Source organism: Pseudonocardia sp. NPDC049635, assembly GCF_040659795.1.
GTDB lineage: Bacteria > Actinomycetota > Actinomycetes > Mycobacteriales > Pseudonocardiaceae > Pseudonocardia.
Genome location: NZ_JBFAON010000004.1, coordinates 201916 through 259212 on the forward strand (window position 1 = coordinate 201916; position 57297 = coordinate 259212).

Below are 57297 nucleotides of genomic sequence, written 5' to 3' on the forward strand. Positions count from 1 at the left end.
GTCTGGGTCTACGGCGATCCGCGCATCGCCGACCCGGTCGAGGACCTGGCGCTGCCACCGTCGGTGCGTCGCATGGTCCGGCATGCCGGATACCTCGCGGCACCACGGGAAGCGGGTGCGGTGGCGCCACCGGTGCCCGGACCACACGTGCTGTGCCTGCTCGGTGGGGGGCAGGACGGCGCGGAGCTCGCGACCACGTTCGCGGCGGCACCGCGACCCGCCGGGACGGCGGGCGTCGTCGTCGCCGGGCCGTACCTGCCCGCCCCGGCCCGTGCCGCCCTGCACGCGACGCCCGGGCTGCATGTCGTCGACTTCTGCCCGGACCCGGCCGCCTGGCTCCCGGGGGCATGTGCGGTCGTCGGGATGGGTGGCTACAACACCGTCGTCGAGATCCTCGCCACCGACACCCCGGCGCTGGTCGTCCCGCGCACGGCACCCCGGTCCGAACAGCGGATGCGGGCGCGCCGCCTCTCCGAACACGGTGCCGTCGACGACGTCCACCCCGACGATCTCACCCCCGGGCTCCTCGGCGACTGGCTGGACCGGGCGAGCACCCTCCGTACCCCACGCACCGATATCGATCTCGGTGGCTCGGCCCGCGTCCCGGCCTGGGCGCACCGGCTCGTCCGGGAGCAGCGCCGTGCGGCCTGACCGGGCCGGGCATCGGATCGGGTACGTCGTGAAACGGTACCCCCGGCTGTCGGAGACCTTCGTCGTGCAGGAGATCCTGGCCCGTGAGGCGGCCGGGGAGTCGGTCGCGATCGCCGCCCTGCACCCGGCCGGTGACCCCTGTTTCCACGCCAGCGTCGCCGCCGTCCGGGCACCGGTGTCCTGGATACCGCGGCCGTCGGGCCGGGAGGCCCACTGGGAGGTGCTGCGCGGCGCCGTCGCCGACCTGCCCGCGCTGCCGGCGGTACTGGCCGATCTCGTCGCGCTGCCCGCCGACCACGCGGCGCAGGTCCTCGGTGTCGCCCGCTGGGTCCGCGAGACGGGCATCACCCACCTGCACGCGCACTTCGCCACCTCGGCGGCGGTGACCGCCCGGCTCGCGAGCCGGCTGACCGGGGTCCCGTACTCGTTCACCGCGCACGCGAAGGACATCTTCCACGACGACGTCGACCGCGAGGTGCTCCGCCGGTTGCTCGCCGACGCTCATCACGTGGTCACGGTCAGCGACTTCAACGCCCGCTGGCTGCGGCGCACCTTCGGCGCCGCTGCCGCCCGCGTGCACCGGGTCCACAACGGCATCGACCCGGCGGCCGTCCGGTTCAGCGAGCCGCGGGCACGCAACGGGCGGATCGCCTTCGTCGGCAGGCTGGTGGAGAAGAAGGGGTTGCCCGACCTGGTCGACGCGGTCGCCCTGCTGCGGGAGCGCGGCCGTCCGGCGCCGCTGGACGTCGTGGGCGCCGGGCCGCTGGAGGACGCCGTCCGCAGACAGGTCGCCCAGCTCGGCCTCGACGATCTCGTCACCTTCCACGGTCCGTGCCCGGCCGAGATCGTCGCCGCGACGGTCGCGGCGGCGAGCGTGTTCGCCGCGCCCTGCGTGCACGCCGCGGACGGTGACCGGGACGGCCTGCCCACCGTGCTGGTGGAGGCGATGGCACTCGGCACACCGTGCGTGTCGACTCCGGTCACCGGGATCCCGGAGGCCGTCGAGCACGACCGGACCGGGTTGCTGGTCGCCGAACGCGACCCGGTGGCACTGGCCGACGCGCTGGGCTCGCTGCTCGACGACCCGCAGCGGCGGGTGCGGCTCGCCCGGGCCGCGCGCCGTCGGGTCGAGCAGCGGTTCGACCGTCGGGACCAGGCCGCGGCGCTGGCCCGGCTGGTCGGCACCCGGGCCCCGGCGACCCGGCCGCACCCGGTCGGCGTGACCGGTGCGATAAACGAGGTGCCGGCGTGACCGGTGACGCCGTGTACGTCGTGACCGACCCCGGGGTGCCCGCGTTCGGCTCCAAGGGCTGCTCGGTGCACGTCCAGGAGGTGCTGCGCGAGCTCGCCGGACGCTACCGGACCGTGCACCTGGTGACCGGCAGGCCGGGTGGCCCCGCCCCGGCCGGTCTCGGACGCGTCGTCGTGCACCCGCTGTCGTGCCCCACTGGTGATGATCTCGCCGCGCGGGAGGCCGCGCAGCGTGCGACCGACTGCGTCGCTGCGCACCGCGTCGCCGCGCTGTGCGCCACCGGGGACGTCGAGCTCGTCTACCAGCGCTATGCGCTGTGGAGCGCCGCCCCGATGGAGGCCGCCACCGCCGCCGGGGCCCGCACCGTCCTGGAGATCAACGCGCCGCTGGTGGAGGAACAGGCCCGGCATCGCGGGTTGACCGCCCCGCAGGACGCGCTGGCCCACACCCGGCGGGCCCTCGCGGCCGCCGAGGCACCGTTCGGTGTCACCGGGCCGGTCGCGCGCTGGGCCGCCGCCCTCGACCCGCACGGCAGGGACGTCCCGGTGATACCCAACGGCGTCGACGTCGAGCGGTTCCGGCCGCCCGGGCGCACCCGCCCGGACGACACCGGCACCGACCGGGTGGCCGAACCCGCCGACTGCACCGTCGCGTTCGCCGGCACGTTCCGGCCGTGGCACGGCACCGGCCTGCTGGTCGACGCGCTCGCCCTCGCCCGTGCGCTCGGTGCACCGTTGCGGCTGCTGCTGATCGGTGACGGCCCCGAGCTGGCCGCGACCCTCGACCGGGCGCGGGCCGCAGGGGTGCCGGTGCGGGCGACCGGCCGGGTCCGGCCGGACGAGGTCCCGGCGCTGCTGCACCGCGCCGACGCCGCGGCCGCGCCCTACCCGGCCGGTGAGCACTACTTCTCCCCGTTGAAGGTGGCCGAGTACCTGGCGGCGGGACTGCCGACCGTCGCGAGCGCGATCGCCGACCTGCCCACCCTGGTCCGCGACGGCGAGGAGGCGCTGCTGGTCGAGCCCGGCGATCTGATCGGTACCGCCACCGCACTGCACCGGCTCGGCACCGATCCCGCGCTGCGTGCCCGGCTCGCCGCCGCCGGTCTGCGGGCCGCCCGGGACCGCATGTCGTGGCGGGCCACCGTCGACGCGACGCTCGCCCTGCTGCCCGGCGGACGTGCCGCGTGAGCCCGCTGCGACGCACCCTGCGTCACCTGCTGCCGCTGCTGCGCAACCACACCGTTCTGGTCGCGCTGGGCATGCTCGCGGTCCTCGTCGAGGTCCTCGCCACCCTCGCCGAACCGTGGCCGCTGAAGATCGTGATCGACGACGTGCTGCCCACGGCGCTGGACGGACGGCCGCTGGAGCGGACGTTCGGCATCCCCACGCTGGCGCTGATCGCCGCCGCCGGGGTGCTGGCCGCGTCGGCGCTGCGGGCGTGCGCCTCGTACGCGGCGACGCTCTGCTTCGCGACCGTCGGCTCCCGGGTCACCGTGGCCCTGCGGTCGGCCGCCTACCGGCACGTGCTCGCCCAGTCGCTGCGCTACCACCAGACGATCCCCACCGGGGACCTGCTGTCCCGGCTCACCGCCGACGTGACCAGGCTGCAGGAGGTCGCGGTCACCGCGGGCCTGCCGCTGCTGGCCAGCGTCGTCACCTTCGTCGGCATGACCGTGGTGATGCTCGTGCTCGATCCGCTGCTCGCACTCGTCGTCCTCGTCGTGGTCCCGCTGTTCCTGCTCGCCGCGCGCCGCTCGGGCAGCGCGGTAACGGCGGCGGCACGGTCCTCGCGCCGGGCGGAGGGTCACGTCGCCGGGCTGGTGGGGGAGTCGCTCGGCGCGGTCCGTGTCGTGCAGGCCTACCGGATGGAGGAGCCGCTGTGGCGGCGGTTCGCGGCCAGCAGCAGCGCCAGCCTCACGACGGGGGTGCGGGCGCAGCGGCTCGCCGCGGGCCTGGAACGACGCACCGACCTGCTGATCGGCGCCGCGACCGCGGTGGTGCTGCTCGTCGGGACCGTCCGGGTCAGCGGCGGCGCCCTCTCCCTCGGCGAACTCGTGGTGTTCGTCAGCTACCTCAAGAGCGTCTTCAAACCGATGCGCAACCTCGCCAAGTACACCGGGCGGATCAGCCGGGCCGCGGCCTCCGGCGAACGGATCGCCGAGTTGCTCGAGGCCGAGCCCGACGTGCGGGACCGCTCGTGGACGCGCCCGCTGCGCCGGCCGGTCGGCGACCTGCGGCTCGACGAGGTCACCGCCGGGTACGGCGACGGGCCCCCGGTGCTGCGCGGAGCGTCGCTGCACGTCCGGCCGGGGGAGCGGGTGGCGGTGACCGGCCCGAGCGGGTCCGGGAAGTCGACGCTGGTCGCCCTGCTGTTGCGGCTGCTCGATCCACAGTCGGGCACCGTCCGGCTCGACGGCCACGATCTCACCGACCTGACGGTGGCGTCGGTGCGTTCGGCGTTCGCGGTCGTCCTGCAGGAGTCGGTGCTGTTCGGCGGGACCGTGCTGGAGAACATCCGGATGGCGCGGCCCGGTGCGAGCGACGCCCAGGTGGTGGCAGCCGCCGTCGCAGCCGACGCCGACGACTTCGTCCGCGCGCTGCCACTGGGCTATCACACGGTTCTGGCCGAGCGCGGCGACTCGCTCTCGGGCGGGCAGCGACAGCGGATCGCGATCGCCCGCGCGATCCTGCGGGACGCACCCGTCGTGCTGCTCGACGAACCCACCTCCGGTCTCGACGCCGCGTCCCGGCGGGCCGTGCTCACCGCGCTGGACCGTCTGACGGCCGGCCGGACCGTGCTCGTCATCGCCCACCACGAGGAGCTGATCGCCGGATGTGACCGGGTGGTCCGGATCGTCGACGGCCGGATCGAGGAGCTGGTGCGACGGTGACGACGCCGCTCCCCGACGATGCCGGGCTCCCCGGGTTCGCCGAGCTGCTCGGCCCGCTCGCGGCCCGCCACCTCGAGGGGCCGGTCCAGGCGCGGCTGCGCTGGAAACCGGGGGTCAACGCCCGGTTGGGGCTGGTCGCCGGTGGGCGCGGGCTGCTCGCCGCGACCTTCGCCGACCCGGCCGACACCGAACGGCTCGCCACCCGTCCCGGCGCCGTGCTCGACCCGGCCGGGCCGGTGGTGCTGCCCGCGTCGTCGGACCCGCGGTTGCGTCGGGTACCGGCGGGCGACGTGCTGGCCTACAACCCGGCCCGCCGGATCGTCGTCCGGACCGCGGAGGGAGTCGTGAGCAAGCGCTATGCCGTCGCACCGGCCGAGGGGGTCCGCGGTCTGCTCACCGACCCACCACCCGGCCTGCGCGCACATCTGCCACCCGCACGGGTCCGCGGACGCGAGGTCCGCACTGCATGGGTCGACGGCCGCACCCCGGGGCCCGGCGACGCCGCGGCCGTGCTCGCCGCCGTCGCCGCGCTGCACGACACCTCGCCTCCGGCCGGGCTCCCCGCCCTCGACGCCGGGTCGGTGCGGCGGGCGGCCCGGGCAGCGGTGACGTCGGTGCTGCGGGTGCTCCCGGCGGAGCGGGCCCGGTGCGCACGGCTGCTCGGACTGCTGCACGGCGCCCCCTGGCCCACCGGGACCGCCCTGCTGCACGGTGATCTCTCGGCCGACCAGACCGTCGTCACCACCGAGGGGGTGATGCTGCTCGACCTCGACCGGGCGGCTGTCGGTCCCGTGGGCTGGGACGCGGCCCAGTGGAGCGCAGCGGCGCTGGCCTGCGGCGGCGGGCTCGACTGGCCCGGGCGGAGGCCCGAACCGGTGCTGTCGCTCGCGGCGCTGCTGTTGCGACTGCCCGAGCCGTTCCGGCGCCTGCGCCCAGACTGGGCCGAGCGCACCCGGACGTTGCTCCGCGCCGCGGACGAGGTGGGTGCCCGGCCGGCTCCTGCATCCGCCGGCCGGGCACGGTCGGCCCCCCGGGCGGGGGTCGGGCGCGGCGGTCCGGCCGGGGAACCCGCCGTGCCCGCGTTCGTGCAGCTCCCCGGGGGTGCGCGTCCGGTCAGAGGGTGGCCGCACCGGGACCCGGACGACGGTGGACCGGCCGTGGCGGTCGAGGCGCTCGGAGTCGACGGTCGGCTGCTCGCCGCGATCGTGCCGTGGGGGGACGGCGCCGGCCCGCGACCGGACGGCGTCCGCATCCTCGACGGCGCCGATCCTCGGCTGCCGACGCTGGCCGGGGCCCTGGCCGCGCCCGGCACGACCCTGGTGGGGCACCGGCCCGGCCGCCGGGCGGTGCTGCGCACCGCCGACGGGCACTACCTGAAGATCGTCCGGCCGGGACGGGCCCACCGGGTCCGGGACGGCCTGGCCACCGCAGCCCGCCTCCTCGCGGGCCGCCCCGGCGCGCCGGTGCTGCCCCGGATCTGCGGGACGGCCGATGCCGACGTCGTCCGGCTCCACCCGCTGCCCGGGCCCACCCTGCACGAGCTGCTGGCCCGGGACCGGGAGGGTGCCGTCACCGCCTGCGAGGCTCTCGCCGGGGCGTGCTCGGCGCTGCACGGCGCGGACCCGGCGGGCCTGCCCGTGCACGGCGCCGACGACGAGGCCGCCGTGCTGCTCCGCTGGTGCGCCGACGCGGACCGGTTCACCGGGAGCGACCTGACCGCCCCGGCGCGGAGGGTGGCGGCGGCGCTGGTCTCCCTCGGCCCGCGTCCGCGGGTGCCGACCCACCGGGACCTGCACGACAAGCAGGTGATCTCGCTCGGCGACGGGCGCGTCGGGCTGCTCGATCTGGACACGCTGTGCGCCGCGGACCCGGCGCTCGACGACGCGAACCTGCTCGCGCACCTGCGCCTGCGCGTGGAGCAGGGACACACCGACACGACCACCGCGCGACGGTGTGCCGCGGCGCTGGGGTTCCCGGACCCGTTCCGGCCGGTGCCGGTGGACCGCCCGGACGGACGCGCGCTCGCGGTCCATCTGGCGGCGTCGCTGCTCCGGGTGGCGGCGGTGCACCGCTTCCGGCCCGAGCCACCCCGGCTGACCGGTCGCCTGGTCGCGGCCGTCTCGACGGTGCTGCCCGCAGCCGTGTCGACGGTGCTGCCCGCAGCTGTGTCGACGGTGCTGCCCGCGGTTGCCCGCCCCCGGGGTGGCCCGGGCCCGTCCCCGGACGCCTCCGGGCCGGTGACGGCCGCGACCGCCGGCCCGCCCGGTCACCGTGTCGATCGCGCCGCCCCGGTGCTCCTAGACTCCCCGCCATGGCGCGTGTGAAGGCCGGAGCAGCGGCGAACCCGGCACCTCCGACGGTGCAGCGGGTCCGCCTTCGCTTCGCCAAGCGGGGCCGGTTGCGCTTCCTGTCGCACCGCGACATCGCCCGCAGCTTCGAGCGGGCGGTGCGGCGTGCCGGTGTCCCGGTGTCGCACTCGCACGGGTTCAGCCCGCACCCGCGACTGTCCTGGGTCGGCGCCGCACCGACCGGTGCGGCCAGCGAGGCCGAGTACGTCGAGATGGGCCTGACCCGCGAGGTCGATCCGGAGCTGCTGCGCGAAGCGCTGGACCGGGCGCTTCCCGAGGGACTGGACGTGCTGGCGGCTGCGGTCGCGGAGCCGCCGGCCCTCGCCGACCGGATCGACGCGGCCCGGTGGCGGCTCGAGGTGCGCGGCGTGTCGCACGCCGAGGTCGTCCGCGCGGTGACGGCGTTCCTGGAGCAGGACTCGGTGATCGTGACCCGGGTCACTCCGTCCGGACGTAAGGAGGTCGACGTACGGGCGGCGCTCGTGTCGCTGGCCGTCGAACCGCAGGTGAGCGGTGACGTGGCGGATCATGCTCCGGCCGATCCGGCGGCTTCCCCGGATCCGACGGCCGGCTGTGCGATACTGACGGCGGTCGTACGGCAGACGACACCGACCGTTCGACCCGATGACGTGCTGGGTGCGCTCAACGTTGTCGCAGATCTGACACCTCCGGTTCCGGTGACGGCCACCCGGATGGCGCAGGGCCTGCTCGACGACGGGGGTGACCTGGTGGATCCGCTCGGATCGGCACCGGTGACCCGGGGTCGGCCCGGAACGTCCTGACACGGGCGGCGAGGACCTGCCGGCACGTCGTCGAGCAACGACCCCGGAGACCCGGGGCAGCGACACCAGATGTGCCGCACCGCGCACCCGCGCGAGCTGCGGAACGAGTACGCGCAAGGTCCCTGCGCGGCCGCCTCCGACGTGAGGCGCCCGGGGGCGAAGGAGCTGAATGTCCGTGAACGACGCGCCCGCCGGTGGCACCGGCGGGCCCTCCGGTGTGTCGGAGCCCAACCCCGTCCAGGACCTGCCGGACAAGATGCGGGTTCATGCACTGGCCAAGCTGCTCGGCAGGGCCAGCCGGGACGTGGTGGCCGTCCTGACCGGGCTGGGCCACGAGATCCGCAGCGCCCAGTCCAGCATCACCCGTGCGACGGCCGAGCAGGTCCTCGCCGCACTGGCCCCCGCACCGGCTGGGATCACGGGTGCCCCGGGGACCACCGGCGCCACCGAGGCACCGGCGGACGCCGCGACGTCCGAGGCGGAGCCGGAGACCGCGGCCGAGCCGGGTCCGACGGTCCCCGACATCCCCACGGATCACGCGGACCCCGCGGATCCCGATGCCCCCGGCACCTCCGAGCTGTCGGAGGGGGCAGCGGCCGCCGGGCGGCTCGGCGAGCGCACCGATCGGCCCGCGGCCCCGCTCGCACCGGTGTTCGCGATGCCGATGTTCCAGGCCCCCACCACGCCGGCCCCGGCCCCCGCCGCTCCCGCCGAGCCGGAATCCGGCTCGGGTCCCGACGAGGCCGGCGGCAGGAAGCGCCGGGGCCGCAAGGCCAGGCGCGAGGACGAGCGCGCCCCCGACGAGCAGGAGTCCCCGGCGGCCGGTGACGCGGCCGGCGAGCCCGACCCCGGGTCCGAGCCGGGCGCCGACGACGACGATGACGACGAGGGCGCCCGCCGCAGGCGCCGCCGCGGCCGCCGTGGCCGTGGCCGCGGCAGGGGCGGCGACGACCTGGGCGAGAACGACACCGACGGCGAGTCCGACGACGACGGGGCCGGTGACACCGACGCCGCCGCCATCGACGCCACCGCCACCGACGACACCGACGACGCCGGGCAGTCCAGCGACGGCCCCGACGGAGGGGACGCGGGCGACGACCAGCCGTCGGGCTCCCGGCGTCGGCGCAGGCGCCGCCGCCGTGGCGGATCGGACGTCGTCGAGGACCGGTCCGAGGACGACCCGCCCAACACCGTGACGAAGGTCCGTGAGGCCCGGCCGGAGCAGTCCGGTGGATCGTCGGCCGCCGACGACGGCGTGCAGAGCGTCCGCGGTTCCACCCGCCTCGAGGCCAAGCGCCAGCGCCGCCGGGACGGTCGTGACGCCGGGCGTCGCCGCCCGCCGATCCTGTCCGAGGCCGAGTTCCTGGCCCGCCGCGAGTCGGTCGACCGGCAGATGGTCATCCGGCAGCTCGGGGACCGGACCGAGATCGGGGTGCTGGAGGACGGCGTCCTCGTCGAGCACTTCATCGCCGGTGGCGGTTCGACCGGCGCCGGAATGGTCGGCAACATCTACCTCGGCCGCGTGCAGAACGTGTTGCCCTCGATGGAGGCCGCGTTCGTCGACATCGGTCGTGGCCGCAACGCGGTGCTCTACGCCGGCGAGGTCAACTGGGACGCAGCGGGCCTCAACGGCAAGGCCCGCAAGATCGAGCAGGCACTGTCCTCCGGTGACCAGGTGCTCGTCCAGGTGACGAAGGACCCGGTCGGCCACAAGGGCGCCCGGTTGACCACACAGATCTCGCTGGCCGGTCGCTTCCTGGTCTACGTGCCCGCCGGCGGTGCCGCCGGGATCTCCCGCAAGCTCCCCGACACCGAGCGCAAGCGGCTCAAGGACATGCTGAAGGAGATCGTTCCCGCCGAGGCCGGCGTGATCATCCGGACGGCGTCGGAGGGTGTGTCGCACGAGGCGCTCGAGCGCGACGTGCGCAGGCTGCAGGCGCAGTGGGAGGTCGTCAAGGAGAAGTCCGAGCGGACCGGCAAGGGCGCACCCAAGGCGCCCACGCTCCTCTACGAGGAGCCGGACATGCTGGTCAAGGTCGTCCGCGACCAGTTCAACGAGGACTTCTCGAAGCTGATCATCTCCGGCGACGACGCCTGGGAGACCGTGTCCGGGTACGTCCGGCACGTCGCGCCCGAGCTGGCGGAACGCATGCACCGGCACACCGGCCCGACCGACGTGTTCACCGAGCACCGGATCGACGAGCAGCTGCTCAAGGCCCTGGACCGCAAGGTCTGGCTGCCCTCCGGCGGCACGCTGGTGATCGACCGGACCGAGGCGATGACCGTCATCGACGTCAACACCGGCAAGTTCACCGGTTCCGGGGGCAACCTCGAGGAGACCGTCACCCGGAACAACCTGGAGGCGGCCGAGGAGATCGTCCGTCAGCTCCGGCTCCGCGACATCGGCGGGATCATCGTCGTCGACTTCATCGACATGGTGCTCGAGGCCAACCGGGACCTGGTCCTGCGCCGGCTGACCGAGTGCCTGGCCCGCGACCGCACCCGCCACCAGGTGGCGGAGGTGACCTCGCTCGGGCTCGTCCAGATGACCCGCAAGCGGGTCGGCGGTGGGTTGCTCGAGCACTTCTCCACCCCGTGTGAGCACTGCCGTGGCCGGGGCGTGATCGTGTCGACCGACCTGGTCGAGCACCAGCACGGCAACGGCCGCGGGCCCGGCGGCAACGGCTCGCACGGCAGCAACGGTTCGCACGCCCCGCACGCGGGTGGTGAGGACGGCGGCGGGCGCCGTCGCCGCCGCCGGGGCGGCAACGGTGAGCCCGGGCAGGCGGACGAGACTCAGGAGGCCGCAGCCGGTCGCACCGGGTCCGAGCGGAACGGCTCGGACCAGCACGACAACGGTGACCGCGCCGTCGACACCGGCTCCGCGGCCGCGGGGGTGGCGGCGGTCGCCGCCGGACTCGTCGCGCGCAGCGACGAGAACCCCGACGACACCGCTGCCCGGAGGCCGGCCGGCGCCGCGACAGAGACCGATCCGGCGCCCGTGGTGGTGACCGACCCGAAGCCTGCGGCGGAGGTGCCGGACTCGGCGCCTGCGGTGGTGTCGGATTCACCGTCCGCGGCTGGGTCGGATTCGCCGCCTGCGGCGGTGTCGGATTCGTCGCCTGCGGCTGCGTGGGATTCGCCGCCTGCGGTGGTGTCGGATTCGTCGCCTGCGGCTGGGTCGGATTCGCCGCCCGCGGCGGTGTCGGATTCGCCGCCCGCGGCGGTGACCGACCCGGCGCCCGCGCCTGCGCCGTCGTCGGACCCGGACGACGCGGCCGTCGCCGCACCGGTCGACGAGCTGACCGGCACGGCGCCGAGGTCCGGTCGGACCCCCTCCGGGCGGCGCCGCGCCGCGACCCGCTCGGCGGGAGCGCCCTCCGTCGGGGGGAGTCCAGCAGCGAGGGCCGGCACGCCCGACACCCCCTCCCCGGCCGCTGCGGCGACGACCGCTCCCGCGGGGGAGCCGACGGCCGCGCCCCAGCAGGCCCCGGCAGGTCCGGAGACGGCGGCCGAGGCACCGGCCCCCGCCACCGGGCCCGCGGTCGACGGCACGTCCCCGACCACGCCCGCCCCGCGGCGTCGCCGGGTCGTCCGGACGGCCGGTGCGCCCACCGCATCCGTGGAGCCGGTCGTCATCTCGGCTCCCGTCCCGGGCACCGACTCGGCGGGACCGCAGGGCGGTCCCGCCGCACCTGCCGTCCCCGGCCGGACGGAGTCTCCCGCGGTGGTGTCCCGCCCGCGCCGCGGGCGCCGGGCGGCCTCCCGTCCCGCTGGCCCGCCGCAGGACGGGGGGTGAGTGCGGCCCCGACGCCGGGGTCGCGTACCCTTGACCGACAGAAGCCACGCCTCTGTGTCCGGGCCTCCTGGCCGGGATCGACACAGTCCAGTGGCGTGCGCGCCGGGTTCGGCGCGAGCTGTGAAGACCGAGCGCAAGCAAGCGCCCCCGAATTTCAGGAGTCGTGCGTCAGCGATGTACGCGATCGTCAAGACCGGCGGAAAGCAGTACAAGGTGGCCGTCGACGACGTGGTCACCGTCGAGAAGCTCGACGGTGAGCCCGGCGCGGAGATCAGCCTGCCCGCCGTGCTGCTCGTCGACGGCGACCAGGTGACCACGGACGTGTCGGGCCTCACCTCTGCGGTGACCGCCACGGTCGTCGAGCACACCAAGGGTCCCAAGATCCGGATCCACAAGTTCAAGAACAAGACCGGGTACCACAAGCGTCAGGGCCACCGTCAGCCCCTGACGAAGGTCCAGGTCACCGCGATCGGCAAGTAAGGAGCCTGCGTCATGGCACACAAGAAGGGTGCGTCCAGCTCCCGCAACGGTCGCGACTCGAACCCGCAGTTCCTGGGTGTGAAGCGCTTCGGCGGCCAGACCGTCAAGGCCGGGGAGATCCTCATCCGCCAGCGTGGCACCAGCACCCACCCCGGTGTGAACGTGGGCCGCGGCAAGGACGACACGCTGTTCGCCCTCGCGGCCGGCACCGTGCAGTTCGGTTCCAAGCGCGGACGCAAGACCGTCAGCATCGTGCCGGCCGAGGTCTGAGCGACCCGCCCAGCACGTCCACGACACCGACGGCGGGTCACCCCGGTAAGCGGGGGGCCCGCCGTTCGTCATGTCGATACCGCAGTGCCAGTACCGCAGTGCCGGCACCGCACCGAGGAGGCACCATGTCCCGTTTCGTGGACCGCGTCGTGCTGCACGCGACCGCGGGAGCCGGGGGCAACGGCTGTGCCTCGGTGCACCGCGAGAAGTTCAAGCCCCTCGGCGGGCCGGACGGCGGCAACGGTGGCCGCGGCGGCTCGGTCGTCCTGGTCGTCGACCCGGGCGTCCACACGCTGCTCGACTACCACCACCGCCCGCACGCCACCGCGCGCAGCGGCACCCAGGGACAGGGCTCGTTCAAGAACGGGGCCAACGCGCCCGACCTGGAACTGCGCGTCCCGGACGGGACGGTCGTCCTCGACGCCGACGGCGAGATCGTCGCCGACCTGGTCGGGCCGGGCACCCGGTTCGTCGCGGCCGAGGGCGGCCGTGGCGGTCTCGGCAACGCGGCGCTGGCCTCCACCGCGCGCAAGGCGCCCGGTTTCGCGCTGCTCGGCGAGCCCGGCGAGGAGGTCAGCTACACCCTCGAACTGCGGTCGCTGGCCGACGTCGGACTGGTCGGGTTCCCGAGTGCCGGCAAGTCCTCGCTGGTCGCCGCCCTCTCCGCGGCCCGGCCGAAGATCGCGGACTACCCGTTCACCACGCTCGTCCCGCAGCTCGGGGTCGTCAGCGCCGGTGAGCAGACCTTCACCGTCGCGGATGTCCCCGGGCTGATCCCGGGCGCGGCCGACGGGCGCGGACTCGGCCTGGAGTTCCTCCGGCACATCGAGCGCTGCTCGGTGCTGGTGCACGTCGTCGACTGCGCGACCTTCGAACCCGAGCGCGACCCGGTGTCCGACATCGAGGCCCTGGAGACCGAGCTCGCGCACTACGCCGACCAGCTCGGCACCAGCGCACTGGGGGAGCGGCTCGACCAGCGACCCCGGCTCGTCGCACTCAACAAGATCGACGTCCCGGACGCCGCCGAGCTCGTCGAGATGGTCCGGACCGATCTCGCCGAGCGGTTCGGCTGGCCGATCTTCGCGATCTCCACCGCGTCCCGGTCGGGGCTGCGGGAGCTGAGCTTCGCCATGGCGGAGCGGGTCACCGCGGCCCGGGCTGCGCAGCCCGAGGTCGAGCCCACCCGCACCGTGATCCGCCCGAAGGCGATCGACGACTCCGGCTTCACGATCGAGCCCGACACCGAACTCGACGGCGGGTTCGTGGTGCGCGGCGAGCGGCCCGAGCGCTGGATCCGGCAGACCAACTTCGACAACGACGAGGCAGTCGGCTACCTCGCGGACCGGCTGGCCCGGCTCGGAGTGGAGGAGGCCCTGGCGAAGGCGGGAGCGGTTCCCGGCTGCCCGGTCACCATCGGCGACGTGACCTTCGACTGGGAACCGTCGACCCCGGCCGGGGTCGCGGCGCTGCTCACCGGACGTGGCACCGACGTCCGGCTGGAGAACAACGAGCGGGTCGGTGCCGCCGAGCGCAAGCACGCCCGCGCGGCGCGGCGGGCCCACCTGTCCGACGCCGAGCTCGCGGCCGGGGCGCGGTACGCCTCGGACCACGATCTCGAACGGTGAGCGGGTCATGAGCACGACCCGATCCGCGATCGGTGCGGCCCGCCGGATCGTCGTCAAGGTCGGGTCGTCCTCGCTGACCAGCCTCACCGGTGGGCTCGACCCGGCGCGGCTCGACGCGCTGGTGGATGCGCTGATGACCCGTCGCGAGGCCGGGAGCCAGGTGGTGCTGGTGTCCTCCGGTGCGATCGCCGCCGGGCTCGCACCGCTACAGCTGCGCAAGCGGCCCCGGGATCTCGCGACCCAGCAGGCGGCCGCCTCGGTCGGGCAGCTGCTGCTGGCACACGCCTACTCGGCGTCGTTCGCCCGACACGGCCAGGGCATCGGGCAGGTGCTGCTCACCGCCGACGACATGATCCGGCGGGCCAGCTACCGCAACGCGCAGCGCACCCTGGAACGGCTGCTCCAGCTCGGCTCGCTGCCGGTGGTCAACGAGAACGACACCGTCGCGACCGCCGAGATCCGGGTCGGTGACAACGACCGGCTGGCGGCCCTGGTCGCACACATCGTCGGCGCGGACGCGCTGGTGCTGCTCTCCGACGTCGACGGGCTCTACGACGGTGACCCTCGGGCCTCTGGATCGTCGCTGGTCACCGAGGTGGAGGACCCGGCCGAGCTGGCCGGGATCAGCGTGAGCCGGCCCGGGTCCGGGCTGGGCACCGGCGGGATGGCGACCAAGGTGACGGCGGCGGCGACGGCGTCCGCCGCCGGGATCCCGGTGCTGCTGACCTCCGCCGAGGAGGCCGCCGCCGCCGTCGACACCGGCCCAGACGGCCCGAAGGTCGGCACCGCCTTCCGCGCCTCCGGCCGTCGGATGAGTGCCCGCCGGTTCTGGCTGCGGCACGCCGCCGACGTGCGTGGCGCGCTCGACCTCGACGAGGGCGCCGTCGACGCGGTCCGTACCCGGCGCCGGTCGCTGCTCGCCGCGGGTGTGCACGGTGTCTCCGGGGACTTCGTCGCGGGTGACGTGGTCGAACTGCTCGCCCCGCACGGCCGCCCGATCGCCCGTGGCGTCGTCTCCTACGACGCGGCCGAGCTGCCCTCGATGATCGGCCGCCGCACCCGGGAGCTGCCGCCCGAGCAGCGTCGCGAACTGGTGCACGCCGACGACCTGGTGCTGATCCAGTAGCTGCGCTCAGCTCCCGCCGAACAGCAGTGCCTCGGCCCGGTCGACGACCTCCTCGCGCGTCTGCCCGGGGTGCCCGGCCAGGATCAGGTCGGACGCGATGGCGGTGCAGAACGCGAGCAGGCAGCGGGTCTCCAGCTCGACCGGATCGGTGAACCGGTCGGCGAACTGGGTCCGCAGGAAGCCCAGGCGTTGGTCGTCGACCCGACGGAGCCGCTCGGCCACGCCCTCGTCACGGCGGGCCCACTCGCGCACCGCGAGGTCGAGGGTGAGCAGTTCGGGGGTGAAGGTCAGCTCACCGGCCCGACGGGCGCGGGTCCGTGCGTCGCCACCTTCCTGTTCGACCCGGTCGAGGACCTCGTCGATGCAGCGTCGCTCCCAGGTGTCCAGCATCTCCTCGAGAAGTGCCCGGCGGTCGTCGAAGTAGCCGTAGAAGCCGCCCTTCGTGACACCCAGCTGCGCGGCCAGTGCCTCGACCCGCACCGCATCCGGTCCGCGGGCGGCGAGCACGCTCAGGCCGGCGTCGATCCAGGCCGCCCGTGGGGTGCGCGCTCGCGCCATCCCGCCTCCTCCTCGATCTGTACGGGAGCGTACAACAGCGGTACGGTGTGAAATATACGCTGCCGTATAGATCGGAGAGGGATCATGCCCCGACACCGCCTCGCACGCAGACACCTGACGGTCGCGGCCGGCTGGCTCGCCGTCGGACTCGGCGCCGCCCACACGGTGGTCGCCTCGCTGGACGATCGACGGACGCTCACCGGGGCCTGGGCCGACGGGTGGTGGGACACGGTCCGTCTCGCCGAACCGACCACGCCGTCAGAGGCCGAACGGACCACCGTGCTGTGGCGCACGCTCGGGAGCTTCGGCGCTCCGATGCTCGCGCTGGGCTCGCTCGTGCTGTGGTCGGAGCGCCGCAACGGACGGGTCCCGGCCGGGATCGGCTGGGTCCTGCTGGCGTGGGGGGTCCCGTTCACGGCGATGATGCCCCGTTCGCCGAGCTGGACCGTGCCCGTCATCGGTGCCCTGCTGGTCGCCGGGGACCGGGAGCCGCGGTCATGACCGCACAGATGGTGCGGGCCAACGGCGTCGACCTGTGCGTGGAGGGGTTCGGCGAGCCGCGCGACCCGGCGATCCTGCTGATCATGGGGGCGGCCGCGTCGATGCTGTACTGGGACGCGGAGTTCTGCGCGCGACTGGCCGGAGCCGGCCGGTTCGTGCTCCGCTACGACCACCGCGACACCGGCCGGTCCAGCTGCTCACCACCCGGCGCGCCGGACTACGGGCTGCGCGACCTCGTCGACGACGCGGCAGGCCTGCTCGACGCGTTCGACCTCTCCGCGGCGCACGTGGCAGGCATGTCGATGGGCGCGGCGATCGGTCAGCTGCTCGCGCTCGACCACGCCGACCGGGTCGAGACGCTGACCCTGATGTCCGGCACACCCGGTGGTCCGGGGCACGAGGCCCCGGACCTGCCGCCGATGTCGGCCGCCCTCGCGGCGATGTTCGCCGAGGAGCAGCCCGAACCGGACTGGTCGGACCGCGACGCCGTGGTCGGGTACCACGTCGCGGGCGAACGGGCCTACACCGGTGGCCTGCCGTTCGACGAGCTGGGATGGCGCGCGCTCGCCGAGCAGACGTTCGACCGGACCGTGGACAGCGCGGCCGCCTTCACCAACCACTTCCTGCTCGATCCCGGCGCGCCGTGGCGCCGGCGGTTGGGGGAGATCCGGGTCCCGACGCTGGTGCTGCACGGCACCGACGACCCGTTCGTGCCGCTCGGACATGGGATCGCCCTCGCCGAGGAGATCCCGGGCGCGCGGCTCGTCGAGGTGCCGGGCGCCGGTCACGAACCGCCCCCGCGGCCGCGGTGGGACGTGGTGGCCCCGGCGATCGTGCAGCACACCGCGTCGTGATCGCCGGCCCGTGGCGCAGTGGTGGGGTGACGTCGTTGGGACGCGGCCGGGGTCGCCGAGCCGCGGGCGGTGAGCCCGGGCGGGTCACTGCGGGACCGAATCGCGGGCCAGTTGTCGTCCCACAGCGGCGGTGCCGTCGGTCTCGGCACGGATTCTGCTCTGTTCTGTCAACGGTTCAGTACCGTGCCGTCCCGGTCGGCGTCACGCCGAAGGTCTCGTCGGGACCGCCCCGGCGAGCTCCCGGGCCTTCGCGAGTTCGATCTTGCCGGTCGGGGTGCGCGGCAGCTCGTCCACGACGACCACGACCCGCGGCACCTTGAAGCCGGCCAGCGCCGCGCGGACCAGCCCGCGCAACCGCTCGGGCAGCTCCGGGCCGGCGCCGGGGGAGGCGACGACCGCGGTCACCCGCTCACCCCACACCGGGTCCGGTACCCCGACGACCACGCAGTCGGCCACCGCCGGATCGGTGAGCAGCACGTCCTCGACCTCCTGCGGGTGCACCTTCTCGCCACCGGTGTTGATCACCCCGGCGCCGCGTCCGAGGAACCGGATCGCGCCGTCCGGTGTCAGCTCGGCCAGATCACCGGGCACCGCGTAGCGGACCCCGTCGACGATCCGGAACGTCGCGGCGGTGCGCTCGGCGTCGCCGTGATAACCGAGCGGGAGGGGGCCGCGGTAGGCGAGCGCCCCGGTCCCGGACTCGCCCGGCGGGAGCACCCGGCCGTCGTCGGTGATCAGACGGGTCGCCGGCACCGGGCGGAACGTCGACGGGAGGTCCTGCACCGAGCGGGTCACGGCGAAGGCGAACGGGCCACCCTCGCTGGCCGCGATCGCATCGGTGATCGTGACGTCGGTGCGTTCGTGCAGTGCCTGCTTGGCCCGGTCGCCGAGCGCGGTCCCCGAGCTCAGCACCACCTGCAGCGACGACAGGTCGTGCGGCGCACCTGCCCGCTCGGCCCGGACCAGTTCGTCGACCAGCGGGACGGCGACGGCGTTGCCCGCCACCACGATCGTGCCGGCCCGTTCCGCGGCGACGGTCTCCCAGACGTGCCGGGGGTCCAGCCTGCCCGGCCGGGTGAGCACCGCCCGGCCGCCGACGAGCAGCGCACCGAGGGTGTTGAACAGCCCGGTCCCGTGCATCAGCGGCACCACCGGCAGGGTGGCCGGCGACCGGTCGCCGGTGCGGGCGGCCACCGCGAGCTCCACGGCGTCGTCGAGATCGGTGGGCGGGGCGGCGCGGCCCAGTGGCCCGAACACCGCGACCGCGATGCTGTGCAGCAGGTCGGCCTGTTGCCACACGACGCCCTTCGGCCGTCCGGTGGTGCCGCCGGTGTACATGAACAGCCGGTCCGAACCCGGCCGCGGGACGTGCGGGCGGGGCGGGGTGGCGCGGCGGGTCTCCGCCAGGTCGGCCGCCTCCGGGCCGGGGTCGCCGTCCGGTGCGTCGCCGTCGCGGACCAGCAACCGCAGTGCGGGCAGGTGCTCCGCGGCGTGGGTGACGTTCGGCGCGAGCGGCCCGCTGAACACGATCGCGGCGGCACCCGCGTCGTCGAGCAGCGAGGTCAGCTCGGCCGAGGTGTAACGGTAGTTCGCGTTCACCGGGACCGCACCGAGCTTGAACGCCGCGAAGACCGTCTCCAGGTACGCCGAGCCGTTGTACAGGTAGCAGGCGACGGTGTCCCCGGCCCGGACCCCTGCCGACTCCAGCGCGGTCGCCAGCCGCGCGGCACGGTCGTCGAACTCGGCGTAGGTCCACCGGGCCCCGGGCTCGCACACGGCGACCTCCTGGGGGAGCCGGGTGGCGACGGCCTCCCACACGGTTCCGAACGCGACGTCCATGCGGCCACGGTAGGGAAGCGACGGTACGGGCTGCGATCGGCCGATGACCGTCGCGGCGGCGGTCGTCCGGCCGTCGGGGGCCGGAGCGTGCCTCGGGCGGCGATCGCCGTGTCGGTGATGGGGGCGCGTCCGATCCGCCCACTGTCAGGGTGGCGAGACCTGCAACCCGCGCACCGTCGTCTCCGACGGTGCCGCCCCCACCCGTAGCCCGATCCCGCCGCCGACGGGGCCCGGTTCGGGCACCGTCACCCGCGGCAGCGGCCGTCCGTCCACCTCGACCCGCAGCTCGGTCCCGGTGAGCGTCGCCGAGACCCGGTGGGTGGCGGCGTCCGGGAAGCGTGCGGTCGCGAGCTCGGCGCCGTCCGCGGTGCTGATCTTCATACTGCTGCGGCCCACCGAGATCCGCAGCGCGCCCGCGGAGCCCTCGCGCAGCAGCAGCGCCGAGTAGCCGCCGCGCTGCACCGTCCAGTCGCCGGTCACCGTGTAGTCGCGCCAGTCGGCCGTCCGGTCGCGGTGCAGCCACGCCGTGGTACCGGACTCGTCGCGCGCACGCAGCACCACACCGTCCGGGCCGACCGCGAGCGGCGCGTCCGGGGCGGTCGAGGGCGGTGCGCCGTCGTCGTCGGTCCATCCGGCCGGGTCGAGCGGGTCGACGTCGGCGGGGGTGGGCGCGGGCAGACCGGTGACGATCGTGTCGAACAGCTCCTGCGCGGTGTCGGTGTCGGCCCCGACCCGCGGGACGAACCCGCTCGCCAGGTCCGCGGCGGTGGCCCAGCGACGGGCACTGTCGTTGGTGAAGAGCAGCTCGTAGCGGTCGGCGAGGATCTGCCGGCCGGCCAGCGCGACGGCGGGATCGTTGCTCGGGGTCAGCGATGCGCTGAACGGGAAGGCGAACAGTGACGGGCGGCCGTGCCCGTGGAGCTCCAGCGCGGCGATCGCGGCGTCGGCGTCGGCGGCGAGCCGGGCCCGTGCCTGCTCCGGGGACTCCAGCGAGCCGTCCGCCTGCACCAGCCGGTTGATCAGGAACGGCCAGCTGCGCCCCTCGCCGACGTCGTGCCGGTCGTGCCCGGCGGCGGTGTGACTCTCGATGTCCCACCGGCCGGTCTCCCGCATCGCGGTCAGCTCGTCCCAGGTCAGGTAGTACGGGTAGTGCTGGCCGACCCGGCCGGTGATCACGAAGGCGACACCGCGGAAGCCGTACTGCTCGAGCAGCGGGTCGGCGTAGCGCCACACCCCTCCGGTGCCGTCGTCGAAGGTGATCATGACCGGCCGGTCGGGCAGCACCGAGGGATCGGTCCGCGCGGCGAGCAGGGTCTGCGCCGAGATCGAGGTGAACCCGGCGGCGCGCAGCACGGCCAGGTGCTCGGCGAACGTCGCGGCGCTGATCGTGAACCGGCCGTCGGACTCGGGGGCGACGTCGTGGTAGCTGAGGACCAGCACCGAGCCCGCGGCCCTGGCGGTCACCGCGGGGTCGTCGGCGAAGGCGGCGTGCTCGGCCGACGGTCCGGCCGCGGCGGGCACGACCTCCTGGTCGCGCACCGAAGGTGGCGCGGCGAGGGTCTCCCCGAGCCACCGGGTCCCGATCACCGGGAGCAGTACCGCGAGCACGGCGACCACGGCGAGCACGGTGCGCAACCCGGCCCGGCCGAGGATCGAGCGCGGTGTCCAGACACGTGGCATCGGTGCCATCAGAGGATCCCCATCCAGTACAGGATCTGGCCGCGGGTGAGCAGCACGGCGAAAACGGCCGCCATGAGGACGGCGAAGAGGAGGTCGAGAACCCGGTCACGGGTGCTGGGCACGTCGTTCACCCCCGGGACCAGACGCCGCGGCGCAGCGTGGTGGCGCTGTAGGGCAGCAGCCAGGACAGCGCGAGCGAGGAGATCAAGCTCATCAGCGGCCGGTACCGCCACCGCGGGTCGCCCGGGTTCTGCCTGCGGTACCCGGCCGCCCACACCCCACCTTTGAACAGGATGCCGAGCACGTAGAGCAGCGAGACCAGCCAGGCGCCGTGCAACGGCAGCCAGACCAGGTGCCGGAAGGCCATCACCGGCGCGAGCAGCACCCACAGCACGTGCCCGTAGAACAGCAGGGAGGGCAGCACACCGCGGCGCCAGTAGAAGCCCCCGGTGAAGAACAGGTTGCGCACGAAGCTCTTCTTCCAGCGCACCTGCTGGCGCAGGAACGAGCGGACGGTGTGCGGGACCGTCGTCCGGACGCGCGCGCTGCGGGTGTACTCGATCCGCCAGGCGCGCGGCGGGACGGGCTGCTGCGCGAGCGGGTCGTCGGCATACTGGCGGACCAGCCGGTCCCCGGTCCAGTACTGGCCGAGCACGTAACCGGTCAGCTGCCGGTCGGTGGCGAACCGGAACTCCGCCCCGGCGAAGCGGTCCCCGGCCCAGGCCGGCAGGTAGGGCGCGACCGCCTCACGGCGGAACGCGGCCAGCGGGCCGGAGACGCAGCTGACCCCGCCGTACACGCTCTCGGCCGCCTTGGCGATCCCGAACTGCCCGTCGTACCAGGTGTCCTGGACCCGGGTGAGGATGTTGGTGTCGGCGTTGAGGGCGCGGGCGTGCCCGCTGACGCCGCCGATGTCGGGGTGCGCGACGATCGCACGGACGGCCCTCTCGACGGCGTCCGGCTCGACCACGCAGTCCGAGTCGGTGAACACCACGATCTCGCCGGTCGCGTGCCGGAAACCCTCGACCAGGGCGCGCTTCTTGCCGACGTTGGCCGGCATGGTGAGCACGGTGACGCCGAGCTCGACGGCCAGCACGGCGAGCACGTCCGCGGTGCCGTCGGTCGAGCCGTCGTCGACCACGACGACCTGCAGCCGGGGGTAGTCGGAGGCGGCCATGCTGCGGACGCAGTCCTCGATGCCGTCCACCTCGTCCTTGACCGCGACCAGGAACGACACCGGTGGCAGGTCCTCGGTGCGCAGCGCGGTCGCGGCCTCGTCGGTGGCCGGGTCGGTGTAGTAGCCGAAGGCCAGCGCGAACGTCACGAACAGCGCCGTGGTGACGCCGACGCCGTAGAGGGTGAGCCAGGTGTCCCCGGCCAGCGAGGTCAGCTTCCAGGTCAGCAGCATGGTCACCGGGGCGAGCGCGGCCAGCACGACGACCGGGCGACGGTCGATCCCGTCCAGCGGCCGCCGCAGGTAGGAGCGCACGACGGTGCGTTTCCGGTGCCGTGCCGGGATCGCCGGCGACACCCGGGTGACGGTCGGGCCGGGGCCGGGCTGGGCGGTCGCGGTGCTCACAGCACGTACCGGTTCGGTGCGTCGGCGAGCCCGTAGGCGGCGTCGAGGACCGGAGGCGCCGGCCGGCCGGCGGTGTCGTCGGTCAGCCAGGAGAGGTCGGCGTCCGGGGAGACGGTGTGTGTGATGACCAGGTCCCAGTCGGCGGCGGAGGCGTCGGGGTGGCGCTCGAGCGGACCGTCGGAGGTCCGGATCCGCTCGATCAACGGGTCGGTGAACTTCACCTCCGCACCCAGCCTGCGGAGCTCGTCGATGACGGTGAGCGCGGGCGACTCGCGGACGTCGGCGACACCCGGCTTGTACGCGACACCGACCACCAGCACCCGTGCCCCGGTGACCGGGAGGCCGTTCTCGGCGAGCACCTCGCGGGCCCGCAGCACGACGGCGTGCGGCCGGGCCGCGATCGCGCCCATCGCGGCCTCGGTGAGCGGGGCGGCGACCGGGCCGGAGCGGAGCTGCCAGAGCAGGTAGTGCGGGTCGCACGGGATGCAGTGTCCGCCGACCCCGGGGCCGGGCCGGAACGCCATGAAGCCGTACGGCTTGGTCGCGGCCGCGTCGACGACCTCGCGGACGTCCACCTCGAGGCGGCGGGCGATCCCGGCGAACTCGTTGGCCAGCGCGATGTTCACCGCCCGGAACGTGTTCTCCAGCAGCTTCGTCATCTCGGCGGCCTCGGGGGAGGAGACGGTGTGCACCGCGGCCGAGGCCGGGAGCAGCGCGGCCGCGGCCCGCCTGCCGCACTCGGGGGTGATGCCGCCGACCACCCGGGGGGTGCGCTCGGGCAGGTGGTCGGCCACGCCCGGGTCGATGCGTTCCGGGCTGAAGGCGACGAAGACGTCCTGCCCGACGACCAGGCCGCGTTCGGCCAGCGGCGCCACGAGCAGGTCGCGGGTGGAGCCGACGTAGGTGGTGGAGGTCAGCACGATCGTCTGGCCGGGCACGGCGTGGGCGACGACGGTGGCGCAGGCGGCGCGCAGCGCGGTCAGGTCCGGGACCAGGTGGTGGTCGACCGGCGTGGGGACGCAGACCAGCACGGTCCGGGCGGCGGCCAGCGCCGCGGGATCGGTGGTGAGCTGCAGCAGTTCGGTGCCGATCCGGCGGTCGAGGCGGGCCCGGTCGGACGGCAGCAGGTCGACGTCTCCGGTGCGGATGGCGGCGAGCCGGTCCGGGGCGACGTCGAAGCCGATCACGTGGTGACCGTTCTCGGCGAGTGCCAGCGCGGTGGGCAGGCCGACGTAGCCGAGCCCGACGATCCCGACGGTTCCGGTGCCGGGGTCACACGTCGATACCGCGGTGGAGTGGCGCGCCGGTACAGCGGCGGAGCCGCTCGTCGGTACAGCGGCGGAGCCGCTCGTCGGCACAGCGGCGGAGTCGCGCGGCAGCGTGGGCCCGGCAGGTGCGGTGCGCGGGGCAGGAAGCGTGGCCGGACCGGACTGGTCGGACGTGGCTGGAACGGCCACCGAGGTGAGCGACATCAAGACTCCACCGGATTGCACACGGAGCGTCACTCCATGTGATTGAGAGTAGAACTATTTCCATGGCTAAGGTAGCCCGTAGAAGGGTGCTTGCGACAGGGTCGTGACCGAAACCATATGCGAAGCGTGACATGGATACCAACCTTCGAGTGAAGGCGCTCACCAGGCGTGATCTGTTGTGTCAACCCTTGTGGGTGGTGTGCGGTTCGTGCTGCGGGACAGCCGCGTCACACTCAGTAGCCATGCAGAAGCTGAGGCCGTTGCACGCGAGGAATAGCTGATGTCGCTCATCGTGACTACGAAGAGTTATTTTTGAGCCGAGCGGGCGCCATGTCGACGGCGACGGAGCGGCAGCTCGGTGTCGGGTCGAACGGGCCCGGTCGGGCGGGGTCGGGCGGCCGGATTTGTCCTGCGGACCGGTGAGCGCAAGGATGCGCGGCATGCGGACGGCCGACGACGCCCGGGCCCGGCTGGTGGCCGATCTGGAGCGTGAGGGCCGAGTGCACAGCCCGCGGATCCGGGCCGCGTTGCTGGCCGTGCCCCGGCACCTGTTCCTGCCGGGGAGCGACCCGATCGCGGCCTACGCCGACGAGGCCGTGCCGATCAAGTCCGCCGACGGGGTGACGGTCAGCTCGGTGTCCCAGCCGTCGATGGTGGCGATCATGCTGGAACAGCTGGACGCCGCACCGGGCCACCGGGTCCTGGAGATCGGCGCCGGCGCGGGCTGGAACGCCGCGCTGCTCGCACACATCGTGGGCTGTCGCGGGGCCGTGACCACGGTCGACATCGACGAGGACCTGGTCGAGGGCGCGCGTGCCAACCTGCTCGCGGCCGGGTTCGACGAGGTCGAGACGATCACCGCGGACGGTGCGGGCGGCTACCCGCCCTCGGCGCCCTACGACCGGATCGAACTGACCGTCGGCTCCACCGGCATCCGTCCGGAGTGGGTGCTCCAGCTGACCCCGACCGGGCGGCTGCTGCTCCCGCTGACCGTGCGCGGCAGCCAGCTGTCGGTGGCTTTCGCACGGACCGGTCCGCACCGGCTCGCTTCGGTGTCCGTCCGCAGCTGTGCTTTCGTCCGGCTCCGGGGCGCTGGCGCCGACCCGGGCGCCGACACCGTGCTGCCCGGATCCGGATGGACCGTCCAGCACTGCGGCAACGGTGCCCCGGAGCCCGATCCCGGAGTGCTCGAACGCGTGCTGCACGAGAACGGGGTGGATCGCCCGGCACCCGTCGCCGGGTCGGTGTCGGACCTGTGGGACGGCCTCGGACTGTGGTCGGCGCTCGCCGATCCTGCGGTCGTCCGGCTGCTCGGGCCGTCCCGGGGACGGCTCGCGGACACGCTGTTCCCGCTGGCCGGAGGCCGCGCCGGGCTCGGCATCACCGCCGACGACGGCTGCGCCCTGCTGCTCGCCGAGCCGGCTGCCACACTGCGCTCGTTCGGCCCGGACGGCGGCGCCGCCGCCGACCGGCTCGCCGGACTGGCCGAGGACTGGATCGCGGCCGGCCGGCCGCATGCCGCGGACCTGCGGATCGACGCCTTCCTCGGCGGATCCGACGACGGGTCACCGGCCGGGGACTGCCTCACCGACACGGCCGGCACTGTGCTGTGCCCGAGCTGGGGCCCGCGCCCCGGTGAGCGCACGGCGCCGCCCTCGCCCCCTCGGCCCCCGGCCTGACGGAACGGGCGCCGACCTGCAGCCGGGCACCCGCTCGTCGCCGCATCGGTCGGCTCACCGCTTCGGCCGGCCACCGCGACGCGACCGGCTGCGACGACGCGACCGGCCGCGGCAACGCGGCAGACGTCAGGAACCGGCCGTGTCGGTGCGCGCGCCGTGTCGTGCGATGCGCAGTGCTCAGTCCTTCGGCTCGAGGTGCACCAGCGGGATCTCCCGCTCGGTACCGCGCTGGTAACCGTCGTAGTTGCGGTACTTCCCGGCGATCCGGGGCCACAGCACCGCCCGCTCCTCGGGGGAGGCGATCCGGGCGCGCATCGGCACCCGGGGGCCACCCTGCACCGAGACCTCCACCTCCGGGTTCGCCTGCAGGTTCAACAGCCACGCCGGGTGCTTGTCGTCCCCGCCGCGGGAGGCGACGACGACATAGCGACCGTCGCCGTGCACCGGTGCGGTCAACAGCACGGTGCGCGGCGCGCCGGTCTTCCGGCCGATCGTGGTGAGCTCCACGACCGGCATCCCCATTGCCGAGTAACCGATCTTGCCACCGGTGAGCTTGATCAACAGGCGGTGGCCGGCGTTCATCGCCTTCAGGGCGAGATCCGGAGGTTTCATGACATCGACCCTACTCGCGGGTAGTGCCGATGCTTCCGTCCGCGACCCGCGACCCGCGACCCGCGACCCGCGACCCGCGACCCGCGACCCGCGACCCGCGACCCGCGACCCGCGACCCGCGACCCGCGACCCGCGACCCGCGACCCGTGGCACGGGCTCGGGCACAGCACCGCGTCCGCACCCGAGCGCCTGATCAACCGGCGAGCTTCTCCAGCGACGGCCGCAGCTGATCGAGCAGCCAACCGGTCGACACCGGGTTGGGCGCCTGCAGGGCCACGGCCGTGTCGAGATCGACGGGCACGTAGTTGCCCTCCGCGACCGCGCGCACCCGCTGGACCAGCTCGTGCCCCTCGAACCGCTCCTGGTCGTCGTCACTGGCGAAGGTCATGACGAGCAGGTCGGCGTCGGAGAGCCGGCCGACCTCCTCGTAGGACACCCCGACGGTGCCCGGGGCGAGGCCGTCGGAGGCCGGGGCGTCCCGGAACGACTCCGGGATGTCGAGCCCGAGCGCCCGCATGAACATGGTGGTCTGGTTCTGCTCACCGACGATCATCGGGAGGATCTCGCCGCGTGCCTGGCCGTACAGGTAGGTCTTCCCGGCCAGCCCGGGGAGCTGCTCGCGGATGTCGGCGAGCTGCCCTTCCGCGGTGCTGATCAGCTCCTCGACCTTCTGCTGCTCTCCGATCGCGCGGCCCACCTGGTGGGCGTCGTCCTGCATGGAGCCGACGTAGAGTCCCTCGGCTGGCGCGACCACCGGTGCGATCGCGGTGAGCTGGTCGTAGGTCGCCTGGTCGGTCACCTGCCACGAGGACACGGCGAGGATCAGGTCCGGTTCGAAGGCCGCGATCTGTTCGGCGGAGACCGTGGGGGTGTCGCTGCTGATGGCGAGCACCTCGTCCGGCAGCGGATCGAGGTAGGGCGGCACCGGACCGGAATCGGTGACGTTCCGGGTGGCCCCGACGACGGGAGCCCCGGCAGCCTGCGCGACGGCGAGGTCGTTGGTGCTCAGCGCGACGATCCGCTGCGGCTTCTCGGGGATCGTCGTGTCACCGAAGGCGTGCGTGATCGTCACCGGGAACTGGTCGTCGGTGGGTTCCGACGGCGCGTCGTCCTGGGGTGCGGGGGAGCTGCACCCGGCGAGGACGACCGCAGCCGCGAGCAGGGTGGCGGCCACTGGCAGGCGCCGTCGCGAAACTGTTCTCATGGTGATCCTTTCAGTAAGGCTAGGCAAACCTCCACTCGGCCAAAGGCCTTGTCAATAGGTGTTCAGCCCGCAACGGCAAGTGTCATCGGGAGCACAGCGGGGGCGCCGGCGAGTCGGACGGCCCGTGCCGCGACGGTCATCGTCCATCCGGAGTCGACGAGATCGTCCACGAGCAGGACGGGGCCGTCCGTACCGGACAGGTCCGGCAGCGCGCCGGTGTCCAGTGCCGGCCAGACTGCGGCGAGTCGCTGGGCGGAGTTCTCCTTGGGACCCGGCCGTTCCCCGGCCGGCGGAAGCGATCCGAGCAACGGCAGCCGGCCGATCTCCGCGATGCGCTGCGCCAGATGGCCGAGCTGGCGGGGCCGGGTCCGCGAGCCGATCCCGATCACCCCGACCGGCCTGCGCTCCCACTCCCAGCCGGCCAGCACCCGGACCACTGCGTCCAGCACGTCGGCGGGGACGGGGTCGTCCGGCCCGGCGAGCAGCTCACGCAGCCGGGTCCCCCAGCCGATGTCGGAGAGCCGCCCCACTGCGCGCCCGGCAGCGGCCTGCTCACCCGGAGGAATCCGACCGGAGAGCGGAACGCCGAGCTCCTTCATCCCGGACGGCCACATCTTGCGCGGCGGGACCTCGATCCCGGGGCGGGCCAATCGCTGCGCCGCCGCCTGCTCGCCCTCGGCCGGGACGTCGCCGGACCACACCGTGCCGGTGCAGGTGTCGCAGCGGCCGCACGGCGCAGGATCCGGGTCGTCGAGCTGGCGACGCAGGAACACCAGCCGGCACTCGGACGTGGTGATGTAGTCGAGCATCGCCTGCTGCTCGGCCCGGCGCGCCTCGTCCACCCGCCGGTGCCGCTCGGTGTCGTAGACCCACTGCTCGCCGGTGGCGATCCAGCCGCCCTTCACCCGTTTCGCCGCACCGTCGGCGTCGAGCACCTTGAGCAGCATCTCCAGCCGGGTGCGGGAGAGGTCCACCCGGGTCTCGATCGAGGCCGTCGACTGCGGACGGTCGGACAGCACCGCGAGGGTCTGGCGGACCAGCGGCTCCGGCGGGAACGCCAGCGACGCGAAGTACGCCCAGATGTCGCGGTCCTCGCGCCCGGGCAACAGCACCACCTCGGCCCGGTCCAGCGCGCGGCCGGCGCGGCCGATCTGCTGGTAGTAGGCCACCGGCGAGGCGGGCGCGCCCAGGTGCACGACGAACCCCAGGTCGGGTTTGTCGAAGCCCATCCCGAGTGCGGACGTCGCCACCAGCGCCTTGACCCGGTTCTCCTGAAGGTCCGACTCCGCCGCCAGGCGCTCCTCCGGGTCGGTCCGCCCGGAGTAGGAACGCACGGCGAACCCGCGCTCGCGGAGGAACTCGGCGACCTCGTCGGCGGCCTGCACGGTGAGCGTGTAGACGATCCCGGCCCCGGGCAGCTCGTCGAGCTTCGCGGCCAGCCAGGCCAACCGCCGGGCAGGGGTGGGCAGTGTCACGACGGCCAGGCGCAGCGACTCGCGGTCCAGCGAACCGCGCAGCACGAGGGTGTCCTGCTGGTCACGGCCCATGCCGAGCTGCTCGGAGACATCGGTGACCACCCGGTCGTTTGCGGTGGCCGTCGTCGCCAGGACCGGGATGCCGGACGGCAGCTCCGCGATGAGCGTGCGCAGCCGCCGGTAGTCCGGCCGGAAGTCGTGGCCCCAGTCGGACACGCAGTGCGCCTCGTCGACGACCAGCATCCCGGCGCTCGCCGCCAGCTTCGGCAGCACCCGGTCCCGGAAGTCGGGGTTGTTCAGTCGCTCGGGGCTGACCAGGAGCACGTCGACGTCGCCGTTGGCGATGTCGGCGTACACCTCGTCCCACTCGTCGGCGTTCGCCGAGTTCACCGTGACCGCGACGATCCCGGACCGGATCGCCGCGTCGATCTGGTTGCGCATCAGCGCCAGCAGCGGCGAGACGATCACCGTCGGACCGGCGCCCTGCTCGCGCAGCAGCGCCGTCGCCACGAAGTAGACCGCCGACTTGCCCCAGCCGGTGCGCTGCACGACCAGCGCCCGGCGGCGCTGCGCGACGAGTGCGGAGATCGCCGTCCACTGGTCCTCGCGCAGCCGGGCGCCCGGACCGGCCAGCTGCCCGAGCACCTCCTCCGCCCGCGCCCGCAACGCAGTGTCCCCCTCGCCCGCGTTCCCCTCATCGGTCATGCCCGACATGCTCCACCCATCCCCCGACAGTTCCGCGTCCGCGGTCACCGTGCGGTGCGACGCAGCAGGAACGCCTCGATGCCGTCGAGCACGATCGTCAGCCCGAAGTCGATGTCGGTGTGCGGGTCGGCGGAGGCGAACCCGGCCGTGCCCCCGGCGAGGGCCTCGGCCAGGTGCGGGTAGTCGGTGGGCCCGGCGAGATGGCGCAGCACGGTCTCGAAGTCGTTCAGCGGGTTGGCCGCCGCGAGCTCGTCGGCGGAGATCTCGTCGATCGGGGCGTCATCGGGGAGCCCGCGTGCCCGCCGGGCCCCGGCCATCGCGGCCCGGCCCGCCTCGACCTGCACCCGGCCCTCGGCGAGCACGTGCTGGGCCAGCAGCCCGATGATCGCCAGCTTCTCGGCGGCGGGGATGTCGACGTCCCGCAGGACGCCGAACGCCTCGTCGAGCCAGCGCACCCGGTTCGGCCCGGGCTGCACGGTGGCCAGCGGGAGATCGAGGAACCAGGGCCGGGCGAGCACGGCCTCGATCTGGACCAGCGTCCAGGCCTGCAGCCCGGACCGCCAGTCACCGGTGTGCGCGGGCATCGTCAGGTCCGCGGCGATGTGGTCGGCGAGCAGCGCCAGCAGCTCGTCCTTGCTCTGCACGTGCCGGTAGAGCGCCATCGCCGAGTAACCCAGCGCCTCGCCGACGCGGGCCATGGACACCGCCGCGAGCCCGTCGGCGTCGGCGATCGCGGCGGCCGCCCGCACGATCGCGTCCACGCTCAGTGCGGGCTTCGGCCCCCGCCGCGGCCGGTCCTCCCGCCTCCACAGCCGGCGCAACGTCGTCGGGAGGCCGGGATCGGGTTCGTGCTCGCCCATGCCGTCCATCCTCCCTGTCCCGATCGCCGGGGACCGGAGGTGTCCGCCGTACGCAGCTGGTGCTATAAACAGTTTGTACCGTAATCAGAAGGGGGACCGGTGATGACCGGAACGGATCCGCTCGTGCGGGCTGCGGGCCTGCGCAAGAGCTACCGCTCGGTGCGCGTGCTCGACGGCGTGGACCTGCACCTCGGCCGCGGTGAGGTGCTGGCCCTGCTCGGCCCGAACGGCGCCGGGAAGACGACCACCGTGCGCATACTCAGCACGCTGACCCGGCCGGACGGTGGCACCGCCCGGGTCGCCGGGCACGACGTCGTGACCGAGGCCCGGAAGGTGCGCGAGGTCATCGGCCTCACCGGCCAGTACGCCGCGGTCGACGGCAAGCTGACCGGCCGCGAGAACCTGACGATGATGGCCCGGCTGGCGCACCTGGCGCGGCGCGCCGTGCGGCCCCGGGTGGACGAGCTGCTCGAGGCCTTCGACCTGGCCGCGGCCGCGGACCGCAGGCTGGACACCTACTCCGGCGGGATGCGCCGCCGGCTCGACCTGGCCGCCGGCCTGCTCCGGCACCCCCGGGTGCTGTTCCTCGACGAGCCGACCACAGGCCTCGATCCGCGCAGCCGCCGGGGCATGTGGGAGGTGATCGAACAGGTCGTCGCCGACGGTGCCGGCCTGTTCCTGACCACCCAGTACCTGGAGGAGGCCGACCGGTTGGCCGACCGGGTCGCGATGATCGACTCCGGGCGGGTGGTCGCCGAGGGGACGGCCGCCCAGCTCAAGAGCCGGGTCGGCGACGCGGGTGTCGAGCTCACCTTCGCCACCGGCCCGGAGGCGACCAGGGTGGCTGCGGCGCTGCACCTGCCGGTCCCGGGTTCACGGACGCTGCGGGTGCCCACCGACGGCTCGGTCGGCCACGTGCGGCACGTCCTCGCGGGCGTCGAGGAGGCCGGCGCCGTCCCCGAGCAGTGGCAGGTCCGCGCGCCCAGCCTGGACGACGTGTTCCTCGCGCTGACCGGCCGCGCGGCCGGCGGGGACCGGGAGCTGGCGGCATGAGCGCCCCCGTGCAGGCGCGGTGGACGCGGCTCGGCCCCGATACCGCGACGATGACCGGGCGGGCGCTGCGGCTCGCGAGCCGCGATCCCGACGAGCTGCTCGTCGCACTGCTCATGCCGACCGTGATCATGCTGTTGTTCGTCTACGTGTTCGGTGGTGCGATGGAGGTCGGCACCGACTACCTGACCTACGCCACTCCCGGCGTGATCCTGCTCTGCGCCGGGTTCGGCGCGTCCAACACCGCGATCGCGGTCACCCAGGACATGGCGGACGGCATCATGGACCGGTTCCGGTCGATGCCCGTCGCCAGCGCGACGGTGCTGGCCGGGCACGTGCTGGCGAGCGTGGCGCGCAACCTCGTGACGACGGCCATCGTGCTCGGCGTCGCGGCCCTGATCGGGTTCCGGGCCGACGCCGGCCCGGCCGGTTGGGCGGGTGCGGTGGCCGTGGTCGCGGCCTACATCCTGGCCATCACCTGCGTGTCGGTGTTCGTCGGCGTCGTGGTGCGTACTCCGGCCGCGGCGGGCGGGTTCGGTTTCGTCATGCTCTTCCTGCCCTACGTCTCCAGCGCGTTCGTCCCGCCCGAGACGATGCCGGCCTGGTTGCGCGGCTTCGCCGAGGTCCAGCCGGTGACGCCGGTGATCGAGTCGGTCCGGGGCCTGCTGGTGGGCATGGCCTCCGACGGCACCCCGGCGGTGGGACTCGGTTCGACGGTGGCGGTCGCGCTGGCCTGGTGCGCGGGCGCGGCGGTGTTGTTCCTGACCGCGGCCTCGTGGGCGTTCGCCCGCCGCAACAGATAGCCCCGCCGGGGGGGGGGGGGGGGCCCCGCCCCCCCCCCCCCGGCGGGGAGAGGGCGGCACGGGGCCGGTAGGCAGGGCAGGATGATCGCCGTGACCCCACGCGACGCGACCCACCAGCCCGCGTTCGGCTCGGTGGCCGACGTCGTGGAGCGGCTCGGCGACGCCGGGTACCTGGCGTCCACGGCGGTCGCGACCACGGTGTTCCTGGCCGACCGGCTCGGCAAGCCACTACTGGTGGAGGGGCCGGCCGGGGTCGGCAAGACGGAGCTGGCGAAGGCGGTGGCGGCGGCGACCGGCGCCGGGCTGGTGCGGCTGCAGTGCTACGAGGGCATCGACGAGGCCCGCGCGCTCTACGAGTGGAACCACGCCAAGCAACTGCTGCGGATCACCGCGAGTCGCGGCGAGGAGGGCTGGGACGCCACCCGCGACGACGTGTTCTCCGAGGAGTTCCTGCTGCCGCGCCCGCTGCTCACGGCGATCCGCCGGACCGACCCGACGGTGCTGCTGGTCGACGAGATCGACAAGGCCGACGTCGAGGTCGAGGGCCTGCTGCTGGAGGTGCTGTCGGACTTCCAGGTCTCCATACCGGAGCTCGGGACCGTCACGGCGAACCGGCGGCCGTTCGTGCTGCTGACGTCGAACTCGACCCGTGAGCTGTCCGAGGCGCTGAAACGACGGTGCCTGTTCCTGCACCTCGACTTCCCGGACGCCGATCTGGAGCGCCGGATCGTGCTCACCCGGGTGCCGGAACTGACCGAACAGCTCACCGACGCGCTGGTCCGCACCGTGCGGGTGCTGCGGGCGATGGAACTGCGCAAGGTTCCCAGTGTCGCGGAGACGATCGACTGGGGGCGCACGCTGCTGGCCCTCGGCCTCGACACCCTCGACGACGACGCCGTGCGCGCCACTCTCGGCGTCGTGCTCAAGCACCGTTCGGACGCCGAGCGGGCGGCCGCCGAGCTGCGCCTCAACTGAGCCGGACGGACGGTGGTGATCAGTCGTCCGGCCGTGTGAGGGGACTCCTCGATGGAGTGAAGATGGCCGAGTGTTCGGTGCGGCGCGTAACCGAGGGGCGGCTACCACCGTTGTGCCGAGTGCCCCGCTCGACACCACCCCGGAGGCCCGACGCCGATGACCGCCGTGCCGGACAGCGACCGCCGCACCCAGGCAGCACCATCGCGGCGGGCGGGTCGGCGCGCCGCCCGGGCCGCTACCGCGGCCGCCGTGCTGGCGCTCGCCGTCGCGGCGGCCGGGACGGCGTCCGCCCAGGAGGGGCCCGGCTTCGCAGCTCCCGAGGAGGCGACCGTCGCCCCCGGCGCCATGACCCGCACCGCCGGCGACGCCCGGTGCCCGGCGAACTTCGTGTTCACCGACGGCTCCGACGTCTTCATCGGGCAGGCCGCGCACTGTTCGGGCGCGCTGCGGCTGGTCGAGGGTGACCGGCCGTTCACCCCGAACCCGGCCCCGGTCGATCTCGGCTGAGCAGGGGATGACCCCGCGGTGTGGGACCGCGGTGAACGACGACGTCCCGGCCGTCGCTCGGCGGCACGGCCGGGACGTCGCGCTCCGGCGGCTTCTCGCGCTCGGTCGGTCTCTCGCGTTCTGTCGGTGTCCTCGCGCATGATGGGGACGTGACCGCCCCGTCGACGTCCGGCCCCGAGCACGGCCTGCCCGGGCATCTCGTCGACTTCGTGTCCGCGCTGCGCCGGCACCACGTCGCCGTCGGGCCGGGGGAGACGGTCGACGCCGCCCGCGTGCTCGGCGCGCTCGACCTGCTGCACCGCGACCAGCTCCGCGAAGGGCTCGCTGCGGCACTGCTGCGCCGCTCCGGTCAGCGCGACACCTTCGACGCGCTGTTCGACCTGTGGTTCCCGCCCGCGCTGGGGGCCGGGGCGTCGGAGGTCGACGTACCGCGCACGGACGACGCCTCCGGTGACGGCACCGGCCCGGTCGACGTCGACGTGCTCCGCGAGATCCTCGCCGACCTGCTCCGCGACGGCGACGAGGAGACCCTGCGCGAGCTCGCCCGGGCGACGGTCGAGGCGATCGGCACGTCTGGCGCCGCCGGGCAGGGGGTGCGCGGGCAGGCCGCGAAACCCAACTGGTCGGCCTACCAGGCGCTGAACGCGCTCTCCCCGGACACCCTGCTCGCTCAGATCCTCGACGGGTTGCGCCGCGAGGACGACTCGGACTTCGTCTCCGAGGTCCGCCGCCGCGAGATCCGGGACCGGATCGCGCGGTTCCGGGACATGGTGCGTGACGAGGTCCGCCGCCGGAGCGCCGAGCAGCGCGGTCGCGAACAGGTCGCCCGCTCGGCGACCCCCCGGCAGCCGGACCGGATCGACTTCCTCACCGCGAACGCCGCCCAGCTCACCGAGCTGCGCCGCACCGTGCACCCGCTCGCCCGGCGGCTCGCGTCCCGGCTGTCCGCCCGGCGCCGGCGCGCGCACCGCGGCCGGCTGGACCTGCGGCGCACCGTGCGGCGCTCGATGTCGACCGGTGGGGTGCCGATGGAGCCCGCCTACCGCACGCGGCGACCGGGTCGTCCCGAGCTGGTCGTCCTGTGTGACGTGTCCGGGTCCGTCGCCGGCTTCAGCCATTTCACGTTGCTGCTGGTCCAGGCGCTGCGTGAGCAGTTCTCGAAGGTGCGGGTGTTCGCGTTCGTCGAGCGCACCGACGAGGTGACCCGGCTGTTCGAGCCGGGGGCGGAGCTCACCGGGGTGATGCAGCGGGTGCTGCGCGAGGCCCGGTTGACCGCGTTCGACGGACACTCCGACTACGGCAGCGCCTTCGGTGACTTCGTCGAGCAGTACTCCGCGGCGATCACCCCGAAGACGTCGCTGCTGGTGCTCGGCGACGGCCGCACGAACTACCGCGATCCCAACCTGCGCGGTCTGGCGATGATGACCGGCCGGGCGCGGCACGCGCACTGGCTGAACCCGGAGCCGCAGCGGATGTGGGGGACCGGCGACTCCGCGGCGAAGAAGTACGCCGAGCTGTTGCCCATGCACGAGTGCCGCACGGCGACCCAGCTCGCCGACGTCGTCGAGGGACTGCTCCCGGTCTGAGCACCGCGGTCCCGCGGGTCGCCCGCCGGGCAGGGTGGCTGCACCGCGGCGGTGACGCCCGGCCCCGGCCGGTCGCTCACGGCCAGGGCCGCCACGGGGCGCCGGACCCGGCGAAGCGCGGCACGGTGTGCCTGCGGTCCGCGACCCGGTGCAGCATGTACGCAGACCAGGTACGCCAGGCCAGTCCGGCGAGCACGAGCAGGATCAGGCCGGCCGTGGCCGGCCCGAGCCAGGGCAGTGGCCCGCCGGTGTTCGCCACCGCGACGACCAGTGGTCCGAGCGGCGCGAAGGTAGCCCCGGTGACCAGCGGCAACGGGGCATCGGCCTGCACGTCGACGGCGACGAGCCTGCGCTGCTCGGTGTCCGGTGCGGCTCCGGAACGCAGCACCGTGCGGGCCTCGGCCCGGTCGCGGGCCAGCCCCATCTCCGGGCCGCGGGCCGGTGCGACCCGGGCCGGCGTGCGGGGGGAGTACAGCCACAGCAGGACGACGCCGAGCGCGCAGAGGGCCCCGCCGGTCACCACACCGGCCAGCAGGTACTCCGCCCGCGCCAGCACGTCGGTGGCGATCGAGAACACCACGCAGTACCAGACGGCGCCGAGGACCGCCGCGGTCTTCCCCGCGAGCACCGCGCGGGTGGACGGCGGGCGGACTGTCGGCCACGGCCCGGCCGGGATCCCCGGGGCGGGCGCGGCCGACCCGGTCCGGTCCCCGTCGGCGCCCGGGGCAGCCACCGCGTGGTCGGCGGGGGCGACCGGGTGGCCGTCCGGCCCGTCGTGGGGGGAGCGGGTGCCGGCGGGTCCTGGGGCCCGGTCACCAGTGTCCGGAGCACGCATGGCGGCGACGGTACCGGTGAGCCACCGCGAGCCGTGCCGGCGGTGCCAGCCCTGCCGGGTGGGTCCGCCCCGCCCGGGCCGCGAGCTGCCGCGCCGGGAGGGCACCCTGGACGCCCGGGCGACCACACGGCCCCCGGTCTGCGAGCGTGCGATCGAACTGATCACCGTCGCGGCCGGCGGGCGGCGCCGTTCGCCCGCCTGCGGCGCCGGTCAGCTCGCCGGTGCCGGGTCCGACGGCGGCCGGTCCCGCAGCACGGTGTCGCCCTTGACGAACCACGCGACCCCGAACGCCAGGATCGCCACCGCCTCCAGCCAGAACAGTGTGTTCCAGCGCGCGGAGAGCGCGTCCGGCATGAACGCGGCGTCGAGCCCCGCGAGGACGAGGCAGGCGATGATCGTCCAGCCGCAGATCCGGTAGACCCGGTTGCGCGCAGCCTTGCGCGGGTTGCGCACCTCGCCGCGGGTGAACAGGTCGAGGCAGAACACGGCGAGCCCGACGAAGAAGACCGCGGCCGCCACCAGGTGCAGCCATCCGACGACGACCTCGGCGATCGTCGCACCGGTCTCCGGTCGGGTGGGCAGCAGCGCGACCGCGATCGCCGCCGTCCCGGTGACGTTCGCCAGCAACCGGTCCGGCCGGTCGTAGCGGTAGCAGTAGAGGAAGATCCCCACCGCGCACATGCTGCCCACGAAGACGTCGCGCACGGGGGAGTGGTAGTAGCTGCTGATCGAGTCGCGCAACCCGTCGCCGCCGAACGCGAGATCACCGACGACCAGCACGAACGGCAGTGCGATACCGATCGTGCCGACCGCTCGCCGGAGCCCGAGGTAGGACAGCACGGCGCCCTCGGTGCGCGGGGTCGACGTCGCCACGACGGCGATCGTCCCAGGCGCCGGGCTCGAACTGATGTTCGGTTCGGGGTAGTCTCCGGCAGGTGGACGCCTGCTGGCAGGGATCGCTGTTCGCCGCCGTCGGTTGCGAGGCGGGGGCGCCGTTCCGGCACGAGCTGGCCCACGGGGCGTGGGTGGAGGTGAGCCCCGGCTGGGTGGCCGGACCGGACGCGCTGTTCGACCACCTGCGGCGGTCGGTCCCGTTCCGCGCTCACCGGCGCCGGATGTACGACCGGATGGTCGACGAGCCGCGGCTGACCCATCGCTGGACGCCGGACATGCCGGAGGCGCCGCCGGCGCGCCTGCGCGACATGGCGGCCGTGCTGGGTGATCGGTACGGGGTCCGGTTCACCCAGATCGGGGTGAACCTCTACCGCGACGGCGCCGACGGCGTCGCGTGGCACGGCGACCGGGTCGCGCGCGAACGGCCGGAGGCCGTCGTCGCGCTGGTGTCGCTGGGGGCGACGCGGCCGTTGCGGCTGCGGCCGACCGGGGGCGGGGCGTCGGTGTCGTTCCCGTTGGCGTCGGGCGACCTGTTGGTGATGGGCGGGACCTGTCAGCGGACGTGGCAGCACAGTGTGCCGAAGGTCGCCGTGTCCGGGCCACGGATCAGCGTGCAGTTCCGGCACCTCTACCCCGGTGGTGCCGGGCTGTGACACGGCGGGGAGGCGACATAGTCTGCGGCGATGCAGCGCAAGATCGGGGTGATGGGCGGGACGTTCGATCCCATCCATCACGGCCACCTGGTGGCGGCCAGTGAGGTGGCCGACCGGTTCTCCCTCGACGAAGTGATCTTCGTGCCGACCGGTGAGCCGTGGCAGAAGACCGACCGCGACGTCTCGCCCGCCGAGGACCGGTACCTGATGACGGTCGTCGCGACCGCCTCGAACCCGCGCTTCACCGTCAGCCGGGTCGACATCGACCGGCGCGGCCCCACCTACACCGCGGACACCCTGGCCGACCTGCACGCCGCGATGCCCGAGGCGAAACTGTTCTTCATCACCGGCGCCGACGCGCTCCAGCAGATCCTGTCCTGGCGCAAGGTCGACGAGCTGTTCAGCCACGCCCATTTCGTCGGGGTGACGAGACCGGGCTACGAACTCGCCGACGGGCACCTGCCGCAGGGGTCGGTGACGACCGTCGAGGTGCCGGCGATGGCGATCTCGTCGAGTGACTGTCGAGCACGCGTGGCCGCGGGGCGGCCGGTCTGGTACCTGGTGCCCGACGGGGTCGTCCAGTACATCTCCAAGCGCAGTCTGTACGTGAGCTCAGAAGCCTGACCTGCGTTTCCCTCACCGACACCCCCGCGGGTACACATCCGGGAGATCACCGGACCTGGACGGTCAGCGGAGCCCCGCGCCGAGTGGGCGCGCCGAGCGCATCGAGATCCGCGAGCTGTTCCCGGTGTCATCCCGTGATGTCACCCCGCCTGTCCGAGGCCGCCGCCACGTACGCACTGTCGGGGCTCATGACGGAATGCCGCACGAGGAGTGGGCGGCGAGCCCCTGCGCGGTGGGCGCGATGTGCGGTCGCAGGACCAGCCGGTCGTCGTAGTCGCCTCCGTGTTGCGCGCGGTAGGGGAGCGGCTCCTGGGTGCCGATCCGGGACAGCCGGTCGCGGAGCTCGGCGCGGGCCCGCTCCCCGTCCTGCCGGGTGAGCCGGTCGGCGCCGGCGACCAGCATCGGCGGCAGCACGTCGGCTCCGACGTAGAAGAGCACGCCGTGCAGCAGCGGGAACAGCAGTTCCTCGATGCTCCCGTTGATCCCCCGGGGCCCGAAGGTCGGTGACGGGCCACCGGCGGTGGTCACGACGAGGGCGCGCTTGCCGGCGAGCAGGCCGTCGCCGTAGCGACGGGTCCGCCCGTCGGGCCCCCGCACGCCGTAGGCGAAGCCTTCGACGAACACGCGGTCGACCCAACCCTTGAGGATCGCCGGCATGCCGAACCACCAGAGCGGGAACTGGAGGACGACGGCATCGGCCCAGCGGAGCTTCTCCTGCTCCGCACGCACGTCGGCCGGCAGACCGTCACGTTCGTACGCACGACGTGACGCGTCGGCGACGACGAGCCGCTCGTCGGCGGGGTGACCGTAGTCGTCACCGGTGACGACCGGGTCCCACCGCATCGCGTAGAGGTCGGACACCCGGACGTGGTGGCCCATCTCCTCCGCCGATCCGCGCCCCTCCCGGGCCAGCATGCCGGTCAACGAACGCGGTTCGGGGTGCGCAACGACCCAGAAAATGTTCATGCCTCCGATCGTGCGCACGAGCGGCCGCCGAACCCAGTGGCCTGATAGCCAACATGTGCGAGGATCAGGCCATGGTGGTCGCGGCGCACCGGGTGGTCGTGCTCGTCCGGGACGGTCTGCTCGCGATGGAGCTCGGCATCGTCCATCGCCTGTTCGGTCAGGCCCGCGACGACCTCGACCGGCCCCTCTACGAGATCGTGACCTGCACGCTCGTTCCCGGGCCGGTCCGCACGGACGCCGACGTGCCCGTCCTGGTCGAGCACGGACCGGAGGCGCTCGACGCGGCGCAGACCGTGATCGTCCCGGCGTCCGATCTCGACTACGTGCCCGCACCGCCACCGGTCGGGCTGGCCGATGCGCTGGCGCGCATACCACCCGGCGCGCGGATCGCGTCGATCTGCACCGGCTCGTTCGTGCTGGCGGCGGCGGGCCTGCTCGACGGGCGCCCGGCCACCACGCACTGGAAGTGTGCGGCGCTGTTCCGCGAGCTGTATCCCGAGGTCGACCTCGACCCCGATGTCCTCTACACCGAGTCCGGCGGAGTGCTGACCTCGGCCGGGGAGGCAGCAGGCATCGACCTCTGCCTGCACATGATCCGCTCGGACCATGGTGCGGCGGTCGCCAACGAGGTCGCGCGAGGCACCGTCGTTCCCCCGCACCGCGACGGCGGGCAGGCACAGTACCTGCGCCGTCCGGTACCCGAACCCGCCGTCTCCTCGACCGCCCGGGCGCGGGCGTGGGCCCTGGAGAACCTGCACCGACCGGTGACGCTGCGGGAGCTGGCGGCCTGCGAGTCCACCAGCGTCCGGACGTTCAGCCGGCGCTTCCGCGACGAGATGGGCACGTCACCGGGGCAGTGGCTCACCCAGCGACGGGTCGAGCGGGCCTGCGTCCTGCTGGAACGGACCGACCTCGCGATCGACGAGGTCGCGGAGCAGGCGGGTTTCGGCACCACCGGATCGATGCGACTGCACCTGAGGGAGGAGTTGGGGGTCTCCCCGACGGCCTACCGTCGTACCTTCCGCGCCCGCGCGGTGGCGTGACCCGGGTGGCGCGCGCTCGCCACTGACGCTCCTGCTCGACCGTTCCCGCGCGGACGGGTCGGCGTCCCCACCCGCCGGCAGACCCCAACGGCTGATCACCGCTCGGGTCCGGTCCCGCGCCGCCACGGACGGTCCGAGGTCGAACGCGGTCGCCGACGCGGACAGCTTCTCGTGTTCGACCCCGGCAGCCTCGGGCGGATGACACCGCATCGCCCCTCGGGCTCACCGGTGCAGGGGCCTCCGGATGGCGAGCACCCGCATCTTCCGGTAGATCGTCGCTCTCGATATGCCGAGACTCGCGGCCGCGCGTTCGGCGTTCCAGTTGCTCGTCTCCAGGGCGGCGCGGACGGTCGCGCGTTCCGCCTCCTCGAGCGCGATGAGCCGGCGGCCCTGCCGGGACACCGTGCGATGGGACGGGGGAAGGTCGTCGACGGTGATGTCCCGGCCGGTACCGGCCGCCAGAGCGGTGGCCAGTACACGCCGGAGTTCCGCGGTGTTGCCGGGCAGGTCGTGGCTCATGAGGGCCATCAGTGCCTCGGACGAACAGCGCGGGGGGCGCCCCCGGCCGGTGGGTCCGAGGTCCCGGAGCAGCGTCTCGGTGAGGCCGGGCAGGTCCTGCCTCCGGTCGCGGAGGCTGGGGATCGCGACCTCCCCGTCGGTCCGGTCGAGCAGCCGGCTCCGGAGCGTCGGATCCACCGAGGCCGGGTCCACGGCCAGCAGGACGTGCGCCTGTGCGCGTTCGACGAGCGTCGCGAGCTCGAGCGATTCGTGCCGCCGCAGCCCGTCGACATGACGGATCAGGAAGGTCGTCGAGGTGTCACCGCGGTCGCAGGCGAACCGCTGGAGGCCGTCGGCGGCGAGATCGAGCTCCACGAGCGTCGTGTCGCCGAGTGCGGCCGCATGGATCGCACGAGCGAGTGTGGCCTTCCCGGCTCCGGGGCCGCCGGTCACGGCGATCCGCCGCCAGGCCCTGGCGAGCCGGCACCCGGCCTCGACGGCCTGGTCCCAGGCAGGCATGGACGTCGAACCCACCGTCGACGACCTGGCCGACGCAGCTCCCGCCCGGCTCGGGCGCATGGTGAGCAGCACCCCGGCCGGGCCGGTGCCGTCGGTCACCGGACTGCATCTGACGTCGAGATCCTCGCCACCGCTGAGGGTGACGGTGCGGTTCAGCGATCGTCCGCTGCGCAGCGCGTCCTGCGCCCAGTGCCAGAGCCGTGCGTGGTCCGACGGTTCGAACAGCTGGGCCGCTCGTGCATTGGTGAACAGGTACTCGTCGTTCATCGACGCCACGGCGATCGCGGGGGAGCGGGAACTGCGCAGGAACGCGTCGAACAGGGCGCGTTCGGTGGAGGAGGTGCTGTTCCGGAGGCGGTCCTCGATCTCCCTGGCAGCGTCGATGACCAGCGGCAGCAGGTGCTCGTTGGTGTCCCGGTAGTGGCAGGTGAGCGCGACGACTCCCTCCAGCCGGCCGTTCAGCGGGTCGCGTACCGGGACCCCCACGCAGGTGAAGTCCCCCATCCCGTCGAAGAAGTGCTCGGGCCCGGCGACCATCACCGGACGCCCGACCTCGAGGACGGTGCCCAGGCCGTTGGTCCCGGCCACGTCCTCGGCCAGCAGCGAACCCGGTGCGGCCTGGATCCGGTCGAGACCGGTGAGCAGCCGGCGATCGGCCGCCCGTCGCCAGAGCAGCCAGGACGAACTGTCCGCGAGACTGATCGCGGTGTTGTCGAGGTGCGCGCTCAACCGTTCCAGGACCGGGGTGGCGGCGTGCACCAGCCGGGGATGGCCCTCCCGCGCGGGGTCGTGCGGCAGGAGCGGGCTGCGGTCCGGGTCGAGCCCGCTGAGCTGGGACCGGCGCCACGACGACGTGATCTCGCCGCGAACCTCCGGTGCGGCCGGCAGCTCGGAGATCGCACGGGTGGAACGCAGCAGGAACTCACGGGCGACCTCGGTGCGACGGCGTGACCGCGGGCCCCAGCGCGGCTCGTGGGGGGTCATGTGCCGGGACTCCTTTGCCACGACTGTGCGCGGACGCGAGCGTCCGCGCTCGAACCGGCTGCCTCCGGGACGTACCGAGGTGAGCCAGGATGAACACGGTCCCGGCCGGGCCGCAAGCCCGGCCGGGGACCGTGCGTCGGCGACGGTCAGATGAGCAGGAGCCCGTCGACGGGGCCGGCCAGCCCCAGCAGGGCTGCCCCGGCCGGGACGAACGCACCGTCGGGGTGCAGGTAGGAGTGGTTCTTCAGGAAGTTGATGTCACGTTGCTGGCGCTGCAACGGGTCGTCGAGGTGGAAGACGCTCGATCCCGAGCCCTCGACGACGATCTGCACCGCGTCGCGGGCGACCTGGCAGATGCGGGGCGACGCCATGCGCAGCTCGGCGGCGGTCTGCACATCGGCCTTCTCGCCGCGATCGGCCAGATCGGACACGACCTGCAGCGACCTGTCCCACAGGGTGCGAGCCATCCTGGCCTCGGTGACGGCCTGACCGTAACGGCCCCACGCCTCCGGGTGCTCGCGCTGCGGACCGAGGCCGAAACCGACGACCCGGGTGTGGATCCGCCTGCCGAAGTCCTCGACCGCGGCCTCGGCGCACCCGACCGCCACGGCGGCGAGCAGGACGTCGAACATCCGGATGATCGAGAAGCCTTCGAGCGGGCGGTCGTCGTCCGGGTCCGCCGGGGACAGACGCTCCTGCCCGAAGGCCGTCCACTGCCGGTCGGACGGGATGAAGTGGTCCTGCAGCCTGAAGGTGTTCGAGCCGGTCGCCTGCATGCCGGCCATGTGCCAGATGTCGATGATCTCGGTGTCGGCCACGTCCGCGCACAGGCCGAGCACGACCGGGTCCGCGCCCTCGGGGCGCTCCTCGGTGGTCACGAACAGGACGTGGTCGGCGTTCATGATCCCGCTGGCGAAGGGCCAGGTGCCGGTGACCCGCCAGCCGCCGTCCACGGGGACGGCCGTCCCGGAGGGGGTGGCCTGGTGCCCGGCGGACAGGGCGGCCGGGGCGAACGGGCCCCCGTTGAGCAGGTGCCGGAGATCCTGGGTGATGGACACGTTGTGCACCACGAGGAAGGAGTAGACCCACGCGGTGGAGGCACAACCCCTCGCCAGGATCCGGGTGAGGGTCCCGAGCTCGGTCAGCCCGTAGCCGTAGCCGCCCTCGCTGCGCGGGCTGACCACGTTGAACAGGCCCGCCTCGGTGAGATCGGTGATCGTCTCGTCCGGGATGCGCCGCAGTTGCTCGGCGCCCCGGGCCCGGTCGCGCAGCGTGGGCACGAGCGCCTCGGCGCGGGCGACGAGCTCCTGCGGGCCGGGCCGCCGATCGGTCTCGGCGGCAGCGGTGGGTGTTGCGGTCATCGTGTGTTCCCTTTCAGATCTGCATCGCCCCGACGCCGCCAGGAGCGGCGGGGACGGCGGGGACGGTGCGACCGGCGTGCGCCCGGACGAACGCGCCGATCCGTTCGATCGCGTCCGCGGCTTCGGGGATCCGGTCGGCGAACATCTGATAGACGTGCACCATCTCGTAGCCGAGCTGCAGGGTGGCGTCCCCGCGGGCGGTGAGTACCCGGTCGACGATGCGAACGGCGTCGTCCTCCAGCACCTCGCTGGTGCCGGCCTGGACCAGCAGCGGAGGCAGCCCGGACAGGTCGGCGAACAGCGGGGAGACCCGGAGGTCGGTGGCCGGGATCCCGGTCCCGCCCAGGTAGCCGTCGGCCATCCCCTGCAGCACCTCGCGGGAGACCAGCGGGTCTGCCGCCGCCCGGCCCTCCATCGAGTCACCGGAGAGGGTCAGGTCGGCCCACGGTGAGCAGAGGAACGCCGCCGCGGGCAACGGCGCAGCGGCATCGCGCAGCGAGACCAGCAGGGACAACGCCAGCCCGCCACCGGCCGAGTCGCCCGAGACGACGAGATCGGCCGGGGCGGTCCCGTCGGCGAGTACACCGTGGTGGACGGCGAGTGCGTCCTCCAGCGCAGCGGGAGCGGGATTCTCCGGTGCCAGCCGGTAGTCCGGGAGGAACACCCGGGCACCTGCGGCGCGGGCGATCCGCGCGGCCATGTCGCGGTGGCTCGTCGAGGATCCGATGAGGTAGCCACCGGCGTGGAAGTGCACGACCACCGTCGAACCGGACTCGGGAACCGACACCCACTTCCCGGGGACGTCTCCGACGCGCCCCTCGGCCACCACCGCGTCGGCGGGGGGCTCGGGGCACATGCCGTCGAAACCGGTGCGCATCGACTCGATGGTGGCCTCCGGTGTCAGCCAGAGACCGTACGCGGCTCGGCCGATACCGTTGACCTGCTGCGAAACCACTTTCCGACTCCCTACGTCGTCGTTGCCGTCGGCCGGACATCTCGACGTCGGGGCGGTCCGGGGTGCCCACGAGCAGACGCGGGCAACCCGGACCGTCACCTGTCACCGTCGAGATCGCGGCGTGGGGCGGTCGGGTCGACCGCCGTTCGCCGTCCGTCAGATCCCATCCCGTCCCGGGGGTGGCGGAGGTCTCAATTCTGAGAGTGGCGCCGCAACGCACCGCGGTCGTGGCCCCCGCGCGCGACCGCCCGCCGCCCGCCGGCGATTGCCCGTGGACCGGGCGGGTAGGCGCTGCCCGACAGGATCCGTCCACCCGGGGAGGCCCCCATGAAGGTTCTCGCAGCGCTGTATCCCGACGACCGGCCCGAGCAGCACCCGGACGTGCCGGTGAGCGCGGCGCGCGGTCTGGACCTGCGGGAACGGCTCGCCGACGAGGGCCACGAGCTGGTCACCACGAGCGCCACCGGCGACGGGCTCGATCGTGAGCTCGCCGACGCCGAGGTACTGGTCACCACCCCGTTCTGGCCGGTGTATCTCGACCGCGACCGGATCGCGGCCGCCGGTCGGCTCCGTCTGGTGATCACCGCGGGGGTCGGCTCCGACCACGTCGACGTCGACGCCGCGACCGCGCACGGCGTCACGGTCACCGAGGTGACGGGGTCGAACGTGGTCAGCGTCGCCGAGCACAACGTCCTGCAGATCCTCGCCCTGGTGCGCAACTTCGTCCCGGCCCACCGGCAGGCCGTCGAGGGGCAGTGGGACGTCGCGGCCGCCGCGCAGGAGGCGCACGACCTGGAGGGCAAGACCGTCGGGCTGCTCGGGCTCGGCGCGATCGGCGCACGCACCGCGCTGCGCCTCAAACCCTTCGACGTCACGATGCTCTACCACACCCGGAGCAGGCGGAGCCCGGCCGAGGAGGCGACGCTCGGGGTGCGCTACGCGCGCCTCGACCACCTCGTCCGCACCTGCGACGTGGTCTGTGTGGCGATGCCACTGACCGCGCAGAGCAGCACCCTGTTCGACGCCGACCGGCTCGCCACCATGAAACGGGGAGCCTGGCTGGTGAACACGGCCCGCGGCGCGATCGCCGACGCCGAGGCGGTCCGGGAGGCCTGCGCATCCGGGCAGCTCGGTGGGTACGCCGGGGACACCTGGTACCCGCAGCCCGCACCGGCCGACCATCCGTGGCGCGCGATGCCGCGGCACGCGATGACGATCCACTACTCGGGCATGACGGTGGAAGCGCAGGAACGGATCGTCGACGGTGTCCGGGAGATCCTCGACGCCCATCTCACCGGGCAACCGGTGCCGGACGACTACGTGGTGGCCGCCCCCACGGACTGACACCGGCACCCGCGCCCGCCCGCATTCGGCCCGATGCATGTATCGGGCCGTGGCGGGTAGGCGTCGACGGTCCTGTGAACGCGACGGTAGGGAGAACCGACCCCATGGCGACCTGCGACGTCTGCAGCAACGACTACCACCGGGCCTTCGAGGTCCGTCTGGAAGGGCGCAGCTACACCTTCGACAGCTTCGAGTGCGCCATCCACCTGTTGGCGCCGACCTGCGCGCACTGCGGGTGCCGGGTGATCGGGCACGGCGTGGAGAGCGACACCGAGTTCTTCTGCTGCGCACACTGCGCCCAGCACGAAGGGCATCGCGAGACGCGCGCGAGCGACCGCGTCTGAAGGCCTCCTCCCGCCCATTCAGGGAAGCTGCAGCTCCCTGAGCTGGCGGCGGGAGGAGATGCCCAGCTTGCGGTAGATGCTGCGCAGGTGGGCCTCGATCGTGCGCGGGCTGAGGAACAGCTGCGTGGCGACCTCCCGGGAGGTCGCTCCGGTGGCCACCAGCCGCGCGACCTGCAGTTCGTGGGCGGTGAGCGCGTCGGTCGGCCGGGCGGCGCGGGCCCGTGGACGCTCCCCGGTGGCGCGCAGCTCGCGGGCGGCGCGCGCGGCGAACGCCCCCGCGCCCATCTCGGTCAGGAGATCGTGGGCCGTACGGAGCTGGTCGCGGGCTTCCCGGCGGCGCCCCTCGCGACGCAGCCACTCGCCGTAGACTAGGTGGGTGCGGGCGAGGTAGACGACCAGCCGGCACCGGCCGAGCCGCTCGATCGCTTCTCGGTAGGCGTCCTCGGCGACGGCTCCGTCGCTGGTCAGCGCCCGCGAGCGGGCCACGAGCCCGATCGCCCAGTCGGTGCCGCCCGCGTCGGCGCGGGTGATGAGTTCCTGCACCGCGGCGGCTGCACGCTCCGGTCGGCCGGCTCGGGACGCGGCCTCCACGAGCTCGGGCAGGGCGAGGCTGCTGTGCGGGGGTTCCAGGGAGGCACACGCCCGTTCCTCGACCGCCAGCGCCGCCGCGTAGTCACCCGTCCCGTTGTGCAGCACACCCATGGCGTGCTCCGCGAGCGAGACCTCGGCGCTGTTGCCGCGGGTACTCGCCTCGTGGACGGCGGCGGCGTGGAGTTCGGCGGCCTCCGTCCGGTCCCCGCGCCAGGCGGCCAGCACCAGCCGGCCGAAGCGTAGCGGCACCCCGCCCGTGACCTGCCTGATCGCAGCCTCCTCCGCGATCAGCTCGGCTGCCCGGCCCGGCTCACCGGCGAGCACCGACACCGACGAGAGGTAGAGCAGCGCGGCCGGGAGCGAGGCCAGCGCACCGGTCTCGCGGGCCAACCGGACGTTGAGCCGGGACAGTGCCCAGAGCCGGTCGTCGTCGAGAATGGTCAGCGCGGTGCGGCTGGCCAGCCACAGCCAGCGTCGGGTGTCGTTGCAGCCGGGGGTCTCGGCGGTCGCCTCGTCGGTGCAGAAGGCGTCCAACGCCACACGCAGCTCGGGCACCCCGGCTGCGAAGCCCCGGGTGTAGGTGGTCACCAGCCCGTCGAGCAGGAGGTCCGCGGGCCCGGGCCGGCCGGGTGGCGGTGGGGCGGCCTGGGCCGCCCGGGCCACCTCGGCCACACCGCGACTTCCGCCGAGACCGCCGGTGATGATGGCCGTGTCGAGCGCGTGCAGGTAGGTCTCGCGGGACAGCGCGGCGTCGAGCGGTGCCAGCTTCTTGGCCGCGTCCAGCAGCATGCCCGGCACCTCGCTACCACGCGTCAGATGGAACGCGATCTGCGCGCGCAGCAGTTCGAGGCGGGCACTCTGCAGTGCGTCCAGCGGGCCGGCCGCGGCGATCCTCAGCAACGACGAGGCCATCTCGGACGCCCCGGACTCGTGCTTGGCGTACGCGGCCTCCAACGCGCGACCCGCGCGGCGGGCAGGGTCCGGGCTGAGGTCGGCAGCGTGCTTCAGGAACAGGGCCGCGGCGGCCGACCCGCCGCGGGCACGTGCTCGGTCGGCCGAGCGCTCCAGCTCACCGGCGACCGCCTCGTCGGTTCCCAGCGCCGCCTGTGCACGGTGCCAGGCGCGCCGGTCGGGATCGGTCCGCGGGTCGGTGACGGCGGCGAGCGCGCCGTGGGTGCGGCGCTGCTCCGGCCGGGTGGCCGCCCGGTAGATCGCCGAGCGCACCAGCGGATGGCGGAACCGCACCCGGGCGCCGATCTCGATCAGCCCGGCGGCCTCCGCGGGTGCGGCCGCGTCGCGGGCGATGCCCAGGTGGTCGATCGCCCGCCACAACAGCTCCGCGTCGCCGGTCGGCTCGGCGGCGGCCACCAGCAGCAGCGACTGGGTCTGCGCCGGCAGACTGCCCGACCGTTGCCGGAAACCGTCCTCCACGCGCCGCGGGACGCCCAGCACGTCCGGCAGCTGGAACCCGCCCGCCAGCTGTACCGGCTGCCCGCTGCGGGGCAGCTCGAGCAGCGCCAGCGGGTTGCCGCGGGCCTCGGCGACGATCCGGTCGCGGACCCGGCCGTCCAGCGGCGCGTGGAAGACCGACGCCAGCAGCTCCCTGGCCTCGGCGTCGCCGAGACCGGCCAGACCCAGTTCGGGCAGTCCGGTGAACGCCGGGACGTCGCGGTCGGAGGGGTCGCGCAGCGCGAACACCAACGCCACCCGCTCCGCCTCCAGCCGCCGGGCGACGAAGGCCAGCACCTCGACGGAGGCCTGGTCGAGCCAGTGCGCGTCGTCGGCCAGGCACAGCAGCGGGCCGTCCTCGGCGACCTCGGCGAGCAGGTTGAGGGTGGCGAGCCCGACCAGGAACCGGTCGGGTGCGGCACCGGTGCGCAGCCCGAACGCCACCCCCAGAGCGGCCTGTTGCGGTTCGGGGAGTGCGCTCGCACGCTCCAGGAGCGGCGCACAGAGCTGGTGCAGGCCGGCGAACACGAACTGCGTCTCGGACTCCACCCCGGCCGAGCTCTCCACCCGGAACCCGGAGGCGATCGCGGCGCTGCGGGCGTGCTCGAGCAGCGCGGACTTCCCGATCCCGGCCTCTCCCCGTACGACGAGGGCGCCGCTGTGCCCCGCGTGCGCCCGGGTGATCAGATTCTCGACCACCTCGCGCTCCGCGCTCCGGCCAACGAGGTCAGTCAGTGTGGCTCCCGGTGGGATCGGTTCGCCCCGATATAGGTGATTTTTACCGATGCGACGGTGATCCGCCAGACCCGTGCCCGCACCGGGAGGGGAACGACGCGCCCCGCCGTGGGCCCGCCGGGCGCGGCTGCCCACGTCGCGGACGGTCCCCATCCGCCCGCCGGATCGGGCCGCGAGCCGGCAGCGGGCGTCGTCCCGGCCCGGCACGGGGCTGCCCCGTCGATCCCGCGGGCCGTCGCCCGCACGAGCCGGTCGAATCAGGGAACTTTACCGACGCGAGTGAGCCGGGGGCCCCGCGAAGCTTGCGGCATGTCAGCAGCACAGGCGGCCGCGCCGACCCTCGTCGACCCGGCCACCATCTCCGAGTCGTTCGGGTCGTGGCAACCACGGGCGGCGTGCCGCGCCATGGGGTGCGAGGTGTTCTTCGCGCCCGAGAACGAGCCCGCCTCGGCCCGGAGCAGACGTGAGCGGGCAGCGAAGCTCATCTGCGCCGGGTGCCCCGTCCGCCAGCCGTGTGCCGTCCACGCCCTGGTGAACCGGGAGGTCCACGGGGTGTGGGGCGGGCTGTCGGAGGACGACCGCGAACGGCTGATCACCCACCTCTGACCGGTGCCGGTCCGATGCACAGGAAGGAAGATCGTGGCCTGGAGTACACGTGAGCTCGCCGAGCTCGCCGGCACCACGGCGCGGGCGGTACGCCACTACCACGACGTCGGCCTGCTCGCGGAGCCCGAGCGCTGCGGCAACGGCTACAAGCGGTACGGCGTCCACCACCTCGTGCGGACCCTGCGGATCAAGCGGTTGGCCGACCTCGGTTTCTCCCTGACCCAGATCGCCGAGCTGGGTGACGCCGATCAGCACCCGCGCGAGGCGCTGCGCGATCTCGACGCGCAGCTCACCCGGACCCTCGAGCGGGTCCGCCGCACACGCGTCGAGGTGCGCGAGATCCTGAACCTCTGCGCTCCCACCGATTTCCCGCCCGCACTGGCGGCGACGATCGCCGAGGCCGGCCTGTCCGCGGCGGGCCGCTCCCTGCTGGTGGTGGTGAGCCGGGTGCTCGGCCCCCGTGTCGTCGCCGCCCTGGTCGGCACGCTGCAGGAGCATCCGCCCGACCCGGCGACGGTGGCGTTCGACCAGCTGCCCGCCGACGCGGACGAGCCGACCCGGGAGCACCTCGCGGACCGCCTGCTGTCCCGGGGTGCCGCGGTGCGTGCCGGGGTGCCCGAGCTGTGGGACGCGGTCACGGGCTCGACGGCGGCGGCCCGGACGGTCCGGGAGGCGGCCCGTGACCTCTACAACCCGGCCCAGCTCGACGTCCTGTGCCGGATCGGGCGCCGGCTGCGGTCCGGCCCGGAACCGGACCCGGAGAGGCGGCGCCCTGGTGCCGCACCGTCGGCCGGGCCCGGCCCGTCGGGCCGGGGAGGCCGCGACGAGCCACCCGTGCAGGTCATCGGCTCTGCCGCGTCTCGCGTCCTGCGTCCCGCGACACCTCGTCCCGGCGCGTCCGAACGGGTCGCCGACAGGGCCGATCGGTACCGCGCACGCCGGCCCGTCGACCGCGTTCCGTAACTGGCGGGCGGCCGAGTCGTTGAAACGTCACGGCAACCGAGGGGGGGCGTCGTGTCAGGACCGAGGTGGAACCCGGACGAGGGTCGCTGGATGCTCGACGAGGAGCGGACTCCGGTGACCCGGCGCGGCCGACGCCGGTCGGCCGAGGTCAGCGGGGATCTGTACGGCGATTCCAGGTCGTGGGTCGGGAATCGCCCGCCCGACGAGCTCGCCGCGGGGGTGGTGTTCGGGGCGGATCGGGGGCCCGCGGACCCGACCTCGGTGGGCCGCGACCCGTGGTCGGACACCGTCGCCGCCGCCTCCGGCGCGCCGGATTTGATCACGGAGAGTTACCATTTGGAGTGGCCCGCCCGGGTCGACGACGGGCCGCGGCGCGGGCGGCGCCGCGCGCCGGAGCAGCCGGCGACACCACATCCGCGCAGCAGGCGACCGGCCGGGGCGCCCGCGCGCTCACCCGGCCCCGCCGGGGCGCTCGACCGCAGTGGGCGCCACCGAGCGGCCCCCGAGCACGAGGACACGATCGGGTTCGCCGCGGGGGAGCTCACCGGACGGGGCCGTGGCACCGGGAGTGCCGGCGGTCACGGCGCCGACCCGGCCCGGCCGGACGACCTGTGGGTGCACCGGGGCCGATCGGCTCACCGGACGTACGGTCCCGGACACGTGGCCGGCGGCACCGGGTACGACGAGCCCGGGCCGTACGTCGACGGGGACGCGGGGTACGGCGAGCCCGGGCCGTACGTCGACGGGGACGCGGGGTACGGCGAGCCCGAGCGGGACGTCGACGGGGACGCCGGGCACGACGAGCCCGGGCCGCACGTAGACGGGGGCGCCGGGCACGGCGCGGAGCGGGACCCCGACCGGCGCAGCGCGCGTGACCCCGGGCAGCCGGGCGACCGGGACACGGGATCCGGCCCGGCCGGGAGCCGGGCCGTCCGTGACACCGGCCGCCGGCGTTGGCCGTGGGTGGTCGGCGCCGCCGCGGCGCTCGCCGCTGCGATCCCGCTCGGATGGGCCGTCCTCGGGGGCGAGGACGCCCGCCCCGCCCCCGCCAGGACCGGGATGACGGCCGCGTCCGGGACCGCCTCGGCCGGGAACGAGGAACCCGCCGTCGCACCGGCGGTCGAGACCGCCCCGGAGCCTGCGCCGACCGAGGTGACCTTCGAGGTGACCGGATCGGGGTCGGCGGACACGATCACCATCGGCCGGGGGACGTCGGTCGCCCAGGTGTCCGGAGCCGAGCTTCCCTGGCAGCGGAGCTCACCGGCGGAGGCGGAGCCCACCGACTACTCGGTCAGCGCCGCCGGCGGGTCGGGTCGGATCTCCTGCCGGATCCTCGTCGACGGTGCCGTCGTATCGGAGGAGTCGGCGGAGGGCGACTTCTCCGCGGTCTCCTGCAGCGGGAACCGCTGACGACGGCGTCGGGCGGTGTCCCGGCCGGGGCCCCGGCACGTGCGGTCAGCCGGAGATGCGTGGCTCGTCCGGTGACCGCCGGTCGTCGAGCGGGACGACTCCGTGCCGGATCGCGCTCCAGGTGTCGATCCCGGTCGCGACCTCGCGCAGTGTCCGTCGCATGCGGCTGATGACGCTGCCGAACGGGGTCGGCCGGGGCGTCTGCTCGGCCGGTGTGGTGGTGGTGACGGTCGTGGGCATGGTTCGGTGTCCCTTCCAGGATCGTGGGCACGGTCGTGCACGGTGGTGACCGGAGGTGGGCACCACAGGGTCGCGGGCGCGGTGGTGGTGCAGAGGTCCGCAGGTCGCGGCGTGTGGGCACCGGGCCCGTCCGGCCCGGCACCCTCCGTTGTACGCCCCCGGCAGGGCCGATTCCAGGTGCATGTTCTGCACGTGACCGTGCACCATTGGTGCATGATCGACGCGCGGTTGCAGCTGCTCATCGCCGTCTGCGAGTACGGAACCGTCACCGCGGCCGCGCAGGCACTCCACCGGAGCCCCTCCGGAGTGTCCAAGCAGCTCAAGGAGCTCGCCGCCGAGCTCGACGTCGCCCTGCTGGAACGCCACGGGCGCCGGGTCCGGCTGACCGCGGCCGGGAACCGGCTGGTCGAACACGCCCGGACGATGAACGCCCAGTGGGAGATGGCGCTGAGCGACACCGCGGCCGCTGCCCGGCAGCTCAGCGGTCCCCTCCCGATGGGCGGGTTCCCGACGGCGGTCTCCACCCTGGTCGCGCCCACGGTCCGGGCGCTGCGCTCCCGGCACCCCGGCCTGGACCCCACCGCGCACGAGATCTACTCGCACGACGTCCTGCGCAGGCTGGAGAGCGGCGCGATCGACGTCGGGATCTACGTCGCGGGCGAGGACGCCCGGGTGGACCGCGAACTGGTCGCGGTCGCCGACCTGATCGACGATCCCATCGACCTGCTCGTGCCGGTCGGCCATCGCTTCGCGGAGCTGGACTCGGTCACGATGGTGGACGCCGAGGGCGAGGAGTGGATCTCGGGCCGCCGCCACCAGGACTCCTACACCGAGCTGCTCGCGGCCACCAGGGCGGTCGGGTACTCGCCGCGCGTGGTGCACTTCGCGCAGGAGCTGACGGCGGTCACCGCGCTGGTGGGGCAGGGGCTCGGGATCGCCGCGGTCCCGCGGATCGCGATCACGGTGCCGCATCCCGGTGCGGTGCGCGTCCCGCTCAGCGGGCGCAACGTCCCGCAACGGAAGATCGTCGTGTGCACGCGCCGGGGCGCCGAGGAGAATCCCCGGATCGTCGCGGCCACCGACGAGCTGCGGCGCACCGTGGCCGGGCTCGCCGCGCCGGGATGAGAGCCGGCGGGGCGTCCCCGGGCTCGCCGGCGGAGCTGGTGCTCCGGCGGCGGCCGATGGTTCGATACGCCACGTGTTACGCGCCGAGAAGACCAGCCCGTGGCGTGGTGCCTACGAGTTCACCGTGGACGGTGCCCCGGTCAGCAGCTTCAGCTCGCACTGGTGGCGTTCCGGGGGCCGGATGACGATCGACGGCCGGGACCACGAGATCCGGGCCGGGCGCTGGGGTGGCACCTACACGATGACCGACACCACCGACGGTGCCGACCGGGTCGTCGCCACGGCCGAGCGGGTCGCGCGCAAGCACTGGACCGTCACCGCCGACGGGCGCTCGTACCGGTTCCGGCGGGCGTCGATGTGGAGTTCCGAGCAGCTGCTCGTCGAGGGGGAGCAGGCCATCGGGTCGATCCGCAAGCTGAGCTGGTGGCGCGGCGGGGCCGAGGCCGAGCTGCCCGGGCTGAGCCTGCCGGTGCAGCTGTTCGTGGTCGCCGTGGTGCTCTCGATGTGGGAGCAGCAGAGCGCCGCCGCATCGGGTGGTGGCGGCTGATGCGCACCCCCGTCCCCGAGTACCTGGCCGAGGTTCTCGACGGCGTCGCAGCCGATCGCTCCGGCGCCGTCGCCGACTACATCCCGGATCTCGCCGCGGCCGATCCGGAGGTGCTCGGCGTCGCCGTGACCACGGTCGCCGGCCGCACCTACGCCGCCGGCGACGCCGACGTCGAGTTCTCCATCCAGTCGATTTCCAAGCCGTTCGCCTACGCTGCCGCGCTCGCCGACCGCGGCACCGAGGTGGTGGACGCGACGGTGGGCGTCGAACCGTCCGGGGAGGCGTTCGACGAGCTGTCGCTGGAGGGCGGGACGCACCGCCCGAAGAACCCGATGATCAACGCAGGCGCCATCGCGGTGCACCACCTGCTGCGCGGGCCGGACGCGACGGGTGCCGCGCGGGTCGACCGGGTGCTGGAGTTCTTCTCCGAGCTGGCGGGGCGGCGGTTGTCGATCGACGAGTCGGTGTACCGGTCGGAGATGGACACCGCGGACCGGAACCTCGCCATCGCGCACATGCTGCGCAACTACCGGGTGCTCGACGCGCCGGCCGCCGAGGTCGTCGACGGCTACACCCGCCAGTGCGCGGTGCTGGTGACCGTCCGCGATCTGGCGGTGATGGGGGCGACGCTGGCCAATGCGGGCGTCCATCCGGTCACCGGGCGGCGGGTCGTTCCGGCCGCGGTGGCCCGCCGGACGTTGTCGGTGATGGCCGGTTCCGGCATGTACGACGGCGCGGGGGACTGGCTGGTCCGGGTCGGCATCCCGGCGAAGAGCGGCGTCGCGGGCGGGCTGCTCGGCGCACTGCCCGGCCAGCTCGGGCTCGCCACCGTGTCCCCGCGGCTGGACGCGCACGGCAACAGCGTGCGCGGCGTCGCGATCTGCGAGCGGCTCTCCCGCGACATGGGCATGCACCTGATGGAGGCCGAGCCGTACGGGGCGACCGTGGTGCGCGGCACCCGGGTGGACGGTGACGCGACGGTCGTCGCACTGCAGGGGGTCGTGCAGTTCGCCGGCGCCGAGACGGTGCTCGACCGGTTGGCCGCGGAGCCGATCGGCACCCGGGAGGTGGTGCTGGACCTGGCCCGGGTCGACCGGTTCTCCGACGTCGGACGGCGGATGGTGCTGGAGGGGCTGCGCCGCCTCGCCGGGGACGGTCACGTCGTCGCCGTCGTCGACCCGGACGGTGTGCTGCCGGATCCGGACCTCGGCGACGGGACGCGACCGCTGGTCCGGACCTGACGTGGTACTGGCGTCGGAGGCCGGCGGCCGGGATCGCTCAGCCGCTGCCCCAGCGGCACCCGGCCTCGGGCGGTACCGGCCCGGACGGCTTCCGGCCGGGCCTCAGCGCAGCGGGTCGAAGCTGCGCAGCAGCGGCGCCGTCTCGCCGTGCAGGATCTGCCGGGCCAGCAGCCGGCCGGTGAGCGGTCCGAGCGCGACGCCCCACATGCCGTGTCCGCCGGCGACGTGCACGCCCGGGGTGCGGGTCGCACCGACCAGGGGCAGCCCGTCGGTGGTGCACGGCCGGGAGCCGACCCACTCGTCGCGGCGCGCGGTGAAGTCGATGCCGGTGAACATCGGACGCGCCGCGTCGGCGATCGCCTCGATGCGGCGCGGGTCGAGGGGGGCGTCCGGGTCGCGGAACTCCATCATCCCGGCGACCCGCAGGCCGTCCTGCGGCCCGCCGAGCGGGGTGCACGCCACCCGCTGGGTGGGGAAGTAGACCGGGTTGCGCGGGGTCGCCTCGGGCTCGACGGTGAAGCTGTAGCCGCGACCGGCCTGGACCAGCCGCTTCACGCCGTGGTCGCGGGCGAGCCCGCCCAGCCAGGCCCCGTTGGCCAGGACCACCGCGTCGGCCTCGAGCACGTTCCCGTCGTCGAACCGCACGCGCGGCCGCCCGCCGCCCTCGACCCGCTCGACGTCACGGCCGGTCACGATCTCGGCCCCGGCGAGCTTCACCGCGTCGGCCAGGGAGTGCACGAACCGGCCGGGGTTGATGAACCGCTGACCGTCGATGCGCAGGCCGCACCGCACCCCGGCACCGAGCGCCGGCTCCAGCTCGTGGACCTGCGCGTCGTCCAGCAGCGCGTAGTCGGTCCTGCCACCACCGGCGTTGACCCGGCGGAACTCCTCGACCAGCACCTCGCGGTCGGTCTCGGAGGAGAACGCGGCGAGCATCGGGGTCGCCTGCCGGATCGGCTCGGTGACACCGCCGGTGTCGGCCGCCCCGGCCAGCTCGTCGTAGGCGTCGAGCGCGTCGGCGTTGGCGGCGATGAACACCTGCAGCGCCTGGCGCCACCGGCGGTCGGTGCAGTGCCGCGCGAATCCGGCCAGGAACCCGAACAGCTTCGGGTCCCACCGCGGCGGGACGTAGACCGGCGAGCGCGGGCTCAGCAGCGCCCGGATCCCGGTCGCCAGGATCGCCGGCTCGGGCAGCGGGAGGGTCAGCGCCGGCGCGAGCCAGCCCGCGTTGCCCCACGACGAACCGGCCGCGATCTCGTGCCGCTCCACGAGCGTGACCTCGGCCCCGCCGCGCTGCAGGTGCCACGCGGAGGCCAGGCCGACGATCCCGCCACCGACCACGACGATCTTCTGGTTGCCCATACCGCAAGTGTCCCGCCGAACGCGGTCCACGGCTGTGGCGCTTCGGCCACGACCCGCGCCGCAGGGTTGTGCGATCCCACAGCGGCGATCCCACAGCGGCGATCCCACAGCGGCGATCCCACAGCAGCGATCCCGGGACGGACCCGGCCGCGGTCAGCCGGCCTGCCGGGCCGCCAGATGCGCCATCAGCGCGAGCCGGGTGGCCGGGTCGTCGGGATCGACCCCGCAGGCCAGTGCCCGCCGGAGGCGGTTGCGGACGGTGTTGGGGTGGACCCGCAACACACCGGCCGCCTGCGCGACGCTGCCGGCGGCGGCCAGGTAGGCGTCCACGGTGGACGCCAGCTCGGTGCCGTGCTCGGCGTCGTGGCGCTCCAGCGTCGTCAACGGGCTCGCCTGCGCGTAGGTCACCAGGAACCCCCGGACCCGCTCGACCAGCACGTCGGCGAACACCTCGGGCAGCTCGGCCACCCGGGCGCCCCCCGCACCCCGGACGAGCACCGAGGCCACCTCGGCGGCGGTCGCGGCCGAACGGGCCAGGTCGTGCGCCGGCACCGGGTCACCGATCCCGGCCACGAAGTCCGACCGCCCCGCCACCCGTTCCACGAAGTCGGTGAGGATCCGGCGAGCCGACGACGCGCCGAGCACCCCGTACAGCACGTCGTCACGGACCGCGGACACCGATCGCGGGACCACCGCATTGAGGTGCAGGGTCAGCGCGCTCGCGGTCCGCTCCAGCAGATCGGGGGAGCGGCCCCGGATCGCGACGACCACGAGCTGCTCGGGCAGCGCCGCCCGAGCGGCCTCGCGCACCGCGGCCTCACCGCCCGCGAGCAGGCGGTCCAGCTG

The 57297-nt window shown here is 74.1% G+C and carries 50 protein-coding genes (2 of these 50 cut by a window edge); 30 read left to right on the forward strand and 20 right to left on the reverse strand.

Annotated features, from left to right (window positions below; all coding sequences use genetic code 11):
* From AB0J24_RS07600 to proB, 11 genes are all read left to right on the forward strand, one after another.
* On the forward strand, nt 1–651 hold the 3' portion of the coding sequence (locus AB0J24_RS07600; protein WP_358676993.1) for a glycosyltransferase. 501 nt of this gene lie to the left of the window's left edge; the window shows 651 of its 1152 coding nt (coding positions 502–1152); the start codon falls outside the window, past its left edge; its stop codon occupies nt 649–651.
* Between the two features lie 28 nt (nt 652–679).
* A complete protein-coding gene (locus tag AB0J24_RS07605; protein WP_358676996.1) occupies nt 680–1903 on the forward strand; it encodes a glycosyltransferase in 1224 nt (407 codons plus the stop codon).
* On the forward strand, nt 1900–3090 hold the full coding sequence (locus AB0J24_RS07610; protein WP_358676998.1) for a glycosyltransferase family 4 protein: 1191 nt from the start codon (nt 1900–1902) through the stop codon (nt 3088–3090). Before AB0J24_RS07605 ends, AB0J24_RS07610 begins: the two co-directional genes overlap by 4 nt.
* Nucleotides 3087–4793, forward strand: coding sequence for an ABC transporter ATP-binding protein (locus tag AB0J24_RS07615; RefSeq protein WP_358677001.1), 1707 nt, complete (start codon nt 3087–3089; stop codon nt 4791–4793). The genes AB0J24_RS07610 and AB0J24_RS07615 overlap by 4 nt, the downstream gene beginning before the upstream one ends.
* Entirely contained in the window at nt 4790–7117 is a 2328-nt protein-coding gene (locus tag AB0J24_RS07620; RefSeq protein WP_358677004.1) for a hypothetical protein, read from the forward strand. The genes AB0J24_RS07615 and AB0J24_RS07620 overlap by 4 nt, the downstream gene beginning before the upstream one ends.
* On the forward strand, nt 7105–7923 hold the full coding sequence (locus AB0J24_RS07625; protein ID WP_358677007.1) for a TIGR03936 family radical SAM-associated protein: 819 nt from the start codon (nt 7105–7107) through the stop codon (nt 7921–7923). Before AB0J24_RS07620 ends, AB0J24_RS07625 begins: the two co-directional genes overlap by 13 nt.
* A 169-nt stretch (nt 7924–8092) precedes the next feature.
* Nucleotides 8093–11722: a translation initiation factor IF-2 N-terminal domain-containing protein gene (locus tag AB0J24_RS07630; RefSeq protein WP_358677010.1), complete on the forward strand. Its 3630-nt coding sequence runs from the start codon at nt 8093–8095 to the stop codon at nt 11720–11722.
* A gap of 174 nt (nt 11723–11896) precedes the next feature.
* Nucleotides 11897–12202, forward strand: a complete 306-nt coding sequence (rplU, locus tag AB0J24_RS07635; RefSeq protein WP_344020532.1) for a 50S ribosomal protein L21 — start codon at nt 11897–11899, stop codon at nt 12200–12202.
* A gap of 12 nt (nt 12203–12214) precedes the next feature.
* Complete coding sequence (rpmA, locus tag AB0J24_RS07640; protein ID WP_358677013.1) at nt 12215–12472, forward strand: 50S ribosomal protein L27; 258 nt, start codon at nt 12215–12217, stop codon at nt 12470–12472.
* Nucleotides 12473–12597: 125 nt separating this feature from the next.
* The gene (gene obgE, locus AB0J24_RS07645) at nt 12598–14097 is read left to right on the forward strand and encodes a GTPase ObgE (protein ID WP_358677016.1); all 1500 of its coding nucleotides are present in this window, start codon (nt 12598–12600) and stop codon (nt 14095–14097) included.
* A 7-nt stretch (nt 14098–14104) separates the two neighbouring features.
* A complete protein-coding gene (gene proB, locus AB0J24_RS07650) occupies nt 14105–15223 on the forward strand; it encodes a glutamate 5-kinase (RefSeq protein WP_358677018.1) in 1119 nt (372 codons plus the stop codon).
* Nucleotides 15224–15229: 6 nt separating this feature from the next.
* Here proB and AB0J24_RS07655 read toward each other — a convergent pair whose 3' ends face one another.
* Nucleotides 15230–15781, reverse strand: a complete 552-nt coding sequence (locus tag AB0J24_RS07655; RefSeq protein ID WP_358677021.1) for a helix-turn-helix domain-containing protein — start codon at nt 15779–15781, stop codon at nt 15230–15232.
* Between the two features lie 84 nt (nt 15782–15865).
* Here AB0J24_RS07655 and AB0J24_RS07660 point away from each other — a divergent pair, with 84 nt between their 5' ends.
* Together AB0J24_RS07660 and AB0J24_RS07665 are read left to right on the forward strand one after the other, a co-directional pair.
* On the forward strand, nt 15866–16282 hold the full coding sequence (locus tag AB0J24_RS07660; protein WP_358677024.1) for a DUF6463 family protein: 417 nt from the start codon (nt 15866–15868) through the stop codon (nt 16280–16282).
* A complete protein-coding gene (locus AB0J24_RS07665; protein WP_358677027.1) occupies nt 16279–17136 on the forward strand; it encodes an alpha/beta hydrolase in 858 nt (285 codons plus the stop codon). The genes AB0J24_RS07660 and AB0J24_RS07665 overlap by 4 nt, the downstream gene beginning before the upstream one ends.
* Before the next feature lie 201 nt (nt 17137–17337).
* On the opposite strand, the gene AB0J24_RS07670 is transcribed toward AB0J24_RS07665, so the two are convergent.
* The 4 genes from AB0J24_RS07670 to AB0J24_RS07685 all read right to left on the reverse strand — a co-directional run bounded on the left by AB0J24_RS07670 (nt 17338) and on the right by AB0J24_RS07685 (nt 23691).
* Nucleotides 17338–18975: an AMP-binding protein gene (locus AB0J24_RS07670; protein ID WP_358677030.1), complete on the reverse strand. Its 1638-nt coding sequence runs from the start codon at nt 18973–18975 to the stop codon at nt 17338–17340.
* Between the two features lie 144 nt (nt 18976–19119).
* Nucleotides 19120–20655, reverse strand: a complete 1536-nt coding sequence (locus tag AB0J24_RS07675; protein WP_358677033.1) for a polysaccharide deacetylase family protein — start codon at nt 20653–20655, stop codon at nt 19120–19122.
* A gap of 127 nt (nt 20656–20782) precedes the next feature.
* Complete coding sequence (locus AB0J24_RS07680) at nt 20783–22234, reverse strand: glycosyltransferase (RefSeq protein ID WP_358677036.1); 1452 nt, start codon at nt 22232–22234, stop codon at nt 20783–20785.
* Nucleotides 22231–23691 (reverse strand): nucleotide sugar dehydrogenase, encoded by a 1461-nt coding sequence (locus AB0J24_RS07685; protein WP_358677038.1) that lies wholly within the window; start codon nt 23689–23691, stop codon nt 22231–22233. Before AB0J24_RS07685 ends, AB0J24_RS07680 begins: the two co-directional genes overlap by 4 nt.
* 455 nt (nt 23692–24146) lie before the next feature.
* Here AB0J24_RS07685 and AB0J24_RS07690 point away from each other — a divergent pair, with 455 nt between their 5' ends.
* Nucleotides 24147–25385: a methyltransferase domain-containing protein gene (locus tag AB0J24_RS07690; RefSeq protein WP_358677041.1), complete on the forward strand. Its 1239-nt coding sequence runs from the start codon at nt 24147–24149 to the stop codon at nt 25383–25385.
* A gap of 177 nt (nt 25386–25562) precedes the next feature.
* On the opposite strand, the gene AB0J24_RS07695 is transcribed toward AB0J24_RS07690, so the two are convergent.
* The 4 genes from AB0J24_RS07695 to AB0J24_RS07710 form a co-directional block, all read right to left on the reverse strand.
* Nucleotides 25563–25997 carry a nitroreductase family deazaflavin-dependent oxidoreductase gene (locus AB0J24_RS07695; RefSeq protein ID WP_358677044.1) on the reverse strand — a complete coding sequence of 145 codons (435 nt, stop codon included), beginning with the start codon at nt 25995–25997 and terminating at the stop codon, nt 25563–25565.
* A gap of 193 nt (nt 25998–26190) precedes the next feature.
* Nucleotides 26191–27171, reverse strand: coding sequence for an ABC transporter substrate-binding protein (locus AB0J24_RS07700; protein WP_358677047.1), 981 nt, complete (start codon nt 27169–27171; stop codon nt 26191–26193).
* 92 nt (nt 27172–27263) lie between these two features.
* Nucleotides 27264–29381 (reverse strand): RecQ family ATP-dependent DNA helicase, encoded by a 2118-nt coding sequence (locus AB0J24_RS07705; protein WP_358677050.1) that lies wholly within the window; start codon nt 29379–29381, stop codon nt 27264–27266.
* 44 nt (nt 29382–29425) lie between these two features.
* On the reverse strand, nt 29426–30241 hold the full coding sequence (locus AB0J24_RS07710) for a TetR/AcrR family transcriptional regulator C-terminal domain-containing protein (protein WP_358677053.1): 816 nt from the start codon (nt 30239–30241) through the stop codon (nt 29426–29428).
* Nucleotides 30242–30343: 102 nt separating this feature from the next.
* Between AB0J24_RS07710 and AB0J24_RS07715 the strand changes: the two genes are divergently transcribed.
* From AB0J24_RS07715 to AB0J24_RS07735, 5 genes are all read left to right on the forward strand, one after another.
* Nucleotides 30344–31294, forward strand: a complete 951-nt coding sequence (locus AB0J24_RS07715) for an ATP-binding cassette domain-containing protein (protein WP_358677055.1) — start codon at nt 30344–30346, stop codon at nt 31292–31294.
* Nucleotides 31291–32094 carry an ABC transporter permease gene (locus AB0J24_RS07720; RefSeq protein ID WP_358677057.1) on the forward strand — a complete coding sequence of 268 codons (804 nt, stop codon included), beginning with the start codon at nt 31291–31293 and terminating at the stop codon, nt 32092–32094. Before AB0J24_RS07715 ends, AB0J24_RS07720 begins: the two co-directional genes overlap by 4 nt.
* Nucleotides 32095–32226: 132 nt before the next feature.
* Nucleotides 32227–33069, forward strand: coding sequence for a MoxR family ATPase (locus AB0J24_RS07725; RefSeq protein WP_358677377.1), 843 nt, complete (start codon nt 32227–32229; stop codon nt 33067–33069).
* Nucleotides 33070–33225: 156 nt separating this feature from the next.
* The gene (locus tag AB0J24_RS07730; protein ID WP_358677060.1) at nt 33226–33576 is read left to right on the forward strand and encodes a hypothetical protein; all 351 of its coding nucleotides are present in this window, start codon (nt 33226–33228) and stop codon (nt 33574–33576) included.
* A 149-nt stretch (nt 33577–33725) separates the two neighbouring features.
* Nucleotides 33726–35162: a VWA domain-containing protein gene (locus AB0J24_RS07735; protein ID WP_358677063.1), complete on the forward strand. Its 1437-nt coding sequence runs from the start codon at nt 33726–33728 to the stop codon at nt 35160–35162.
* A 76-nt stretch (nt 35163–35238) separates the two neighbouring features.
* Here AB0J24_RS07735 and AB0J24_RS07740 read toward each other — a convergent pair whose 3' ends face one another.
* Nucleotides 35239–35997 carry a hypothetical protein gene (locus tag AB0J24_RS07740; protein WP_358677066.1) on the reverse strand — a complete coding sequence of 253 codons (759 nt, stop codon included), beginning with the start codon at nt 35995–35997 and terminating at the stop codon, nt 35239–35241.
* A gap of 210 nt (nt 35998–36207) precedes the next feature.
* Nucleotides 36208–36870 carry a DUF998 domain-containing protein gene (locus AB0J24_RS07745; protein WP_358677069.1) on the reverse strand — a complete coding sequence of 221 codons (663 nt, stop codon included), beginning with the start codon at nt 36868–36870 and terminating at the stop codon, nt 36208–36210.
* Nucleotides 36871–36932: 62 nt separating this feature from the next.
* Here AB0J24_RS07745 and AB0J24_RS07750 point away from each other — a divergent pair, with 62 nt between their 5' ends.
* Complete coding sequence (locus AB0J24_RS07750; RefSeq protein ID WP_358677072.1) at nt 36933–37544, forward strand: alpha-ketoglutarate-dependent dioxygenase AlkB; 612 nt, start codon at nt 36933–36935, stop codon at nt 37542–37544.
* Nucleotides 37545–37574: 30 nt separating this feature from the next.
* On the forward strand, nt 37575–38168 hold the full coding sequence (gene nadD / locus AB0J24_RS07755) for a nicotinate-nucleotide adenylyltransferase (RefSeq protein ID WP_358677074.1): 594 nt from the start codon (nt 37575–37577) through the stop codon (nt 38166–38168).
* Nucleotides 38169–38354: 186 nt separating this feature from the next.
* Here the strand turns inward: nadD and AB0J24_RS07760 are convergent, their stop codons facing one another.
* Nucleotides 38355–39134, reverse strand: coding sequence for an NAD(P)H-dependent oxidoreductase (locus AB0J24_RS07760; RefSeq protein WP_358677077.1), 780 nt, complete (start codon nt 39132–39134; stop codon nt 38355–38357).
* Between the two features lie 71 nt (nt 39135–39205).
* Between AB0J24_RS07760 and AB0J24_RS07765 the strand changes: the two genes are divergently transcribed.
* Complete coding sequence (locus tag AB0J24_RS07765; RefSeq protein WP_358677079.1) at nt 39206–40177, forward strand: helix-turn-helix domain-containing protein; 972 nt, start codon at nt 39206–39208, stop codon at nt 40175–40177.
* A 222-nt stretch (nt 40178–40399) separates the two neighbouring features.
* Here the strand turns inward: AB0J24_RS07765 and AB0J24_RS07770 are convergent, their stop codons facing one another.
* The 3 genes from AB0J24_RS07770 to AB0J24_RS07780 all read right to left on the reverse strand — a co-directional run bounded on the left by AB0J24_RS07770 (nt 40400) and on the right by AB0J24_RS07780 (nt 44494).
* The gene (locus tag AB0J24_RS07770; RefSeq protein ID WP_358677082.1) at nt 40400–42178 is read right to left on the reverse strand and encodes a helix-turn-helix domain-containing protein; all 1779 of its coding nucleotides are present in this window, start codon (nt 42176–42178) and stop codon (nt 40400–40402) included.
* Between the two features lie 146 nt (nt 42179–42324).
* Nucleotides 42325–43539: an acyl-CoA dehydrogenase family protein gene (locus tag AB0J24_RS07775; RefSeq protein ID WP_358677085.1), complete on the reverse strand. Its 1215-nt coding sequence runs from the start codon at nt 43537–43539 to the stop codon at nt 42325–42327.
* Between the two features lie 13 nt (nt 43540–43552).
* Nucleotides 43553–44494, reverse strand: a complete 942-nt coding sequence (locus AB0J24_RS07780; RefSeq protein ID WP_358677087.1) for an alpha/beta hydrolase — start codon at nt 44492–44494, stop codon at nt 43553–43555.
* A gap of 327 nt (nt 44495–44821) precedes the next feature.
* Here AB0J24_RS07780 and AB0J24_RS07785 point away from each other — a divergent pair, with 327 nt between their 5' ends.
* Together AB0J24_RS07785 and AB0J24_RS07790 are read left to right on the forward strand one after the other, a co-directional pair.
* Nucleotides 44822–45838: an NAD-dependent formate dehydrogenase gene (locus AB0J24_RS07785; RefSeq protein ID WP_358677090.1), complete on the forward strand. Its 1017-nt coding sequence runs from the start codon at nt 44822–44824 to the stop codon at nt 45836–45838.
* A gap of 104 nt (nt 45839–45942) precedes the next feature.
* Nucleotides 45943–46182, forward strand: a complete 240-nt coding sequence (locus AB0J24_RS07790) for a hypothetical protein (RefSeq protein ID WP_358677093.1) — start codon at nt 45943–45945, stop codon at nt 46180–46182.
* Nucleotides 46183–46200: 18 nt separating this feature from the next.
* On the opposite strand, the gene AB0J24_RS07795 is transcribed toward AB0J24_RS07790, so the two are convergent.
* Nucleotides 46201–49008, reverse strand: a complete 2808-nt coding sequence (locus AB0J24_RS07795; protein ID WP_358677380.1) for an AAA family ATPase — start codon at nt 49006–49008, stop codon at nt 46201–46203.
* A gap of 258 nt (nt 49009–49266) precedes the next feature.
* On the opposite strand from AB0J24_RS07795, the gene AB0J24_RS07800 reads away from it, so the two are divergent.
* Together AB0J24_RS07800 and AB0J24_RS07805 are read left to right on the forward strand one after the other, a co-directional pair.
* Nucleotides 49267–49563: a WhiB family transcriptional regulator gene (locus tag AB0J24_RS07800; RefSeq protein WP_358677096.1), complete on the forward strand. Its 297-nt coding sequence runs from the start codon at nt 49267–49269 to the stop codon at nt 49561–49563.
* Nucleotides 49564–49596: 33 nt separating this feature from the next.
* On the forward strand, nt 49597–50526 hold the full coding sequence (locus AB0J24_RS07805; protein ID WP_358677099.1) for a MerR family transcriptional regulator: 930 nt from the start codon (nt 49597–49599) through the stop codon (nt 50524–50526).
* Nucleotides 50527–50976: 450 nt separating this feature from the next.
* On the opposite strand, the gene AB0J24_RS07810 is transcribed toward AB0J24_RS07805, so the two are convergent.
* Entirely contained in the window at nt 50977–51165 is a 189-nt protein-coding gene (locus AB0J24_RS07810) for a hypothetical protein (RefSeq protein ID WP_358677102.1), read from the reverse strand.
* Nucleotides 51166–51186: 21 nt separating this feature from the next.
* Here AB0J24_RS07810 and AB0J24_RS07815 point away from each other — a divergent pair, with 21 nt between their 5' ends.
* A complete protein-coding gene (locus AB0J24_RS07815; RefSeq protein ID WP_358677105.1) occupies nt 51187–51936 on the forward strand; it encodes an MmpS family transport accessory protein in 750 nt (249 codons plus the stop codon).
* A gap of 45 nt (nt 51937–51981) precedes the next feature.
* Here the strand turns inward: AB0J24_RS07815 and AB0J24_RS07820 are convergent, their stop codons facing one another.
* Entirely contained in the window at nt 51982–52176 is a 195-nt protein-coding gene (locus tag AB0J24_RS07820) for a hypothetical protein (RefSeq protein WP_358677108.1), read from the reverse strand.
* Nucleotides 52177–52389: 213 nt separating this feature from the next.
* On the opposite strand from AB0J24_RS07820, the gene AB0J24_RS07825 reads away from it, so the two are divergent.
* From AB0J24_RS07825 to AB0J24_RS07835, 3 genes are all read left to right on the forward strand, one after another.
* Complete coding sequence (locus tag AB0J24_RS07825; RefSeq protein ID WP_358677111.1) at nt 52390–53301, forward strand: LysR family transcriptional regulator; 912 nt, start codon at nt 52390–52392, stop codon at nt 53299–53301.
* 73 nt (nt 53302–53374) lie between these two features.
* Complete coding sequence (locus AB0J24_RS07830) at nt 53375–53848, forward strand: hypothetical protein (RefSeq protein WP_358677114.1); 474 nt, start codon at nt 53375–53377, stop codon at nt 53846–53848.
* A complete protein-coding gene (locus AB0J24_RS07835) occupies nt 53848–55089 on the forward strand; it encodes a glutaminase (protein WP_358677116.1) in 1242 nt (413 codons plus the stop codon). Before AB0J24_RS07830 ends, AB0J24_RS07835 begins: the two co-directional genes overlap by 1 nt.
* 102 nt (nt 55090–55191) lie before the next feature.
* Here AB0J24_RS07835 and AB0J24_RS07840 read toward each other — a convergent pair whose 3' ends face one another.
* Nucleotides 55192–56559 (reverse strand): FAD-dependent oxidoreductase, encoded by a 1368-nt coding sequence (locus tag AB0J24_RS07840; protein WP_358677119.1) that lies wholly within the window; start codon nt 56557–56559, stop codon nt 55192–55194.
* Nucleotides 56560–56604: 45 nt separating this feature from the next.
* A protein-coding gene (locus AB0J24_RS07845) for a helix-turn-helix domain-containing protein (RefSeq protein ID WP_358677122.1) crosses the window boundary here: on the reverse strand, nt 56605–57297 show its 3' portion. The gene runs 444 nt beyond the window's last position; only the last 693 of its 1137 coding nucleotides appear in the window; the start codon falls outside the window, past its right edge; it ends in the stop codon at nt 56605–56607.

Bases quoted from the DNA above. Each gene is read 5' to 3' on its own strand.
- AB0J24_RS07835 (WP_358677116.1), top strand. From the start codon at position 53,848: ATGCGCACCCCCGTCCCCGAGTACCTGGCCGAGGTTCTCGACGGCGTC.
- AB0J24_RS07695 (WP_358677044.1), bottom strand. From the start codon at position 25,997: ATGAAACCTCCGGATCTCGCCCTGAAGGCGATGAACGCCGGCCACCGC.
- AB0J24_RS07655 (WP_358677021.1), bottom strand. From the start codon at position 15,781: ATGGCGCGAGCGCGCACCCCACGGGCGGCCTGGATCGACGCCGGCCTG.
- proB (WP_358677018.1), top strand. From the start codon at position 14,105: ATGAGCACGACCCGATCCGCGATCGGTGCGGCCCGCCGGATCGTCGTC.
- obgE (WP_358677016.1), top strand. From the start codon at position 12,598: ATGTCCCGTTTCGTGGACCGCGTCGTGCTGCACGCGACCGCGGGAGCC.
- AB0J24_RS07665 (WP_358677027.1), top strand. From the start codon at position 16,279: ATGACCGCACAGATGGTGCGGGCCAACGGCGTCGACCTGTGCGTGGAG.
- AB0J24_RS07790 (WP_358677093.1), top strand. From the start codon at position 45,943: ATGGCGACCTGCGACGTCTGCAGCAACGACTACCACCGGGCCTTCGAG.
- AB0J24_RS07675 (WP_358677033.1), bottom strand. From the start codon at position 20,655: ATGCCACGTGTCTGGACACCGCGCTCGATCCTCGGCCGGGCCGGGTTG.
- AB0J24_RS07625 (WP_358677007.1), top strand. From the start codon at position 7,105: ATGGCGCGTGTGAAGGCCGGAGCAGCGGCGAACCCGGCACCTCCGACG.
- AB0J24_RS07710 (WP_358677053.1), bottom strand. From the start codon at position 30,241: ATGGGCGAGCACGAACCCGATCCCGGCCTCCCGACGACGTTGCGCCGG.
- rplU (WP_344020532.1), top strand. From the start codon at position 11,897: ATGTACGCGATCGTCAAGACCGGCGGAAAGCAGTACAAGGTGGCCGTC.
- AB0J24_RS07825 (WP_358677111.1), top strand. From the start codon at position 52,390: ATGATCGACGCGCGGTTGCAGCTGCTCATCGCCGTCTGCGAGTACGGA.
- AB0J24_RS07770 (WP_358677082.1), bottom strand. From the start codon at position 42,178: ATGACCCCCCACGAGCCGCGCTGGGGCCCGCGGTCACGCCGTCGCACC.
- AB0J24_RS07720 (WP_358677057.1), top strand. From the start codon at position 31,291: ATGAGCGCCCCCGTGCAGGCGCGGTGGACGCGGCTCGGCCCCGATACC.
- AB0J24_RS07820 (WP_358677108.1), bottom strand. From the start codon at position 52,176: ATGCCCACGACCGTCACCACCACCACACCGGCCGAGCAGACGCCCCGG.
- AB0J24_RS07705 (WP_358677050.1), bottom strand. From the start codon at position 29,381: ATGACCGATGAGGGGAACGCGGGCGAGGGGGACACTGCGTTGCGGGCG.
- AB0J24_RS07760 (WP_358677077.1), bottom strand. From the start codon at position 39,134: ATGAACATTTTCTGGGTCGTTGCGCACCCCGAACCGCGTTCGTTGACC.
- AB0J24_RS07690 (WP_358677041.1), top strand. From the start codon at position 24,147: ATGCGGACGGCCGACGACGCCCGGGCCCGGCTGGTGGCCGATCTGGAG.
- AB0J24_RS07800 (WP_358677096.1), top strand. From the start codon at position 49,267: ATGTCAGCAGCACAGGCGGCCGCGCCGACCCTCGTCGACCCGGCCACC.
- rpmA (WP_358677013.1), top strand. From the start codon at position 12,215: ATGGCACACAAGAAGGGTGCGTCCAGCTCCCGCAACGGTCGCGACTCG.
- AB0J24_RS07660 (WP_358677024.1), top strand. From the start codon at position 15,866: ATGCCCCGACACCGCCTCGCACGCAGACACCTGACGGTCGCGGCCGGC.
- AB0J24_RS07715 (WP_358677055.1), top strand. From the start codon at position 30,344: ATGACCGGAACGGATCCGCTCGTGCGGGCTGCGGGCCTGCGCAAGAGC.
- AB0J24_RS07670 (WP_358677030.1), bottom strand. From the start codon at position 18,975: ATGGACGTCGCGTTCGGAACCGTGTGGGAGGCCGTCGCCACCCGGCTC.
- AB0J24_RS07730 (WP_358677060.1), top strand. From the start codon at position 33,226: ATGACCGCCGTGCCGGACAGCGACCGCCGCACCCAGGCAGCACCATCG.
- AB0J24_RS07630 (WP_358677010.1), top strand. From the start codon at position 8,093: ATGTCCGTGAACGACGCGCCCGCCGGTGGCACCGGCGGGCCCTCCGGT.
- AB0J24_RS07785 (WP_358677090.1), top strand. From the start codon at position 44,822: ATGAAGGTTCTCGCAGCGCTGTATCCCGACGACCGGCCCGAGCAGCAC.
- nadD (WP_358677074.1), top strand. From the start codon at position 37,575: ATGCAGCGCAAGATCGGGGTGATGGGCGGGACGTTCGATCCCATCCAT.
- AB0J24_RS07765 (WP_358677079.1), top strand. From the start codon at position 39,206: ATGGTGGTCGCGGCGCACCGGGTGGTCGTGCTCGTCCGGGACGGTCTG.
- AB0J24_RS07740 (WP_358677066.1), bottom strand. From the start codon at position 35,997: ATGCGTGCTCCGGACACTGGTGACCGGGCCCCAGGACCCGCCGGCACC.
- AB0J24_RS07775 (WP_358677085.1), bottom strand. From the start codon at position 43,539: ATGACCGCAACACCCACCGCTGCCGCCGAGACCGATCGGCGGCCCGGC.